This window comes from Pandoraea aquatica (assembly GCF_902459565.1).
In the GTDB taxonomy this organism is placed as follows: Bacteria; Pseudomonadota; Gammaproteobacteria; order Burkholderiales; family Burkholderiaceae; genus Pandoraea; species Pandoraea aquatica.
The window spans coordinates 863,179-920,849 of the sequence record NZ_CABPSN010000001.1; the positions used below are offsets into that span (position 1 = coordinate 863,179).

Below are 57,671 nucleotides of genomic sequence, written 5' to 3' on the forward strand. Positions count from 1 at the left end.
GGAGAAGGTCGACGAAACGGCCAGCTGGTCGACGAACAAATTATACTCGGAAGCCAAGGACAGCTTCGACGGCGGCGACTATACGAAAGCCGCCAAGTACTACGAGTTGCTCGAAGGGCGCGACCCGTTCGGCCCGCACGCTCAACAGGCCCAGATCAACACGGCCTACTCCTATTACAAGGACAACGAGCCGGCTCAGGCGCTCACGGCCGTCGATCGCTTCATTCGTCTGCATCCGGACAGCCCGTCGATCGATTACGCCTATTACCTCAAGGGCCTGATCAACTTCAACGACGACCTCGGCCTGTTCGGCCGCTTCTCGGGTCAGGATCTGAGCGAGCGCGATCCGAAGGCGCTGCGTGCCGCGTATGACAGCTTCAAGTACCTGGTCGAGCACTACCCGACGAGCAAGTACGCGAACGATGCCGCCCTGCGCATGCGTTACGCCGTGAACGCGATGGCCGCCCACGAAGTGCACGCCGCCGAGTACTACTATCGCCGTGGCGCGTATCTGGCCGCTGTGAACCGCGCGCAGACCGCCTTGCAGGACTACGATCAGGCACCGGCGCTGGAAGATGCCCTCGGCATCATGATCAAGTCGTACGACAAACTCGGCATGACCGAACTGCGTGACGACGCTCGCCGCGTGATGGAAAAGACCTACCCGAACAGCGGCTACCTCACGGTCGGCCGTCGCATCGACAACAATCCGGGCGACAAGAAGTCCTGGTGGCAGATCTGGCGTTAAGCCGGTTGCCGGTTCGAATGCATCGAAAAGCCCTCGCCTATGCGGGGGTTTTTTGTTTCCCGTCGTCATGACGATCCCTCGACAGGAGTTCGTTTTGTGAGCACCACCCCCGCCCCCGACAAGACACTGCTGGCCTTGCGCCACGTGCACTTCGAAGACCTCGGCACCCTGGCGCCGTACTTCGCCCAACGCGGTTACCGCATCGAGTATGTCGATGCACCGCTCGCGGACCTTCGCGCCGTCGACGTCCTTGCGCCCGACCTGCTGGTGGTACTCGGCGGTCCGATCGGGGCGTTCGACGACGTGATTCACCCGTTTATCGCAAATGAGCTTGCGCTGGTGAGAGCACGCCTGAGCGCTAACAAGCCGATTCTGGGTATTTGCCTCGGCGCGCAGTTGATGGCGCGCGCGCTGGGTGCAAAGGTCTATCCGCTAGGGGTGAAAGAAATCGGTTACGCGCCGCTGACGCTGACCGAAGCCGGACAATCGTCTCCGCTTGCCGCCCTTGGCAACGCCAGCGTGCTGCACTGGCACGGGGATCAGTTCGACATTCCACCGGGCGCGACGCATCTCGCTCGCACTGCGATTGGCGAAAATCAGGCCTTCGCGATGGGCGATCACGCACTCGGTCTGCAATTTCATCTGGAAGCCGATGCCGCCTGCATCGAGTCCTGGCTCGTCGGCCACGCCTGCGAACTCGGCACCGCCAAGATCGACCCGACAACGTTGCGCAACGATGCACGCGTGCATCACGCACGCCTGTCGGAGGTCGCACCGGCCGTCATCGGGCGATGGCTGGATGCCCTTCCCGGCTAACGACCTTCCGGCTTAAATCCCGCAACAAAAAAGCCAGACGCATCGACGTCTGGCTTTTTCTATGTACATACGGGACGAACAGTCGTCAGCCGCCGGCCTCCGCCGCCATCTCGTCGAAGAAACCGCGCACAATCGGCAACTCCCGCGTGCGCTTGAACGGCGGCAGACTCTGCCAGATCCGACGCCCGTAAGGCTTATCCACCAGACGCGGATCGCAAATCATCAGCACGCCGCGATCGGCCTCGGAGCGAATCAATCGTCCCGCGCCCTGCTTCAGCGTAATCACGGCCTGCGGCAATTGGTGAACGGCAAACGGGCTCAGCCCCTTCTTCGTCAATGCGTCGAGACGTGCGGCCAGCACCGGGTCGTCAGGCGGCGCAAACGGCAGCTTGTCGATGATGACGAGCGAGAGCGCCTCGCCGCGCACGTCCACACCTTCCCAGAAACTCTGGCTACCGATGAGCACCGCGTTCCCCAGCGCGCGGAAACGGTCGAGCAGTTCGGTACGGCTGGCTTCGCCCTGCACCAGCAACGGGTACGGCCAACCGCGACGCTCGAACTCCTCGCGCAGACGCTCTGCTGCGCGATTCACCGCGCGCAGCGTCGTACACAGCACGAACGCCCGGCCACCGCTCACTTCGAGCACGGGCAACGCGGCGTCGAGCACGGCATCGGTAAAGTTCGGCGCGGAGGGTTGGGGCAAGCCGCGCGGCACGTATAGCAAGCTCTGATTCTGATAGTCGAACGGACTCGCCAGCGTGAGCGACTTGCCCGCATCCAACCCAAGCTGGGCGGCGTAGTGCATGAAGTTGCCCTTCACCGACAGCGTAGCCGAGGTGAAGATCCACGCGCGCGGTGCGCCGGCGCGCTGCTTCGCGAAAATCGGCGCAATCGAGAGCGGTGTCTGATGCAACTGCACTGCCTGCGAAAACACTTCGATCCAGCGGACCGTTTCCGGCGGCGTATAGGTTTTTTCAGTCTTGTCCGATTTTGCGTCGCCGTCTTCCGCAGCCTTCACCTCGGCGGCGAGCCGCGCAGCTTCCGCCTCGCGTGCCTTGGCCGCCTTCTCGCGCTTGCCGTCGGTCACACGCGGCGCGTCGGGATCGAGCAACGGCAGCGGCTGTTCGCCCGGCGTCGGCGGCGTCACGCCCATCTGCCAGCGCTCCAACTGCTCGTGCAATTCCAATGCCCGGCGCAGACATGCGCCCAACGCTTCCGCACGTTCGGACTGATGCTGAAGCGTCTCGATGAGGTCTTGCAGCGCGAGGTCCACACTTTCGAGCGCGCCAAACAGTTCGTGATCGTCCGGCAATTGCGTGACGGACATGCGCGCGTTGTCCTGACCGAACGTCAGACGCACATCGCGCGCGGCACGCTCCAGACTCGCGCCGAGCTTGACCCAATCGGCCGCGTCGCGCGCATGAATCAGCCCCTCCGCCACGCAGTCGCGCGCCAGTTCGAGCAACTGCGTGGTCGAGACCGTCTCACCGAAAAAGAGCGTGGCCGTCTCGGGCAACTGATGCGCTTCGTCGAAGATGACGGTGTTCGCGCTAGGCAACAATTCGGCCATGCCCGTGTCGCGCAGCATGACGTCCGCAAAGAACAGGTGGTGATTGACGACGACGAGGTCAGCCTGCTGAGCCTCCTTGCGCGCCTGCATCACGAAACAGTCCTTGTAGCGCGGGCAATCCTGACCGAGGCAGTTATCGCGGGTTGAGGTCACCTGCGCCCAGATCGGTGCGTTCTCGGGGACGGACGCCAGTTCCGCCTTGTCGCCACTGTGCGTGATTTGCGCGAACGTCGTGATTTCGCGCAGTTGCGCCGCCTCGTGACGTGACGCGAAGCGCCCTTCCTGCTGCGCGCGCTCCAGATAGTAGTGGCAGAGGTAGTTCGCGCGCCCCTTGAGCATGGCCACGGTCACGGGCACGGCGAGCGCCTTGCGCACGGTGGGAATGTCGCGCGCGAAGATCTGATCCTGCAAATGCTTGGTGCCGGTCGAGATGATCGTCTTGCCGCCCCACAACATCGCGGGCACGAGATAAGCGTAGGTCTTGCCCGTGCCGGTGCCGGCCTCGGCGATCAGCGAGTCGTGTGTGTCCATGGCGGCTGCCACGGCGCGCGCCATCTCGGTCTGCGGCTCGCGCGAGCGGTAACCGTCGATGGCGCGGGCGAGCATGCCGCCGTCGCCGAAGATTTCCTCCAACTCGCGTTCGCGCCGGGGCGCGAGCGGCTTGAGTCCGTGGAACGTCGGTGCGTCCGGACTATCGGGGCTTCGGGAGAGATCAGTGGAATCGCTGGATGCGGCGGAATCGGTCAAAACGGCTCAGAAAACTCGAAGGCGCCGCGATTCCCCTTGTGGAGATTCGCGGCGCCGCAATGAAAAAATACCCGCGCGGACTTTTCGGACAACGTTTCGAACAAATTCGGACGATACTCGCCGACGTCTCGCGGATCTGCGGATTAGCCCACTCAGGCGGGCTGATCCGGCGTTTGTTGCACTTGCAGCAGGGTGATCGTGTCTTTGATCTTCAGACGGCGCTTCTTGAGCCGGGAGACCTGGAGTTCGTCGTACGTCGGCTCCGTCAGCAACTTGTCGATCAGGTAGTCCAGATCGCGGTGTTCGATCTGCAACTCGATGATGCGGCGTCCAACGGAGTGAAGATCTTGCTGCATCGTGGCGACTCTCCTGCAACTCTCAAGTGATTCCGGTATCGGCCCTAATCGACTCAACCGCCTTGGCGGCCTTAGCGACGCCTTAGCCGCATTAGCCGACTCAACCCGCACATTCCAAGCAGCGGCGCGCGTCGATATGTCCCGACACGCGGCGTCGCTTACTGCCCCTGAATGGCCTTCTGCGCAGGCGAGCTGCCCGATTGCGACTCGTTGCGGCGGGCATCCGACTTCTGCTGACGCTCGATGGCTTCCTGCTGCTTCTGGTTGTACTTACGGACGTTCTCTTCGCGCTCGGCAGCCTTCTGCGCCGCCGATGCCTTCGCCTCGTCGAGCTTTTGCTGCTGCGCGGCCTGCTTGGCATTGTACGTCTGGGAGTTCGCCGCGCGCTCAGGTGCCTGGCCCGTACGCTCCGTCACCCGCTGCTGATACTCAGCCTGCTTGGTTTCGTAATCGGAGACGTTTTGAGCACGCTCCGCCGCGCGCTGCGGCGCTTCGGCAGCCGTTTGTGCCCGCTTTTCCGCCAGACGCTCGTCACGCTCCTGAGCGCGTGCCTTGCGCTCCTGATCTTCCAGCACGAGACGCTGGCTGCGAACGGCCTTGAGCGCTTCGCGCTGCTCGTCGCGCGCATTGTCGATGCAATGGTTCACGAAGAACTTCGACGCACACTCGTACTTGGCTTCTTCGAAACGGTAATCGATCCATGCCCGCTGACGATCGAGCACTGCGCGACGGCCGCCAAAATCGTCGGCGGCCGGATGCAGGTCCAGTTGATCGTCATAGGGAACGGGTTTGTCGTCCTCGGCGGCAGCAGCGGCAGCGCTGGCCTTGCTGGCCGACGACGGGATGCGGTCAGCGGCCGCATCGAACGGCTTGACGGGCACCCGGAGCTGTTCGGTCGTACGCCCGGCCGCCTCGACGGCGGAGAGGCCCTGTTGCGCCGATGCGGCAAACGGCATGACGGCCGCAGCCGTCACGACGCCGAACAGCCCGACGGCGGAGATCGTTGCACGTGCGGGACGGCGCGAAACCTGGCGCAGATTCAGTCGCGAAAACAATTTTTCGAAGGAAATCATGAGGTTGAGCGGAGTCATGCCAAATTTTAGCATTGCCTGCCCGGACGCGCCCGCGGTTTATGGCAAAATGCCCCGCTCCTGGCACTTGGGTAACTCGCAACACTCATGACGCAAAACGTAGCCCTTCAGATCGTTCAACGCATTGCCGACGAACTTAACGTGCAGCCGCGTCAGGTCGCCGCCGCCGTGCAACTGCTGGACGAAGGCGCCACCGTGCCCTTCATCGCTCGCTATCGTAAGGAAGTGACCGATAACCTCGACGACACGCAACTGCGGAATCTGGAAGAGCGCCTGCTGTATCTGCGCGAACTGGAAGACCGCCGGGGCGCGATCCTCGCGAGCATCGAAGAGCAAGGCAAGCTGACCGACGAACTGCGCACCGCCATCGTGGCGGCGGAAACGAAGCAGACGCTCGAAGACCTTTACCTCCCGTACAAGCAAAAGCGCCGCACCCGTGCGCAGATCGCCCGCGAAGCCGGCCTTGAGCCCCTCGCGCAGGCCCTGCTCGCCGATCCGACGCTCGACCCGCAAGTCGAAGCCGCCAAGTTCGTCGACGCCGAGAAGGGCGTGGCCGACATGAAGGCCGCACTCGACGGCGCGCGCGACATCCTGTCGGAACAGTTCGGCGAGACGGCCGAACTCCTCGGCAAGCTGCGCGACTACCTGTGGAATCAGGGGGTGGTGTCGTCGAAAGTCGTCGAAGGCAAGGAAAGCGAGGAAGGCGAGAAATTCCGCGATTACTACGACTACGCCGAACCGCTCTCAGCGGTGCCGTCGCATCGTGCGCTCGCCCTCTTCCGCGGCCGCAACCTCGGCATTCTGATGGTCAAGCTGGGCCTCGGCGAAGAACTCGACGCACAGGTCCCGCATCCGTGCGAAGGCGTGATCGCCGGTCATTTCGGCATTCGCCAGCAGAACCGCGCCGCCGACAAGTGGCTGGGCGACGTCTGCCGCTGGAGCTGGCGCGTCAAGGTGCAGCCGCACCTCGAATCGGAGCTGCTCACGCAGATTCGCGAGAGCGCCGAGAGCGAAGCCATTCGCGTGTTCGCCCGCAACCTCAAGGCGCTGCTGCTCGCCGCGCCCGCCGGTCCGAAGGGCGTGATCGGCCTGGACCCGGGGCTGCGCACCGGCGTGAAGGTGGCCGTGGTCGATGCGACCGGCAAGCTGCTCGGCACCGACACGATCTATCCGCACGAGCCGCGTCGCGACTGGGACGGCTCGCTGGCTCGCCTGTCGAAGATTGCCGCTGCGACCGGCGCGCAACTCGTCAGCATCGGCAACGGCACGGCCTCGCGTGAGACGGACAAGCTCGCGCTGGAACTGATCAAGCGCCACCCCGAACTGAAGCTGCAAAAGATCGTGGTGTCGGAAGCCGGCGCATCGGTGTATTCGGCCTCCGAATTCGCGGCCAAGGAATTCCCGGAACTGGACGTGTCGCTGCGCGGCGCGGTCTCGATTGCCCGCCGTCTGCAAGATCCGCTGGCGGAACTCGTCAAGATCGAGCCGAAGGCCATCGGCGTGGGTCAGTATCAGCACGACGTGAACCAGCGCGAACTGGCCCGTATGCTGGACGCCGTCGTCGAGGATTGCGTGAACGCCGTGGGCGTGGACGTCAACACGGCATCGGCTCCGCTGCTCGCCCGCGTGTCGGGCCTGAACAGCACGCTTGCGAAGAACATCGTGGACTTCCGCGACAGCAACGGCCCGTTCTCCAACCGCGAAGCGCTCAAGAAGGTGCCGCGTCTGGGCGACAAGACGTTCGAACAGGCGGCCGGCTTCCTGCGTGTGAACGGCGGCGACAATCCGCTGGATCGTTCGTCGGTTCACCCGGAAGCATATCCGGTCGTCGAGCGCATTCTCGCCAAGATCAAGAAGTCGATTGGCGATGTGATGGGCAACGGTTCGGTCGTGCGCAGCGTGTCGCCGACGGAATTCGTCGACGAGCGTTTCGGTTTGCCGACGGTCAAGGACATCCTGACCGAACTCGAAAAGCCGGGTCGCGACCCGCGCCCCGAGTTCAAGACGGCAACGTTCCAGGACGGCGTCGAAAAGCTGACCGACCTGAAGCCCGGCATGCAGCTCGAAGGCGTGGTGACGAACGTGGCCGCCTTTGGTGCGTTCATCGACATCGGTGTGCATCAGGACGGTCTGGTTCACGTCTCTGCCATGTCGACGAAGTTCATCAAGGACCCACACGAAGTCGTGAAGGCTGGCGACATCGTGAAGGTCAAGGTGCTCGAAGTCGATCCGCGCCGTCAGCGTATTTCGCTCACCATGCGTCTGAACGACGATCTGCCGGTGGCCGGCGCGAGCGATCGCCCGAGCAGCGGCGGTGGCAACGCAGGTGGACGGGGTGCCGGCGGCGGTGGTCACCGTGGCAACAATGGCGGCGGTGGCCGTCAGCGCGAGCCGGAAACGGTCAACGCCATGGCGGCAGCATTCGCCAAGCTCAAGCGCTGATCGCAACGGCTGTGCCATAAAGAAAAGCCCGCTCAAATTGAGCGGGCTTTTTTTCGTCCAATGCGTGCGACGCAAGCGTAATGAAAATGCGCAACGCAAACACCGGGCGCACTATCTGCAAGCGGTCAGGTCAAGGATCGCCAGACAATTCCCCCGACGCACGTGGCGCTCACCGATCACGTGCCGCCCAATCCACTTTTGGACATTGATCCGATGACCTCGATTTCCCCCGTCCAAGCGTTGTCATATCCGCTTGGATTCGACTTGCTGGTAGCGTCGAACGACGCCTGTGACCGCGCCTTTCACGCCCCCTCCACCGACACGCTTCGCACGGCATTCACGAAACTCGCCGCATATCACGCATCAAGTGCAAATGAAGCACATGCGAAACGTTATGTCGAAGAAAAACGCAAAGCCTTACTCGAACTTGCCTTCGCCCACCGTCTTCTGATCAACGCAGCGACTCCGTCGTCCGGCGCTTTCAGCAAAGCCGGTTACGCGCTCGGGCTACTCAATCTGACCGACGCGCAATCGCGCCTAATCGCCACGATGTGCGACACCGCCATGGCGTGCCAAAACGACCCTGCAGCACGCGACGCCGCGAGAGACGCGGCGAAAGCGGCGTTTCTCAGCGACATGGGCGAAACCACCATTGAAATCGTTTTTTCGGACAATCCTGCCGATCCGCCGACACATGCAGCAGATCGCAACATCGCGGTGCTGTGGGACCACGCAGCGCCCGCTCTGCTCGTGCGAGACAACCATTCGGGAGTCTGGAGCTACAAGCCGCTCGCCAATCTCGACGCGTGCGCGCAAATCTGGCACGGCACAGAACACTACCCCGTCGACATCGACGACGCGGTCATGGCATGTCTGGCGAGTGGAACGGAAGCTTATGGCGCGAAGGCGATTTTCGGCTTCTACGCATCGCTGTCGAATGCCGGGCTGGCACTGGGCGAGAGTCTGTCGGGTCTGACGTCGGTCGGACGCATCTAAGCGCGTCGGCGCCCGTCGATGCGCGTGGAGCGCGGACGTCATGGCAGTCCGCGCTCCACGCTACCCGGCGATCACCGGGTAGCGAAACCCTTCGCCGTCAAATCTCGATCTTCGTCCCCAGCTCAACCACACGGTTGGCGGGAATACTAAAGAAGTCCGTCGGTTTGGCGGCGTTCTGGTGCATCCAGGCGAACAGGCGTTCGCGCCAGATCGACATCCCCGGCAGCTTGGTCGGCACGACCGTTTCGCGCGCGAGGAAGAACGACGTATCCATCAACTCGAAGTGCATGTCGGTCTTCTCTTCGAGCAGATGCAGCACTTCCTTGACGTCCGGCGTCTCGTTGAAGCCGAACGTCGCGACCACGCTAAAGAGCCCGCCAGTGTGGTCCTTGACCTCAATGCGGCTGCCGTCTTCGGCGTAGGGCACGTCGAGTGTGCGGAAGGTCAGGAAGATCGTGCGCTCATGCAGGATGCGGTTGTGCTTGAGGTTGTGCAGCAAGCTCACCGGCACCAGCGTGTTGCCGCCCGTCAGATAAATGGCGGTACCAGCCACGCGATGCGGCGGATGCGCCAGCAGACCTTGCAGGAACGGACCGAGCGGAATCCCGTCGGCGGCCGTGCGCTCGCGCAGCAACTGACGGCCCTTGTGCCACGTCATCAGCATGAAGAACAGGAACGCGCCGAGCGCCAGCGGCAGCCAGCCCCCCTCTTCGACCTTGATCAGGTTCGCGCCGAAGAACGCGAAGTCGACCACAAGGAAGCCTGTGATGATGAGCGCCACGAGGAACTTGTTCCAGTTCCAGACCTTGACCATGACCACGCAGGCGAGAATCGTCGTAATGACCATCGTCGTCGTCACGGCAATCCCGTACGCCGCCGCCAGATTGCTCGACGACTTGAACGCCAGCACGATCCAGATGATGACCAGCAGCAGCGACCAGTTGATGACCGGCATGTAGATCTGACCGATCTCGCGATCCGACGTGTGCAGGATCTTCATACGCGGCACGTAGCCGAGTTGAATCGCCTGACTGGTGAGCGAGAACGCCCCCGAAATCACCGCTTGCGATGCAATCACGGTCGCGGCCGTCGCCACGATCACCAGCGGCAGCAGCGCCCAGTCCGGTGCGAGCAGGAAGAACGGGTTCTCGATGGCCTTCGGATTGGACAGTAGCAACGCGCCCTGACCGAAGTAATTCAGCGCCAGCGCCGGGAACACGAGGAACGACCACGCGAAGCGAATCGGACGGATGCCGAAGTGGCCCATGTCCGCGTACAGCGCTTCCGCACCGGTCAGCACCAGGAACACCGAGCCGAGCACGATGTACGCTTGCAGCGCGTGCGTGCGGATGAAATGGATGCCGTAGTAGGGATTGATCGCTTTGACGATTTCTGGCGCGAGCACCATGTTGTACACGCCGAGCACGCCGAGAATCACGAACCAGACCACCATGACGGGGCCGAACAGACGGCCGACCTTGGCCGTCCCCGACTTCTGCATCGAGAACAGAATGATCAGGATGACGATGGTAATCGGCAACACGAAGCGTGTGAGCGAGGGCGCTGCGATCTCCAACCCTTCCACCGCCGACATCACGGAGATGGCTGGTGTGATCACCGCATCCCCGTAGAACATGCAGGCGCCGAACATCCCTAGCATCATGAGGACGGACGCCCATTTGCTCCCGGCCCGCACGCTGCGCAGGCTGAGCGCCATGAGCGCCAGCACGCCGCCTTCACCGCGGTTGTCGGCGCGCATCACGAACAATACGTACTTCAGGGATACCACGATCACCAGCGCCCAGAACAGCAGCGAGATGATGCCGAACACGGCTTGCTGATTAAACGGAATGCCGTGCTGCGGATCGAAACATTCCTTGAGCGCATAGAGCGGGCTGGTGCCGATATCGCCGAAGACCACGCCGATGGCCGCCACCATGAGCGCGGGCATGGCCTGAGGGCGCTGCCCGTGTCGAATGTTTTGCGTCATAAGGTTTGGGTAATCGCTTTATTGCGCTGCACAAAATGGGCGCTATTCTAACTGGGCGCCGGTTCCCTCGCCAGTCCGGGCAGATGCTGAGCGCCGGACCTGTTACATGACATGCTTCGCTAGGATATGACGAGCCGCGTGCCGTGACCAGTCCCGCGCGGCAAGGGTTTTGCCCGACATGAGCGCACGTGGGATCGCCGGTGCGGCACCGCTTTTCGAGTTGCAAATGCGCGACATATGCCAGACATGCGCGATTCCTGTGTCGACAGCCCCGGCAATTGCGTGTAGCGACAGTGGCCTGTACGTCCGATGTGTCGACCACGCTGCCCCACGACTGCATGACCCCGGCTGTTCGACACGCCCATGAAAAAAGCCGCCCGAAGGCGGCTTTCTCACATCTTGAGATGTCCGAGACATCACCCAGCGACTCGCTGGTCTGGCATCGATCAGCGACGACGCGTCGTCTTCTTGGTCGAGCCCTTGACGGAGCGCACAAGTTCCGAGTCGACCGTGTTCTGCTGCGCTTCCAGCGAACGGATCTGACCCTGAACGTCCGTCAGGCGGATGCGCGCGGCGCTACGTTCGGTTTCCAGCGCGGCGGCCTGCTCACGCACGGCCTGCTGGTTCTGTGCCAGCGCCTGTTCCTGCTGACGCTGGATGCTGAGGTCGTTCTGCACGGCGTTCAGGCGGGTTTCGCTCTCGGCCAGCTGACGCTCGATCATCGCCTTCTGCGCTTCGAGCTTGATTCGGTTGATTTCGACGTCGGCGAGGACCTGCGTCTGGTGAACGAAGTCGGCGTAAAGCGATTCGGCCTTCTTCTCGTTGCTCACCTTGACCACGCGCCAGAACTGGCCTTCGTGGAACAGGGCGACGTAGTAGCCCAGCGTCTGCGGGTAGAACAACAGGCTCGCGCCGTAGCGACCGTTATAGGTCGTGCGCAGTTCGGTCACTTCCTTGTTCTGGATGCGATCGCGCAGTTCCTGAATCGTGCCCGAGGCGGCGGGTGCCGTGGCCGATTGCGCAGGCACTGCCGGAGCTGCCAGTTGTGCAGGCGTTGCACCCGTTACGTCGCGCACCGCATCGGCAGCCATCGCTGACGTTCCCCAGGCTGCCAGGCATGCCACCCCCACGCCCAACCACAACCGCCCCCGGCAATCACTGATTTTCATCTGATCTGTTTTCCTGTTATCGACCGGACCGTGTGCGGTCCTTATTCGTCGCATTCATTCGCCACCCCGGACTCCGTCCCGAGGATCTGAGACCTGCGTATTTGTGGAATGATAACCGCATGCCCGCAATAGCCGACAATTCTATCCATTGAGGCGCGCTCTTCCAAGCAGGGAATGCGTTATTGTGGCCCCGCGATTTCATCTGTTGATACTGCGCAACTGAAGGGGCGCGGGACTTCCGGTCAGTAGAAGCCGTTTGTCAGAAAAATCCCGTCATTCAAGGTGCGATTGAGGCAGTCCCCACGCAACACGCGGGGTCATACTTGTCCTTCGTATTCACCCTCGTATTTATCCCTCGTATTCGCTCGCCAGCTCCGAATCGTTGCCGACGATCTGATACTTGCGCATCTTCTCCCACAGCACCTTGCGGCTGATGCCCAACGCATTCGCCGTGTCCTGACGCCGCCAGCCATTCGCGTCGAGCGCCGCCACGATGCGCGCGCGTTCGGTGGCGTCCCAGCGTGCACGGTCGGCCAGTGCGCCGCTGCGTGCCGGATCGTCGGCGCGCGGGACCGCCCCGGTGGCACCCATCGACAACGCATCGAAGATCGGACGAATCCGACGCTCGTCCCAGCCCCCGAGTTGCCGGTAAATGATGCCGACGCGCTCGGCGATATTGCGCATTTCGCGGACATTACCGGGAAACACGCCGCCTTCGACCAGTTCGCGCAGCCACGGCGGCACCTGCGCGCCGACTTCGCTGTCGCCGACCACCTTGCCCAGGTACGCCGTGAAGACGGCCAGCTTGTCGACCGGTCCGCGCTCTTCAAGACTGGGGATGTGCAGCTCGATCACGGCGAGACGGTAGAACAGGTCGGCGCGAAATAACTCGTCGCGCACCATCGACTTCAGGTGCTTGTTGGTGGCTGCCACCAGCCGGAAGTCGAGCTTCACCGGCTGCGCCGAGCCCAGACGCGTCACCGCACTGTCCTCCAGCACCCGCAGCAGCTTGACCTGCTGATACAGCGGCAGATCGCCGATTTCATCGAGGAACAGCGTGCCGTCGTTGGCTTGCTCGAAGTAGCCCTTGTGCGAGTACAACGCCCCGGTGAACGCCCCTTTGGCGTGCCCGAAGAAGTGCGACTCGAACAGACCGTCGGGGATCGCTCCGCAGTTCACGGCAACGAACGGCCCCTGCCCGTAGTGGCTCTGCTTGTCGTGCAGCAAACGCGCAATCCGCTCCTTGCCCACGCCGGTCTCGCCGTGAATCAGCACGTTCGAATCGCAGTCGGCAAAGGCATCCACTTCGGCGAGCAGGCCGAGCATCGCACTCGATTGGGCGACGAGCGGGTCGGACGGTACAGGCGCGCGGTCGGCCTCCGCAATCGCACCGGAGAGTTTGAAGATGAGCGTGCGCAGTTCCGCGCCGGAGAAGTCGAGCGTGAGGATGTTGCTGTACTCGGGCGGAAAGACACTGCGGTCATTCTCGCGCGGCGTCGTCGCCACCCAGATCACCGGCATGCCGTGACCGAGCTGCCATTCGTTTGCGTTGGTCGACGCGCCTTCGATCACCGACACACTGACCACGGCGATGGACGGCCGCGCACGCGTGCGCTCGCGCGACAGGTCGGCGCCGTCTGCACGAATCACTTCCATGTCGAAGCTTGCGAGGCAATGCGACACGCGGTCGGCAATGTCCGACTTCCCTTCCCACACGTAGACATCGAGGTCTTCACGTACTGGCTTGCTTTTCATGCTGGTCCGCTCGTTGGCGAACGCCCCCCGGCGTTCGTCATGGTGAAATTCGGTGCGTCGTCCCGGCTCCGGTTTGGGCGTCGCAATGTGTTCCGGTAGGTTCGCTAATACACGAGCTGCACCAGCCCGTTCTGACAATTGATGCTGTCGACCGTCACTGTCGTCATGCCCAGCGTGATGCCCAGCGACGACAGCAGCGTGTTCAGCACGTTGCTGAGCGGCGTGAGCAGCGGGTTGAGCAAGGTGTAGAGCACGCTGCCGAGGACGGGCGAGATGTCGGACGTGCCGATCGAACCCGACACCGCGTTGATACGGCACTGGTTGGCGTTACCGGACAAATTGCACAGTAGATCGGTGACACCGCCGAGCAAGCCGCTCACGATGCCGCCCAATGTATTGACCAGTCCGCCGACCAACCCGCCGACGCCGCCGAGTACCTGCGGCAAGTTGAGTGTCAGCACACCGCCGAGTGTGGTGCCCAGCGCGTTAGTCGTCTGCTTCAGTCCATTGGCCGCCGAGCTGAGGAACGAGTTGACGGTGGAAATCGAAGCACCGGCGACTGCCGACGGCACGTTGTTGACCAGCCCGGTGCCGATGGTCCCGGATGTCGACGTACCGCCGGCACTGACGTCTAGCGACAGACCGGTGAGCAACGCCGAGACGATCTGACTAAGATTCACACTCGACCCGATCGGCCCGACCTTTTGTGGGAACGGTCCTGTGAAGGTAATCGGCGCGGGCGAATTGGTCACGAGCGAGAGGTTGACGTTCGCCCCGACATTGATGAGCCCGAGCAAGGTCGCGATGTTCGTGCGTTGCGTCATGAGCGTGGTGCAGCTTGCCGGGTTGGTCTGCACGTTCACGCCGCTGGCCGCCGCCCCCACGCAAACGTTCACCAGTCCCGAGTTGACTTGCAAGGTGGTCGATGGCGTCGCGCCGCATTGCAGCGCCGTCACGGTCGCCGTCGACTGCGCGACTTCCAGCACAAGCGGCAGGTTCAACTGCGTGCCTACAGCACTGAGAATCCCGGCGAGCGGGCCAGCACTGGACGCTGCCGAATTGACCGTCAGGAACAATCGCACCTGGGCGTTCGTCGCCGTAGCCCCTACGCCGCCGACGCCGATCTGCGGCGGCGAGATCACCCGTGCGACCACCGACACTGTCCCGCCGAGGATATTGAGCGACGGAATTGCGACGGCATTGCTCCCCGTCCCGCCGACGATGGCCGCCGTGATCAGATCGGAGATGCCCACATTGGCGTTCAGCGCGTTCGCCGCACTCACCCCCGCCGCATCGATGTTGGCGATAATGCCCGGCGTCGTTGCCGATCCGAGCAGGTTGATCGGCAGATTGAGTACCGGGCTGTTGGCGAACACATTGATGAGGTTGTTCATCGCCGTGACGGAGGCCGACAATGCGCCGTTCTGCGTGGCGAGTGCCGTATTCGTCGCACTCAGCAGCGTGCCGACCGTGAGGTTCTTCACCGCCGCGACCCCAGAGAGCGACGCTACGCTCACGTCCCCCGTCACCGGCACGCCGAGTGCCTGCAATAGCCCCTTGGGCGTGATGTTCACGCCGACGAGCTGCTGCGCCGCGCCTACATACAGTGTCGGCGAGATCCCCACAGAGTTGAGCAGCGGCGCAAGCACCGAATTATTCGCATTGAGCGCGAGCAGCCCCGAATCGACCGTGAACGTCACCACCGCGGGCGCTTTGCGTGCAACGGCGGTCGCGGAAATCGTGCGCGTGCCCGCCAGTTGGAAGAACGACGGCACGCCGAGCGTGAGCGTCACCTGGACGGCGTTGCCGCTCGCCGCATTGGCCGACGTCGCGGCGACGAACGTCCCCGGTGTCGTCGCCGTGGCCGCTGGCGACGTCCAGGTCCCGCACGACGTGGCGATCGTCAGACTGGTGACGTTGTTGCCGAGATTCGACGCCACGTTCGCCCGCGCGACGGTGTCGTACGAGGTCGTGTTGGCGCAACCGGGCAGCGTTTGCGCGCCGGCGAGCGCCGCCATGTCGGCGGCACGTTGCAGATCGCGTCGCTTCATGAAGGCGAAACCGGCATCGATGGAAAACGCCAGAATCAGCACGACGGTCAGGAAGATGAACGCGAGGATCGGCACCGACCCGCGCTGGCGTCCGGCAAACCACACCGTACGCTTCGTGCCCTTCGCACGAGTCGTGTCATTCGTTGAGCGCCCACGCGCACGCGGAGTCATGAGACATCACTGGCTCGCGCCAGCCCCCGCTGCCGCCGGTGACGCGCCACCGCCGTTGCCACCGCCACCGCCCGTGCCGTTATCGCTCTGGACCATCGTGGTGAAGAACGCCGGGATCGCGTAGTTGAAACTTTCCAGATAACGACGATAAGCGCGCGACGCTGTCGCTCCGAGCATCGGCAGGCCGGGCCCTGCGGCAAGGTTGTTCGACTGCACGGCGAGCAACGCTTCGGTCTCGTCGCCAAGCATGCCGTCGCGCGCGGGCGAACCGATGACCGGCGGCGAGGTGCGACGCACCACGTTGGCCGGAATTCGGACGGCCTGCTGCGAGGGCGCGGCCGTGCTCTGTGCAACGGGTGCCTGCTGTGCCGTGGTGGCGGCCGGTACTGGCTGCGTCACCGGCGCAGCGGACGTCGTAGCAACGGCGCGCGAGTCCGCTCCCCCCATCGTGCCGGTGACGGGCGCGTTGCTCTGCGCTGCGGCGGCCCCGGCCCAAAGCGTGAACACGGCAAGCCCGAGCTGCGCCGCACGAAGCGGACTAACGCCCGGTGTTCCCTGAAGTTTCTGGATGGCCATCTTCACGTCTCCCCTGATGTTGCTGCGTTCGTTCTTACTGCGAATGCGCGAAGCGGTCGAGCATCGAGGTCGGCATATCGCTGCGCGGTCCGTCTCCGGCGCGCGCGAGCTTGGCGTCCGATGCCGACGCGACCTGAGATGGCTTCGACGGCATCTTGCTCTGTCCACTGTCCGACGCGCTCGCCTGCGGCAGTCGGACCACGACCGGCCCATCGCCGTTTGCGCTCTCGCGGGTTGGTGTCGCGGATGCCGATGCGGTTGCCACGACAGGTGCTGCCTGCGGCGCGATGGCTGCAGCCGCCTGTGCTGCGGCCCGTGCCGCGGCAGCGTCTGCGGCCTGCTTGCGCGCCTTGGTCTGCGCCCGGATATCGGCAGCCAGCTTGTCGATGGCTTCGCGCGTGGACGGCGGCATCTTGGCGTTCGTCATCATCGCGTCGGCGCGCGAGCGGTCGCCGGTCACGAGCAGATACACAGCGAGATTGCTGAGCACTTTCTTGCTGTCGGGCTGCAACTCGGCCGCCTGTGCCAGCGGCACACGTGCGGCAGCGGGCTCACCATTACGCAGCAGCGCGAAGCCCAGATCGCTGAGATAGAACGCCTGTGTCGGTGCGCGCGACACGGCCTCGCGCAGCGCCTGCGTGGCCCCGGCGTAGTCCTTGCGCTGTGCGGCGACCAGTCCCAGACCGTGCCAGGCGGCAGCGGCTTCGGTGCTACCCAGCAACTGGCGATACGCCTGCTCGGCCGCGTCGGGCTGCCCCGTCTCGCGCAGAGCATCGGCGCGAAGAATGTCGACGTCAGGCGCGGCACCGAACTGCATGCGGAATTGCTCGATGTGCGCGAGCGACGCGAAGTAAGACCCCTGATCCTGCACCTGACGGATCATCGACAGATACAACTCACGCGTGTCGGGCTTCGCAAGCTTTGCTTTTTCCTCGTCGTTCTGCTGTGCCTGCATGAGCGCGGCGGCCGACGGTGCGCCGTACGCGCCCATCGTCGGCCCGCTACTACACCCGGCCAGCAGCGCGGCACACAGCGCAACGGTCACAGTGGACGCGGCGAGCGCGCCGGCATGGCGCGACTGCGCACGTGCGACGTATGGCGTCTGGATTGGCATGGTCAATTCATGGCCTCCATGGATTTGGTCAGCGACAGCAGTGCCGGTCCGGCCACCACGAGCATCAGCGCGGGCAGCAGCGTGAGCATCATGGCGAGCGTCATCTTCACGGTGAGCTTGCCGATGCGCTCCTTCATGGTCTGACGGCGCTGTTCGCGCAAGCGATCGCTGAACTGTTGCAACGGCTCCTGCACCGCGCCGCCGTGCTGTTCGACCTGCACGATCAGTCTCACCAGCGCGCGCAGATCGTCGTTGTCGTACACCTCGCGCAGCCGTCCCATCGACGCCTCGCGGCCGCGCCCCGACGCGTACTGCCGGTTGGCGTTCTCGAATTCCTTCGACAGAATCGGCAGCACTTCGCGGAAGTCGGACACCACCACGTACAAGCTCTGGTCCATCGACAGCCCCACGCCTTGCAGCAGTCGCAACAAGTCGATGAGCAACGGCAGTTCGTCCACCAGATCGCGGCGACGTTGTCCTGCCTTGCGCTGCACGTAAAACTTCGGTGCGAGCAATCCGGCGCCGGCCGCGCCGATCAGCCGAAGGATCGTGCCGAGCCCGCCACCGCCCGGAAACCACAACCAGACGATCAGCGGCAACACTACCGCCAGCGCCACGCGTGCGAAGAGGAACAGCGACTTGGCGCGCACGCTGTCATAGCCGCATTGCGCGAGCAGCAGACGATCCTCCGCCGCGATCAGGTTCTGTCCGAGGCGCGTTTCCGACCACTGCTTGCCGAGCGCCGCCGCACGATCGAGCAGCGAACGCCAGCCACGCTGCTTTGCGCCGCCCTCTCCCACCCCTTGAGCATCGTCGTCGCCGTTGACGTTGGCACGCAATCCCGCTGGTGACGTGGCGGCGCGCAACGCCGCAAGCGCCTGTTGCTGACGGCTGGCCAACACCTGATCAATCATTCGTTCGCTGCGCCCTTGCCGCACAGCGCGCAGCAAGATGGCCGACGCCGCCAGTAACAGCCCTGCCGCGACCATCAGCAGGCCGAGCATCATCCAGGTTTGCGAGTCAGTCGAGAACGATGAGAAGTTCATGGCTGCAGGTCCTTCGCGCTCAGAGCGACTTGGCCAACCGGTACAGCACGAAACCGCCGAACACTTCCAGTCCCAGCCCGATAGCCAGCAACTTCTGACCGGCCGGTTCCTGGAACATCGGCTCGAAGAACTTCGGATTCAGCAACATCAGCAACGCACTGACGACGATCGGCAGCGCTGCAAGCACCCAAGCCGACATCCGCGTCTCGGACGACAGCGCGAACAACTCGGCCTGTGCCTGCTCGCGGTCGCGCATGAAGCCCGACATGCGCGCCAGAATCTGGTCGGCACGTCCGCCGAAACGCGTCGACAGATCGACGACCGACGCGAACAGATAAATCTCATCGACCTGATAGACGCGTGCAATCTGCTTGAGCGCGACGTCCAGCTCCACGCCCGCCTGTACCTGACGCACCGCTCGCTCCAGCAACTCGCGCAGCGGCAGATCGGCGTTGCCCGCTGCCGACTGAAACGCCGCAGGCAAGCTGTTACCGACGGTCAGCATCCGCACCATGCCGTCGAGAAAGATCGGCAACTGGCGCACGATGTCACGATGCCGGCGCGCTGCCTTGAGCCAGTAGCGCAGTACCGTGACCACCGCGTACACGATCAGAATCACAATCGCCGAGAGCGGCCCCTGCCACGCCCAGAACCCCAGCGTCAGCACGATCCCGGGCACGATCAGCATGAGATAGAACGGCGTATCGGGCTGCACGCCCGCGCGCTCGAAGAAGAACTCCCACGGCAACGATTTGCGACGCGGCAAACGCACTTCGCCCGTCTCGGTGCCCCCGAACTTCGGCGCGTTCTGCGCCAGCTGACGCTCAAGGAACGCGCTGGTCGCCTGTTCGCGTGCGCGCTGATGGGTGCGACGCCACAGCTCCAGCCCCGCTGCCACCAGCAGCAGTGCGATGCATGCGGCCCACAGCACGAGGGCGTTCATCGACGACGTCCGAAGAAGCCACCACCACCGGAGTCCGGCGGCACATTGCCTTGTTGCGCCTGCACGGCGGCCGCCGCATTGCGGGTCTGCTCTTTGTAACGTTGCAGCTTGGGCGAATGCGGCTGGAGCCCGAGCGAGACCCACTTGTCCTTTTCCTCGCCGTCCGGACCGACGACAGACTCGTGACGGAACAGCTCCTGCGTCGAGATGACGGTATCGGACACGCCGGTCACTTCGGTAATCGACAGAATCCGCCGGCGTCCGCTCGACAGGCGGCCGATCTGCACGATGAAGTCCAGCGCACTCGTGATCTGTCGGCGCAGACTGCTCTCGCTGCCCTGGAACCCGGCGAAACCCGCCAGCATCTCCAGACGATAGAGACATTCGCGTGGCGAGTTGGCGTGGATCGTGGCCATCGAGCCTTCGTGGCCCGTGTTCATCGCCTGCATCATTTCCAGCACTTCGGAGCCGCGCACTTCGCCCACGATAATCCGGTCGGGACGCATCCGCAGACTGTTGCGAATCAGGTCGCGAATCGTCACTTCACCGGAACCGTCGAAGCCGCCCTGACGCGACTCCAGCCGCACCACGTGCGGGTGGTTCAGCGAGAGTTCGGCCGTGTCTTCCACCGTCACCACGCGCTCGGTCGCGGGGATAAAACTCGCCAGCGCGTTGAGCAGCGACGTCTTGCCCGAACTCGTGCCGCCGGAGACGAGGATGTTGCAACGCGAGCGCACCGCCGCTTCGAGCAGGTTGTAGATCTCTTCGTTGAAGCTGCCGAGTTGCAGCAGGTCCGACGGCTTGAGCGGGTCTTTGCGGAACTTACGAATCGAGACGACCGGGCCGTCCACGGCGAGCGGCTCGATCACTACGTTCAGACGTCCGCCATCGGGCAGACGCGCGTCGACCATCGGATTCGATTCGTCCAGACGCCGCCCGATGGGCGCGAGAATACGACGCACGATGCGCAGCAGGTGCTGATTGTCCGAGAAGCGCAGCGCTTCGCGTGCCAGCACACCACGACGCGAGACATACACGTCGTTGTAGCCGTTGATCAGAATGTCTTCCACGGCGGCGTCGGCCAGCAGATCCTCGATCGGACCGAAGCCGGCCAGTTCCTTGGTCAACGCGTCGGATATCTGACGCAACTCCGCCTCGTTGATCGGGATGCGGCGCAGACGCACGAAGCCGTCCATCTCCAGATCGACGAACTGCTGGATCGCGCTACGGCTCCAGCGCCCGAATTCCGCGCCGAGTTCTTCGATACGCGCCAGCAGATGTTCGTGCGCAGCGGTCTTGATGTCCTGAAACTGCTGTGAATTGGCAAACGCGCGCTTGTCGTCGGCAAATTCGATGGAGTCGGTCATATCAGTGCTTTCCCATGAATCGGCCCAGCCAGCCCGACGACTGGCGGTGCGACGCGGCTCCCGCATGCTGTGCGGAAAGCAGTCGTTCCACCAACGGTTGCAGCGCGCGCACATACGGGTCGCTGCGCGCCGTGTCGATGATCAGCTTGCCCTGATTGGTGGCCGAGAGCATGGCGAGCGGCCGGTCGGGCAGCGTGGCGAGCAGCGGCACGTCGAAGCGCTTGGCGATCTGGTCGGCCGCCATGCCGTAACGCGGGTCATAACGATTGAGCACGAGGTGCAGATGGCTGCGCTCGACGCTCTTCTCCTCCAGATCGCGCAGCATCGACGCGAGCGAGACGATCGCGCCCACGCTCTGGTCCACCACGAGCCACACTTCGTCGGCCGCGCGCACTAGGCTCGCCACGAACTGCGGATTCGAGAAGCCGCCGAGGTCGGCCACGATCAGATCGAAGAACGCGCGCAGGCGGTCGGTGAGCGCGAGCGCATCGGCCGCCGCCACGCTGCGCATATCGCCCAGATCGAGCGGCAGCGGCAGCACGGCCAGACCGCTCGGCGCGTGCGAAACGGCCGTGTGCACGAGCGTTTCGTCGAAACGGCGCAGGTTTTGCACCGCCTCGGCGAAGCTGAACTGGCTTTGCGTGTTGAGATACAGCAGACCGTCGCCGGAAGGCAGCCCGAGATCGAGCAGTGCGACGTGACCGAGCAGCGAGCTGTCGAACTTGTCGTCCTTGTTCGCGTTGGCCTTGGCCGCCTTCGCGGTCTTCTCCGCACGGTCCGGGTCGGTGCCGACGGACATTTCCTGACCGAGTTGCGACAGATGTGCCGCAAGCGTGCTGCATCCGACGCCGATCCGGGCACCGAGCAACACGATGAACCGGCCATGACGTTGAGGCGCCGCCGCTACGCTTGCCGTGGGCGTGTGATCGATCACGCGACGCACGACCTCGAGCGCTTCCTCATGCGTCGAATGCATGTCGATGAAATCGTGGACGCCGGCGCGCATTGCGGCCTTCATGCCGTCGGCGCGGACCATCGAACCCACGGCGACCAGCGGCAGCTTGGGGGCGACGCGTTTGAGCATCTGCGCCAGTTCCGTCGCCTGCGCGATGCCGCCATCGGGCGGGTCGTCGGCATGACCGGTCGGCTCGCCCGAGAAGTCGAGCAGCACGACCTGCGGATCGAGATCGCCGATGCGCTGCTGCAACTGCGCCGGACGTCCGGCCTCCTGCAGCACCACGCCCTCTTCGCGCAAAGCCGCCGAGAGCCACTGTCCGTGGCCGGCATGTGCGCTGCAAAAAAGAAAGCGATGCAACTCAGTCATGGTGTCCAGTATTCGCGTCGGTGCGTTCATTTGTGCACTCCTTACTACCCCAACCCGGCTTTCGCCGATGCTTCGCCCGAGACCACCGCGCCGCCATCGAACCTGCTTCGATCCGGCGCCAACGCCACTTCGGTCACTTCGAGAAGCCCGGCAGTTCGCTGTCGCTTGCCACGCCCATCAAATACTCGCCCCACACAGGCCCCGGCCGCTTCTCCCGGGTGTCCCCCGGCAGCGGCAGCGTCACGTCTCTGGAAACCGGCTTGACCAGATGCGGCGTGACGATGATGACCAGTTCCTTCTCGATACTGTTGTACTTCAGATTCCGGAAAAACGAGCCGATGAGCGGCAGATCGCCCAGCAGCGGCACTTTGTCGACGGCGGCGGTCGTCGTGCGCGAAATCAGGCCGCCGATGATGAAGCTCTCGCCGTCGCCCAGCTCGACCGTCGTATCGGCACGCCGCGTCGTGATCGCGGGAATCTGCGTCGACGCAATCACCACAGCATTCGTGTAGTCAAGATCGGACGCCTCCGGCGCGACCTTCAGGGCAATCCGATTCGGCGACAGAATCGTCGGCGTCACCGTCAGGCCCACACCGAACGATTTGTAGACGATGGTCGTCGTCCCCAACCCGCCCGACTGCGGCACCGGCAACTCGCCACCAGCGAGGAAGCTCGCACTTTGTCCCGACAGGGCGACCAGCGACGGTGCGGCCAGTACGCGCCCCAAACCGTTCGACTGCAGCAAGTTGATCTTCGCCGACAGGTTGAATGCGCCTCGCGTGATCGATCCGAAGAACGATCCGAAGTTCGACGTCGAGGTGCCGCCGCTGCCGAAGGCGGCCGTGCCCAGCGTCGAAATCACGCCGAAACCGCCCGATGGCGAGTTGTGCTGTGCCGTGAAGTCCACCCCCAACTGATTCAGGATGTTGCGGTTCACCTCGACGATCTTGACGTCGACCTGCACGACGCCGGTGTCTCCGACCGTCGAACGGTCCACCACCACCCCGCCCTTACCCGTCGCATCGACCGCGGCCGCTTGCAGGCCGCTATGTTCGATGAGCGTATTCGTATGTCCCTTGATGACCGCCGCACTACCGCGCGCGTCGACGCTCGCCGTGCCGGAGTCGCCCAATGCACTTTGCAGGTTGCCCTGCACATGAATCTCCCAGCGGGTGGCCTCGCCACCGCGCGGCCACGTCGATACCTGTGTCGTACCGGCCTTCTTGCCGACGACCAGCACCGAGCCGCGACGACCGCCCGAACCCTTGAGCACGACGACGTCCGCAATCTCCGGATCGGCAACGGCCACGCGCTCCAGCGTGCCCGGCACCTGCAATTCGCGCTGCTCGTGCACAGCGAGCGTCAGCGACCGAGCCCCTGCGCTCGGTGCGGTGTCGGCGGCGTCGGCCATCCGGACCGCGACCGTCGCGCCCCCCCCGAGCAGCGCAGCAAAACAAAACAGCATTCCCGTGACACGTCTGGTTTCTCGTCTGGCAGTGCGAACCTGGCTTCTGATCATGGCGTGGCTGTATCGGTCACTGTGTCGGTTAAGTGGTGTTCGTCGCACTGGTTGCCCCCCGCGCTCGAACATCACCGGATCTGCTCGTCACTTCAATTCAGGTCACTCAGTTCAAATCGTTGCGATGCGTTGGGTTAGAAGGACGCGGTGGATCGCTCGGCACCGCGCACGACTTCGACCGTGCCGCCACCCCCGCCACCGCCGCCGCCCGGCGCACGCGGTGCGGGTGCTGCCGCCGTGCGTCGCGGCGGCTCGCCCGCCAGACCCGTCGTCGCGATACCGGCGTAGGCCTGGTTCTCCGGCGAGTTCAGTGCGGCCTTGTTGTCGCCCACGAGACCGGCCTTGCTCACGAGTACGGGCGGCGTCGGCGGGAACAGCGAGGTATCGGGTTTGGTGTCGTCGGCCGGGTTGCGCAATGCGAGCGTGATCTTGCCCTGCTGCGCGCCGAGCACGAGCCGGTTGACGTCTTCGATCGGCACAGCGACGACCGCCGAGGTCGCGGGCATCGGCGGCGGTTGCGGCACGGTCGCTTGTTGGGGCGGCGGCGCACTGGCCGTCGCTGCTGCGACCGTGGAGGCGACAGTGGGCGCTGCGGGTGGCGGCGTGATGTCGTCGAGCGACGCGTTGCCGTAGGTCAGCACTCGCACGCGCGACGCCAGCAAACGCGCTTGCGTGTCGTCCACCAGCCCGACCGTCGGGCTGCCGGCCGGCTGATTCGTCTTCATCGTGAAGAAGACGTCCACGAAATCGCCGGGGCGAATGCGGTTGCTCACGCCAACCGTCTCGGTCACGGGAAGGGCGACGGCGCGCTCGCCGGGAGCGAGCTGCATCGCGAGCCCGCGTGCCAGCGTGTTTTGCGTCACGGGCACGCCCGCCGCGAGGGCGACGAGCGGCACACGGCCCACGACGTCCGCCGGGTTGGCGAAGGCATTAGGCGTCTGGCTGTCGAACTGCGCAATCTTGATGTCGTCGGCCGTAATCGGCTTGCCCGGGGCAAGCGCCTTAGCCGCCACCACGGCCGGGAAGCGCTGTGTCAGCGTTTGGGTCACCGCCGAGGGCGTGGCATTCGGCGCAGGCGCATTGTTCGTTCCCAGACGCAATGCGAACAGCGCCAGCGCGACACCGACGATAACCAGCACAGCAGCAAGAATCTTGGTGGCTTTGTTCATGGCTTGGGGCCTGTCGGCCGTTCAGTCACAACTTGCGGAATGCCGGCGAGCCGGCGGCATATCAATCTGATGCGACTTTCTGTTGCCTCACTCGTTGTCCTACTTGTCCCGTGCTTGCTTCGTGCTTGTTCCACCGATCCAAACCATCGCTCAACTCCCCCCTAACGTCGATGTGTCCAGCGTCACGGCCGCCGTACCGATCACGGTTTGCGGCACCAGCGCGCCCAGCCCCGGCCAGTTGACCGTCATCGGCTGAGTCAGCGTCAGCGTCACATGGACGATGCATTGCGACACCGTACCGGTCCCCGACGCCGGGCAGGGATACGTGGCGTCCACCGGAAACGTCGCGCTGACGGCCGACGCCGAAGGCCAGGTCAGCGTGGTATTGATCGCCGTCGTGGCGTAGCCCTGACGCTGTGCCATCGTGCCGGCGCGCAACATCGCACGGCCCGCTTCGGAGGCGGCCTGTGTGAGCATTTGCCGGGCAAGAATGTTGATGGAGAAGGCGACGGCGACGTAGAAGGCAGGCAGCAGGATCATGAGGATGAGCATGAATTCCAGAGCAGCGACACCGCGCGGTCGTGTTGACCGAACGCATCGCAACCCTGAATTTGCCCGTGCCCCAGACCGCTTCATGACGATACTCCCCGTCGCGCACGGCGCTTTTCGACCGTGTCTGGCGACGCATGAACCTGCAAATTTGCGCGGCGTCGCCCGCGCCTCCCGTTATTACGGTGCTGGCTTCGCCAACACTCGTCACCTCTGATGCACGCCTACTTTGCGATGGTCAGCGATCTTGCTGCTGCCTACGGCCGGGGCCCTCACACCTTCATCCGCTCACTGCCTTCATCGCACCACGAGCGCTGCGGCGGCCAGATACGCCCCGTAAGGCAAACCCACACGCCCTGCCCGCCACTGCAGAATTCGTTGCCACACGCCTGACGCCATCCAACGTTCGCGCCACCGTGTCAGCCATTTCATACGGCCGGTGAGCACCACCAGCGCATGCACCCCGGTTGCCACACTGGCCAGACACCACACCGGCAACAGCGCGGGGTATCCCGCTATCAACCCGATCACCGCAAACAGCTTGACGTCGCCTGCGGCCATCACACCTCGCCACCAAAAAGGTAGCAATACGATCAATCCCAGAAGTGCGCCCAGTCCGTGGACCCATAGCACGCGAGTTCCGGTGTGCCACGCTTGCCACGCAATCCAGACCAGCGCGGGCGCAGCAACAGACAGTAGCCAGATATTCGGGATACGCCGTGCGACCAGGTCAGTCAGTACGATCGGCACACACAACAGCCACAGCAATGTCAGCACAGGAGGTCTCGCTTCAGGTTTCGCTCAGACCGCCTATACATATCAGCGCCGATGCCGTCTCAATGCGATGCCGCCGAGGTGGCCGCCGACGTCACGGTACTGAATGCGCTCGAGAGCACACTGCTCATGTTCGTGTAGACAGTGCCGCCGATGATGACCGCCACGATGGCCGCGAGAATGCCGTATTCCAGCGCGGTCACACCCTTTTGCCGCGACAGTCTGTGCTGTCGGCCGCTTGCCCCAACTCGATTTGCTCGCATGATTCGCTTCCTCGCGAATACTGCATCCCACTACCCCGAATGGCGCCTGTCTGTGAACCTGCGCCCTTCCCCATATTTGATCTCTGGTCCGCACGATCCCTCGCTACAACACGCAGACGCGAGGAACCTGTGCCGACTTCTTGTGTGACGCCAAAGCGCCGTTGTTCCGATACGAACTACGTGAACCTTATGCGCCTGCTGCCGTAACCGCCGACTGGATCTTCGAGAACACGGAGGAGAACGTCGTGCCCAGGTTCGTATAGACGGTGCCACCGATGATCACCGCGACAATGGCGGCGAGGATGCCGTACTCAAGCGCCGTCACACCACGCTCGTCGCGCGCAAACAGACGAAAACGATTACCGAGTTTCATATCACCCTCCCTCAAAAAGGCGCTAAGCGCCCGTTGGCACACAGCAGGGCTGTCATCCACCCGAAGGTTTGACGACACAGTCCCGCCATATCGCTGATCAACTCTTGACTTCGGCCTCGGGTTCGTTGCGCTGCAAGGCTCGCGAACCTCTTTTACGTTGTACGCCAATATTTCCTTGGCTGTTGGCACAACCTTTGCACCACGTACTATTTTTTTCTGATGCTAATTTAAACTAAATCACAAAAACTAGAGTCTTGCTTCCAATCACCCCGGAGGATGTAAGAAAACGTTACACAAGTTGATCAAACAATACTCCAAAACTAGGCAATACAACGTGCGCGAGGGAAAACCATGATTGGTGCGACGCCACACACATTAGCGAAATCCCCTCACGCGCAGTTTCAGCGAACAATTAAATAACTATTCATCTTTTCCGAAACGCACTCATCGCGTTTCATCACGCGATCACACCCACACCACGCGACACTTAGCGCCGTCCCTTCGCCTCACGCTCCCCCGACGACACAGCGCCTTTAGCTATTAGTACGGCTTCCTCGCTATTACGTTCGATCAGGCATTACCCGAATCGCTCGAAGACCTGAATATCGTCTGAGGTGTTTTGATGCATTCGCTTTTACTCCTGATTTCCACGGCTGCGCTTCATTCGTTTGCACTACGCCTTTCTCCACGCCTTTCGTAACCCTTTCGTTCCGTTACATCCGAATCGTTACGTTACGTTACCCGTAACGAACCCCGTAACGGGAACGTCGTTTCGCCGCTTATTCGCCATTTCCCGATGGCGTTAACCCTGACTTTCCACTCCCTCCACGCGGTCGAGATATCTCGATCCAAAAGATTCTTGTTTTCCGAAACGCAAATAAATACAGGCTTTTCAGCCGATTGCCGGAAAAACTAGAAGGCTTATTCGAACCCCGGATCTGAGGTTGGCACACCTCTTGCAGATATCCCTGCATCGCAACGCTAAAGATCACGAGGGACACCATGATCGTTGGCAATACCAAACAAACGATGTACGGCGCAGCAGCCATCTCGGCAGAGCGTCAACGCATCACGGCAAAGCAGCGCGAGGCTGTGGCCGACACCGGTCGTAGAGGCGCAAGCCCAGGGAGGGGCGGTGAAGAAGGCGGTGGCGTACGCGCCACCGCCACACCGACCGACGCGGCAAACGCTCGCAGCAGCAACACGAATTCGGCCCATGCGATGACGGGCCCCGATAGCGCAACTGTTACCGCGCTCCTGTTCGCACTCATCGCACAACGCATGAACAACCGACTGGCAGCGCAAAACGTGCTCGCCTGAATACGACAAAGACCAGAGGACACCATCATGAAAAACATCCAACGCAACCTTCTCGCTTCCGCCGTTCTTCTCGCCGTCGTCACGATGACCGGCTGCGCCAGCTCCGGTTCGGGCGGCACCAGTGGCTCGCTCGGCGACGGTGGCGGCAGCGGCACCTCGGCCGGCACCGGCAGCGGCGGCGGCTCGGGTGCAGGCACCGTGCCGGACGGCTCGGGTAACGGTTCGGGCAACGGAAATGGCAGCGGTAACGGCAATGGCAACGGGAATGGAAACGGCAACGGTAACGGGAATGGCAACGGCGGCACGGGAGCCTCCACCAACCCGATCGGCGTCGTAGCAGGCACGGCCAGCACCGGCGTCGTGACGCAAGTCGGCAAAACGGTCAGCGATCTGGGCACGACCCTTGGCACCACGAACCTGCCGGTCCTCAGCTCGCAAACGCAAGGTGGATTGTCCGGCGCTGTCGTAAAGACCGGCGACGCCGTGCAGTCGATCGGCAACGGCCTCACGAACGGCCTCGGCAAGCTCGGCTCGAGCAACGACGTACTGAACCCGACGCTCACCGGCGTTACGGGTGCCGTTACCAACCTCGGCCAAGCGGGTCAGCAAGTGGGTAGCGCCGTAGCAGGTCTGGGTCAAACCGGTCCGCTCAAGAACGTCGCGCTGGTGAACGGCGTGACCACCCTGCTCGGCGGCGTGGTGACCTCGGTCGGCGACGCCGGTGTCGCACTCGGCGGCGGACTGACCAACACGGTGAACAGCTCGCCGGTGCAGCAACTGACGTCGGGCCTGACGCAAACCATCGCGCCGATCACGACGGTCGTGACGAACACGACGCAAACGGTCGGTAACGCCACGGGTCTCGGCACGCCGGTCGCCGGCCTGCTGGCCACGGTCGGCGGCGGTCTGGCCGGCGTGGGCACCAAGCTTGGCGGTCAGATCAACAACCCGGTCGCGAAGGACCTCGGCGGTGTCGTCGCCGGTGTAGGCACCACGGTGGCCAGCCTGGGCGGTCTCGTCCACGGCACCCCGTCGAGCACCAACCCGCTCGCCCCGCTCTCCGCAGCGCTTGGCGGTCTCACGGGTGTGGTCGGCGGCGGCACGGGCACGGGTTCCGGCCCGCTGGCCCCGGTCACGGGCTTGCTCTCGGGCCTCACGGGCAGCCTCGGCGGTGCCGCTGGCGGTGCGTCGGGCAACAACCCGCTCGCCCCGGTCACGAACCTCGTCTCCGGCCTGACGGGCGCACTCGGCGGCGCAACGGGCGGTGCTTCGGGCAGCAACCCGCTCGCCCCGGTCACGAACCTCGTCTCCGGTTTGACGGGCGCACTCGGCGGCGCAACGGGCGGTGCCTCGGGCAGCAACCCGCTCGCCCCGGTCACGAACCTCGTCTCCGGCCTGACGGGTGGTCTCGGCGGCACGCTCACGGCGGGCGCAGGCGGCTCGGCAGGCACTGGCGGTGCATCGGGCGGTGCCGGCGGCTCGGCTTCGGGCGGTGTGCTCGCCCCGGTGACGACGCTGCTCGGCTCGGTGACGGGTGCGGTCGGTGGTGCGACGTCGGGCGGCAGCAACAGCGGCGGCCCGCTCGCTCCGGTGACCGGTTTGCTCGGCGGCCTGCTCGGCGGCAAGAAGTAATCGAGCGGACTGAACGACAGACAGGCAGAACCGATCATGACCCGCGCGATTCCACCGCCAGCTTGTGACCGCCGCGATCCGGCCCTCGCACCGATGCTCACGCACCGGACCGGGCCGGGCCGGATCCGGCTCACCCCACACGCCGCACGCGCACAACGGCATCACAGCGAGCGGCCACGGTTTCTCAAATGGAAATAGCAGTACCTGAGGCAATTCGCGACAACACACGGCGTCATTGAGCGGTCCCCCGCCAGCCGATATTCAGAACGATCAAGGGAGATAGACATCATGAGCAACGCACTTCAACGCACCCTTCTGGCTTCGGCCGCCATCGCAGCCATCGCGCTCACGGGCTGCTCCAGCGGCGGCGGCGGCAGCGGTGCCACCTCGGCCGGCACGACCGGCACCCCGAACGCAGTCGGCACGACGGCCGCTGGCGCAGGCGGTGTGGTCAGCTCGGCAGGCAACGTGGTCAGCGCCCTGGGCGATCAGGTGGCCACCACGCCACTGCCGCTGGTGTCGCAACAAACTTCGCAGGGCATGGGCGGCGCACTCAAGAGCACGGGTAACGCCGTCACCGATCTCGGCAATGCCGTCAGCACCGGCCTCGGCCAGACCGGAACGAACGCGAACACGGTGGGCGTCACGCTCGCTGGCGTCGCCCCGGCTGTGACGGATCTCGGCCACGCAGGCGTGTCGCTCGGTAGCGGCATCCAGGGCATCACCAAGGGCAATCCGCTGCAAAACACGCCGGTCGACACGCTGGTGGGTGGCCTCGGCGGCGTCGTCCAGTCGGTGGGTTATGGCGGCATCGCCGGTGGCGCGATCCTCGGTCAGGCCCTGGCGACGACCGGTCCGGTCGGGCAAGTGACCTCGACGCTGTCGCAGCCGATCAACCAGATCACCAACATGGTCTCCGATACCACGCGCACCGTTGGCACCACCACGGGCCTCGGCGGTCCGGTGTCCAACCTGATCACCACCGTCGGCGGTGTCGTCAGCAAGGTCGGCACGACCATCGGCGGCACGTCGAACAACGGTGTGGTGGTCGCACTGGGCAACACGGTGGACGCCACCGGGAAAACCGTCTCGACGCTCGGCGGTGTGGTCAACGGCCCGACGTCCAACGGCTCGACGAACTCGTTCGGCTCCCTGCTCGGCGGCCTCGGCAATACGGCTGCAGGCGGCGGAAGCAGCGGCAACCCGCTCGGCTCGGTCACCGGCCTGCTGGGTGGTCTGGGCGGCCTCGGTGGCACCAGCGGCAGCAGCAGCCCGCTGGCCCCTGTGACGAGCCTGCTCGGTGGCCTGAGCGGCGCGGCGTCCGGTGGCAGCGGTAGCAGCAACCCGCTCGCCCCCGTCACGAGCCTGCTCTCGGGTGTGACGAGCAGCGCCGGTGGCAGCACGGGTGGCGCTGGCGGGCTGTTGGTGATCATCCAGCCGGTGACGAACCTGCTGGGTAGCGTCGCCAGCATCGGCAAGTAATTAGCAATCGCTTCAGGACGTGGCATGGCGCATAGCCGTACGTCGCCGGCCACGTCACAACTAACAACAAACGATAAGGAAATGCCATGGCCCGCTTTCTCTCCGATACCGGCGTTCTGATGCGCGGTCATGGCGAATCCGCCCCGCAAGGCGCAGAACCTCTGGCAATGCGCGACACCGGCAACCCCAGCAACCATTTCGGTGCCTCTCAAACCCATAACACTTACGGCGCCGAGTCCGGCACCGCTTCGCCTAACGGCTCCAATGGAACCAATGCAACGAACGGAGCGAACGGCACCATGAGCGATCGACACACGAACCGTAACGATCTCGTCGCCGGTATCGTCCGTTCGCTCGGACGGCGGCTGGCCGTGTACACGGCGCTCTATCACGCGGCGCTCGCCGAACAGCTCGGCCTGAACGTCACCGACCTGAACGCGCTCGATCTGATTCTCGAACTCGAATCGATCACTGCAGGACAGCTCGCCGAACTCATGGGCGTGAGCTCCGGTGGCATCACCACCGTCATCGATCGGCTGGAACGCGCAGGCTTCGTCGAGCGCGAGAAAAATCCGCACGACCGTCGCATGGTGATGATTCACCCTATCGAAGAAAAGTGTGCACAGATCGAACAATTCCTGTCGTCCGTCTCGCGTGAACTCACTGCGGTGAGCGCGGCGTACGACCACAGCGAACTCGCTGCGATCCACGACTTCCTGGTGCAGAGCATTCGCACCCTCAAGAGCGAGACCTTCCGTCTGCGCTTCGAGGCCGATCAGGACATCGCCGGTCTCGTGTCGAACGGACGCGGCAACGCATCGAAGTCGTAAGCCCAACAGCGGATGAGCGGACGGCGTTCGCGCGAACGCCAAGACCGCCCCCGTCGACGCAGGTCAAGCAGGTCGAAGCGGACTGCGCCGTACCGAAAGGAGATACGTCATGTCGAAGATTCTGCGTCCCACGTTGCTCACAGCACTTGTGGCGGGTGTAATCGGTATCACCGGATGCTCCAGCTCGGGCGGCGGCAGCGGCGCGACGGCCAACACGCCGACCAATCCCACAAACCCCAATAACCCGACGAATCCGACCAACCCTGTCAATCCGACGAACCCCACCACGAGCAGCAACGGTGTCGTGAGTTCCGTCGGCTCGGTGGTGAGCGCAGTCGGCGATCAGGTGTCGGGCACCACGATTCCGGGTGTGTCGCCGCAGGTCACGCAAGGCGTCGGCGGGGCGATCTCGCAGACGGGCACCGCCGTCTCCGATCTCGGCAAAGGTGTCGGCGACGGTCTCGGTCAACTCGGCAAGTCCGGCGCGAATCCGGTCGGCACCACCCTCGCGAGTACCGGTGGTGTCGTGTCCGATCTCGGCAACGCCACCAAGTCGCTCGGCAGCGGCGTAGCCGGCATCGGCAACAGCGGGCCGCTGGCCAATACCCCTGTCAGCTCGCTGACGGGCGTGCTGGGTCAGGCGGTCACTACCGTCGGCCAGGGCGTCGTCACCGGTGGCCAAGCCCTCTCGCAGACGCTCACGAGCCCGCAAGTCGTTCAGGCGACCTCGATGCTCTCATCTGCCATCACGCCGATCACGAACACGCTCGTCACGACGACGCAAACCGTCGGCGGTGCCAGTGGTCTCGGCACCCCCGTTGCAGGCCTGCTCGGCACACTTGGCGGCGCGTTGAATTCGGCGGGTACACAGGTGAAGGCAGCCGCACCCAACGCCGTCGTCGCGAGTCTCGGCAATCCGCTGATGGCACTGGGCAATACGGTCACGAGCGCAGGCGGTCTGCTCTCCGGCAGCACGAACGGCAGCAGTGCGAATGCGTTGGGTAACGTGCTGGCGAATGTCGGCAATACGACCGTGACGCCGACGACCACCGGCGGCAGCAATCCGCTCGGTGCGCTCACCGGATTGTTAGGCGGACTGGGGGGTGCGACGGGTTCGTCGGGTGCGTCGGGCAATCCGCTCGGTTCGGTCACCGGACTGCTCGGCGGCCTGACGGGTAGCGGCGCATCGGGCAGCAATCCGCTGAGTCCTGTCACCGGGCTGCTGGGTGGCGTAACGAGCGCGACAGGTGCTGGCGGCAGCGGTGCGAGCAACCCGCTGGCCCCCGTCACGACGTTGCTGAGTTCGGTGACTGCACCGCTGACGTCGCTCGCAGGTGGCGCATCGGGGAGCACCGGCGGCGCAGGCGGTCTGCTTGCCCCCGTGACCGGTTTGCTCGGCGGTTTAGGCGGGAAGTAGTCGCGTAGGAAGCCAAACAGCGATATATCGACACCGGTCGTAAGGGGTAAAGGCAATCACCCGGCCGGAAGATCGCGAGGGGGAACCGTTCGCAGGGTGCAGGCCCTGACGACGGTGCAGGACGGCCACGCCCGGACAGTGAAGCGACACTGCCCGGGCGTTGTCGTTTTCGACGTCCGTCGAATCGCAGCATCGTCATCGACAGGCGATGGTTCGCATCTTCATGAACGGCAGCGACGCATCTTTCAAATGAGCCATTCTTGATTTCCGGGGGCCAAGGCCGCGCGCAGAATCGCTCGACTTTTATGTCGTCCCCCAGGCCCTTATGCACATCGTGTCCGGCGCGTTTAGCCCTTCGCATTTCTCCTCTTCCCTCTTCACTCGCTCCGCCAACGATCCGCACAACCCGTCACTAGAAAATACATCGCAATCCGAACTTCACACCGACTCCGCGGCGCGCGAAACACCTGCCCAATGGGCCGATTTCGCCAGGGAACGTCGCACGTTCGATGCCCAGCGGCGGCGCGCATTGCAACTCGCCAATACGCTAAGACGCGCGGAACCCGGTCGTCACACCAATGTGAGCGACACGGCCAACGACCCGGTGGCCGAGCGTGTGCGTGCGCTGACGCAAGCGTGGCGAGATGCGACGCGGGAGGCGCGAGCGTCCGGATCGCGATCATCCTCAGGCGATGAAGTGGATGCGGCGTCGCGTCCTTGCAGTTGTCTGGAATCGGTGGCCTATGACAAGGTGTTCGCGCAAATGCAACCGCTCATCGGCGACAGCGCCGCGCACGATTCCGCGTGTCAGACGGCGAAGCTCGTCACCGTCGCACAACGCATCGACGAACTCGACACGTTGATCGAAGCGAAAGGCCGCGCAAGCCTCCCCGCGTCGACGATCGAACAACGCAACGACATCACGGCCGCCCTCGTGAATCACGACGTCTACTTCGATCGCTCGGTCCCACAGATTTTGCCAACACGCGTGCGACGCATCAGCGTGCACGACGACAACGGACCGAAACAATCGGGCTTCTTCGGCGCGCTGTACGAAGACAAGCTTTGCGAACGGTTTCTCGCAGCGGATCGCGGCACCGAGATGGGCATTACCGGACGCGCGTTCGTCGACTGGAAGCACAACATCCGACAGGCGTTGGGGTTGCGTTCCAAACAGTACGAAGAGGCCATCAACTGGGCCAAATCGCTGGCGCGTCACTACCCGCCGCAGCAGCTCGTTTTCACAGGTCACTCGCTGGGCGGCGGACTGGCATCGGCGCAAACGTCCGTGGTACGACATTCAACGGCGGTCACGTTCGACACAGCAGGGCTTCACAACAGCACCGTGGCGCGGCATGCTGCCGTTCCCGCCTGGTCGCGCGTGAAGGCCTATTACGTCGAAGGCGAACTCCTGTCGGTGATTCAGGAGATGTTGAGAAGCAGCCTGAGCGTTGCAACGCGCATACCGCTAATCGGTCATGCCGTGTCGTGGGCCGCGCGGATCATGATTCCGCGCCCCATCGGTACGCGCATCGCCTTGCCGCCCGCCAAGCCGCCACAGATGGCCGCCGCGCGTCATCGCGGCCGCCATGCGTCGCATGAAACGCCCGCCGCGCCCAAAACCACGGGCATCCGTGGTGCCATCGCCCGGCATTCGATGTTGCAGATGATCTACTCGTTGTTCGATGGCTTGCCCAGCGTGGCTCGTTTGACGCGCGCCGCCTCACCTGCGCGTTGATCCCAACGGCCTCGGTACCCTGAATGAAAAAGACCCGGCGAAAACTCGTCCGGGTCTTTGAGTCGTTTGTCTAAGAAGCTTGCAGCGCTTGCTGCCTTATTGCTCGCGAATCCACGTCTGTGTACGGCCGATCAGCGAAATGCCGATGAAGCCCCGAACGTCGAGCTTCTTGCCGCCGTCGGTCACGGTCATCTTGCACTTGTAGTCCTTGCCGTTTTCCGGATCGAGGATGGTGCCGCCAGCGTAGGTGTCACCGTCCTTCTTGATGCCGCGGATGATTTCCATACCAAGCATTTTCTGGCCCTTACGCTCGTCTGTGCACTTCTCGCAAACGCGCGCCGGATCGTCGTTCTCGCCGAGGCCCTTGGTGATCACGCCGACGTATTCACCGTTCTTCTCCGAGATCGTGACGAGCGCTTTCGGCTTGCCCGTGCTGTCGTCGATCGTCTTCCACACACCGACCGGTGACATGTCGTCGGCAGCCAGCGCCGCCTTCGCGACACCACCCAGCAACGCCACTGCGACGAGCGCATGCGCCCCCAGACGTCGCCACGACGTCGCGTTCGAAATCTGCTTCATGATTGTCATCCTCCCAGATACGGAATTGATTGTCGTAGGACTCGACGTCGTCGCCGGGAATGCGGCATATCACGCGTGAGTCGCTTTGAAGATTACGCCAAAGGCGTGGCCTCGTGCTGAGGAAGTCCTCTAGCCGACCCGCGCCTGCGTCGTGCCATCGCGCGTGACCTCGCGTGGTTCTTCGTCGCTCAATCTACCGGGAGATGTAGGGGATGTGGCGCTACTGCTCGCGAATCCACGTCTGCGTGCGGCCCAGCAACGAGATGCCGAAATAGCCTCGAACTTCGAGTTTCTTGCCACCTTCGACGACCCGCATCTTGCAGCCGTATTCGCTGCCGCTGTCAGGATCAAGAATTTTCCCACCGATGTACTCGTCGCCGTCGGGATCCTTGTGCAGACCACGGATGATCTGCATGCCTTGCAGCTTCTTGCCGCGACGCGCGTCGGTGCACTCGTTGCAGCGGCGCTCCAGCCCGTCCGGCCGACCAAGGCTCTTGGTCAGCGCACCGACGATCTCGCCGTCCTTTTCGGTAATGGTGATAAGCGCCTTCGGGTCGCCCGTCTCGTCGACAATGCGCCACACGCCGACCGGCGTCGACAGGTCGGCAGACGCAGCGGCCACGAGCGCATTGCCGGTCAGCATGGCGGCGACACACAGGCGTCGCCAGGACATCACATTCAAAATCGAGTTCAAGATGGTGTTCGCGGCTGGCTGGAAAGCGCGGGTCGATGAGGGATTGGAGGGATCAGAGCGGCGGCAATGCGATGGCCGTCAAACGCCACTGCACAACATTGCGACGCGTCAGCGTGAACGTCACGACCCGTTCCGGACGGTCGCTACGCGAGACGTGCACGAGGAAGTGGTTGAAGTCCTGAAACTCGGTACGCGTGGTCGTACGCGGCGGTTGGTTTTCCGGGGTGGCCGCGGTGGTCGGGGCATCCGACGCATCGCCACCGCTATTCGTCGGAGGAGCTGAAGGTGCGGCCTGCGGCGCGCTGGATTCGGCTTGCGGGGGCGCCACATCGCGCGGTGCGGGCGCACCCGGCGCCGGCGGCAGTCCCGTGCTGTCACCGCGCAACATGGCAGCGACAGCCTCTGGCGTCAGCAGGGCTTCCACCACACGATCGGACACCCAGCCACCAAAGGCCAGGGCGAGCGCGCCAAAGGCGTTGCCCCGCTGCTTGTCCATCTGACGGGAAAGCTCGTCGTGAAGGCTCGTTTTCAGGCTTTCACGCACGGCCGGATAGTCGACGTACGACGACAGCGCGGTGGCGTCACGAGCATTGGCGGCATCGCGCGCACGCCACAGGGTGTAATACGGCGTGCCGAACAGCAGCCCCAGTACGACAACAAGGGCCACAACAACCAGAGAAAGCTTACGCATTGCAAGACTCCGACATTCAAAACAGCGCATGGTAGGCGACGTATTACGCGCGGCCCCCATCGGCTTACATTGCTTTACAAATCTTTACAGCACGTCGGCCTCTACGCTTTTACTCTCGAAGCGTAGCCGCATTTGCCGTGGCGTGCTGAGCAGCCTACCCGGCTGGCATGGCATGGGCACGACAAACGGGGATTTCGGCAAATTAAGGCAGTTCAACCGACAAGGAGGTGGCATCGTGCGTCACAACCGACTTGTCCGGATACTGTGTTGCGTCATGCTGGCCGGTGCCTCGTGGGGCGCTGCGGCCCAATCTTCGTCGGACGGCCGATTCTTCCAGGGCTGGTTCGCGCAGGCCGCCGATCGTCCGAACGGACGCGGCGACAATCATGGCGGGGCACGGCCTGGACCGTCCCGACCGCAACAGCAGGAGGTTCGGCCGCAAGGCGACCTGCGGGGCGACATCTACAACCATATCCGCGAGCAGCGGCAACCGCCGCCTCCCCCGCCACAGCAGGACTCCCGCCAGCGCAATCGCGGGGACCGGGGGCGCTAAGCGCCCCCTCGCCGGCCTTACTGCCGTCTCCTGTATCGGGTTCTCCGACGTGGCGAACGACAGGAGGTGAACGACTTCAGGTCAGCGAGGTATCCACCACGCGACGCGGCGCTTCCAGATACTCCAGCGACTGCATTTCGACGAGTCGCGACACGGTGCGCGTGAACTCGTTGGAAAGCGTCCCTTCCGTGTACAGCTCTTCCGCCGGCACTTCCGCCGACATCAGCAACTTGACCTTGTGGTCGTAGAAGACATCGACGAGCCACGTGAAGCGACGCGCTTCCGAGGCCATGCGCGGCGTCATCTTCGGCACGTCCGAGAGCACCACGGTGTGAAAACGATTGGCGAGTTCGAGGTAGTCGTTCTGCGAACGCGGACCACCGCACAACGTATGGAAGTCGAACCAGACAACGCCGCCCGCACGACGCAGCGCCTTGAGTTCGCGCTGTTCGATATGCAGCAGCGGACTTTCGTCCGGCACACCGGCAATCTCGCTGAACGCTGCACGCAGCGCACGGTTGGCTTCGTTGCCCAGCGGATAGTGATAGACCTGCACCTGCGCCAGCGTACGGCGGCGATAGTCGATGCCGGCGTCGACATTGAGCACGTCGAGCTTCTCTTCAAGCAAACGGATCGCGGGCAGCACACGATCGCGGTGCAGGCCGTCCGGGTACAGCGTGTCGGGACGATAGTTCGACGTCATCACGAACTGCACGCCGTTCTTGAAGAGTTCGGAGAGCAAGCGGTGCAAGATCATGGCGTCGGCCACGTCCGAGACGTGAAACTCATCGAAGCAAATCAGGCGATAGCGCTTGGCAATACGTTTGGCGAGTTCGTCCAGCGGATCTGGCAGCCCTTTGAGTGCCTGCAACTGGTGATGAACTTCGCGCATGAACTCGTGGAAGTGCAGACGCGTCTTGCGCTGCAACGGCACCACCGAGTAGAAACTGTCCATCAGGAAGCTCTTGCCGCGTCCCACGCCGCCCCAGAGGTAGACACCCTTGGGCAGGTCCGGATGCACGAGCCACTTCTTCAACGTGTTCGAGCGCTTGGACTTGTAGGCTGCCCATTCGTCGTAGCATTGCTGCAGACGCTCGACGGCGCGCTCCTGCGCTTCGTCGGGCTTGTAGCCGCGCTCGGCCAATTCTTGTTGGTAGTATTCGCGAACGTTCATGCAGTGCGGCGACGAGCCGGCGCCGGGGGGCAAAAGTAACAACGGAAATCGGGAAAAAACAAAGGCGAGTCGCCTCGCCTTTGTTCGTACAGGTAAGCGTAAAGCAGCTTACTTGTTCAGTGCACGCTTCTCGACATCGAGGGCGGCTTCACGCATCACTTCCGACAGCGACGGGTGCGGATGGCAGATACGGCCGATGTCTTCCGACGCCGCCTTGAACTCCATCGCAACCACGGCTTCGGCGATCAGGTCCGAAGCGTTCAGGCCGATCACGTGCACGCCGAGGATTTCGTCGGTCTTGGCATCGGCCAGCACCTTCACGAAACCGTCCGACGAGCCCATGCCCAGTGCGCGGCCGTTGGCGGCGAACGGGAACTGACCCGGCTTGAACTCACGGCCTTCGGCCTTGAGTTGCTGCTCGGTCTTGCCGACCCATGCGATTTCCGGCGAGGTGTAGATCACCCACGGAATGCAGTTGTAGTCGATGTGCGGCTTCTGACCAGCGATGACTTCGGCCACCAGCACGCCTTCGTCTTCGGCCTTGTGCGCGAGCATCGGACCACGCACCACGTCACCGATCGCGTACACGTTCGGCAGCTTGGTACGGCAGTGGTCGTCCACCGGAATGAAGCCACGCTCGTCGGTCGCCAGACCGATGTTGCCCAGACCCAGATCGTCCGTGTTCGGCACGCGGCCGACCGACACGATCAGGCGGTCGACTTCGAGCGTGTGCTCCTTGCCGTCCTTGTCCGCGTAGTTGACCGTCACGTTGTTCTTGCCGGTATTCACTTCGCCGACCTTCACGCCGACGTTGATGTCCAGACCTTGCTTCTTGAACTGCTTGGCGGCTTCCTTGGCCACGCCGGCATCGGCGGCGGCCAGGAATTCCGGCATGGCTTCGAGCACGGTCACTTCCGAGCCCAGACGACGCCACACCGAACCGAGTTCCAGACCGATCACGCCAGCACCGATCACGCCCAGCTTCTTCGGCACGGTGTCGAACGAGAGCGCACCTTCGTTATCCGAGATGAGCTTGTTGTCGACCGGCATGCCCGGCAGATGGCGGGCCTTCGAACCCGTGGCGATGATGACGTTCTTGGCCGTGACCGATTCGTTCTCGGCGCCCGTCACATCGATCTGGTAGCCACCGTCGTTCTTCGCGACGAGCTTGCCATGACCCTTGAGCCACGTGATCTTGTTCTTCTTGAACAGGTACTCGATACCACCCGTCATCTTGTCGACGATGCCTTGCTTGCGCGTGAGCATCTTGGCGATGTCGATCTTGACATCCGACGTGGTGATACCGTGATCGGCCAGGTGATGACCGACCTTTTCGAATTCTTCCGACGACGCGAGCAGTGCCTTCGACGGAATGCAACCGACGTTCAGGCACGTGCCGCCCAGCACCATCTTGCCGGCCGGGTTGGTCCACTTCTCGATGCAAGCGACCGAGAAGCCGAGTTGTGCAGCGCGGATTGCGGCGATATAACCGCCGGGGCCGGCGCCGATAACGACTACATCAAATTCTTTGTTTGCCATTTTGAGACTCAGTGAAGGTTGACGGCAGGGGGAGGCGCGGCGCGCCGACCACGAGAAACGTGGCCGGGCAACACCGCGCAGTGCGCGCTAACGCTTACAGGTCGAGCAGCAGGCGAGCCGGATCTTCCAGCGCTTCCTTCATGGCGACGAGGCTCAGCACGGCTTCGCGGCCATCGATGATGCGGTGGTCGTAGCTCATGGCCAGGTAGTTCATCGGGCGGATGACGATCTCGCCGTTCACCACCACAGCGCGTTCCTTCGTGGCGTGAACGCCCAGAATGGCCGACTGCGGCGGGTTGATGATCGGGGTCGACAGCATCGAGCCGAACACACCGCCGTTCGAGATCGAGAACGTACCGCCGGTCATTTCTTCGATCGACAGCTTGCCGTCGGCAGCCTTCTTGCCGTACTCGGCGATCTTCTTCTCGATGTCGGCCAGGCTCATCTGGTCGGCATTGCGCAGAATCGGCACCACCAGACCACGCGGCGAGCCGACAGCGATACCGATGTCGAAGTAGCCGTGGTAGACGATGTCGTTACCGTCGATCGAGGCGTTCACGGCCGGGTACTTCTTGAGCGCGTGGACAGCGGCCTTGACGAAGAACGACATGAAACCCAGCTTCACGCCGTGTTCCTTCTCGAACTTGTCCTTGTACTTGTTGCGCAGGTCCATCACCGGCTTCATGTCCACTTCGTTGAACGTGGTCAGAATGGCGTTGGTCTGTTGCGATTGCAGCAGGCGCTCGGCGATACGAGCGCGCAGACGCGACATCGGCACGCGCTGTTCCGGACGGCCTTCCAGCGACGTGTCGCGGCCAGCCGGCGCGGACACCGACGGCAATGCGGCACGTTGTGCCGGTGCCGGGATCGACGAAGCGGCAGCAGCGGCCGGCTTGGCGCCAGCAGCCAGGGCATCGCCCTTGGTCACGCGGCCATCGCGGCCCGAACCGGCGACGTCACCGGCCGACAGGTTTTTCTCGGCCAGCACCTTGGCAGCAGCCGGGCTGGCGATGTTGCCCGAAGCACCACCGGCTGCGGGGGCAGCGGCCGGGGCAGCAGCGGCTGCGGGAGCGGCGGCTTCTGCCGGCTTGGCAGCGACCGGGGCGGCAGCGCCGGCCTTGGCTTCGGTGTCGATCTTGGCGATGATCTGCTCGGACGTCACGGTGTCGCCGGCGTTGGCGGTCACTTCGACGAGCACGCCAGCAGCGGGTGCCGGCACTTCGAGCACGACCTTATCGGTCTCGACTTCAATGATGGTTTCGTCCTGAGCGAATGCTTCGCCGACTTTCTTCTTCCAGTCGAGCAGCGTGCCTTCGGAAACCGACTCGGAAAATTGGGGGACTTTAACTTCAACAATGGCCATTTCTGGATCCTGGATTCGATAAACGTTCAATTCGGAAATACGGCAGCGGCCGTCCCTGGGGGAGGACGACCGCTGTAAGACCTAACCGGTTACTGCACCACAGTCGCGCCCTTGAGGCTGCGACCGAAAGCCGTATCGAGCAGCGTCTTGAGCTGTTCGTAGTGCTTGGCGTAGTAGCCCACAGCAGGCGAGGCCGAAGCCGGACGGCCGGCGTAGGCCAGCTTCTGACCGGCGCTCATGGCTTCGAGCAGGTGGTGTTCGATGTAGAACCACGGACCCTGGTTTTGCGGCTCGTCCTGGGCCCACACCACTTCGGCGAGGTTTTCGTACTTCTTCAGCTCGTTCTCGAACGCCTTGTGCGGGAACGGGTAGAGCTGTTCCACACGGACGATCGCGACGTCGTTCGACTTCTCTTCGCGACGGCGAGCAATCAGGTCGTAGTACAGGCGGCCCGAGCAGGCCACAACGCGCTTGACCTTGTTCGGGTCGATCGTGGCGTCGGTTTCGCCGATGACGGTCTGGAAACCGCCCTTGACGAGTTCCGACAGGTCGCTCACGGCTTCCTTGTGACGCAGCAGCGACTTCGGCGTGAACACGATCAGCGGCTTGCGCTGCTGACGGATCATCTGACGACGCAGCACGTGGAAGATCTGTGCCGGCGTGGTCGGCTGAACCACTTCCATGTTCGTATCGGCGCACAGTTGCAGGTAGCGCTCCATACGTGCCGACGAGTGCTCCGGACCCTGGCCTTCGTAGCCGTGCGGCAGCAGCATCGTCAGGCCCGAGACGCGGCCCCACTTCACTTCGCCGCTCGAGATGAACTGGTCGATCACGACCTGCGCACCGTTGGCGAAGTCGCCGAACTGGCCTTCCCACAGCACCATCGTGTTCGGCTCAGCGGTCGAGTAACCGTATTCGAAGCCGAGTACGGCTTCTTCGGACAGCACCGAGTCGATCACCGTGAAGGTGGCCTGACCGTCTGCCACGTGTTGCAGCGGAACGTACGTACCGTCGTTCCAGCGCTCGCGGTTCTGATCGTGCAGCACGGCGTGGCGGTGCGTGAACGTGCCACGGCCAGCGTCCTGACCGGTCAGACGGACAGCGAAGCCCGATGCGACCAGCGAGGCGTAGGCCAGGTGTTCGCCCATACCCCAGTCGAGCGGCTGCTCGCCCAGACCCATCTTGCGACGGTCGTTGATGACCTTCTCGACGAGCGGGTGGACCTTGAAGTTCGCCGGAATGGTCGTGATGCGCTCGGCCAGACGCTTGATCTCGGCGAGCGGCACGGCCGTATCGGCCTTGTCGATGTACTTCTTGTTCAGGAACGGCACCCAGTCAACCGCGTACTTGCTCTTGTAGTTCGAGAGCACCGGGTCGATGGTGTGGTGACCGTCGTCCATGGCCGAGCGGTAGGCCTTGACGAAACCGTCGCCTTCCTCGGCCGTGATCACGCCTTGCGTGACCAGCTTTTCGACGTACAGAGCGCGCGTGCCCGGGTGTTGGGCAATCTTCTTGTACATCAGCGGCTGCGTCACTGCCGGAGTGTCTTGCTCGTTGTGGCCCAGTTTGCGGAAGCAAACGATGTCCACGACGGCATCCTTCGCGAATTCCTGACGGAACTCGAGGGCCAGTTGCATGGCCAGCACGACCGCTTCCGGATCGTCGCCGTTCACGTGCAGCACCGGCGCTTCGATCATCTTGACCACGTCCGAGCAGTACGTCGTCGAGCGCGCATCGCGCGGGTCCGACGTCGTGAAGCCGATCTGGTTGTTGATGACGATGTGTACCGTGCCGTGCGTGCCGTAACCACGCGTTTGCGCGAGGTTCAGCGTTTCCATGACAACGCCCTGACCTGCGAAGGCCGCGTCGCCGTGAACTTGCACCGGCAGCACGCTGGCCGCGTCGGCTTCGCCGCGACGGTCCATACGGGCCTTGGCCGAGCCTTCGACCACCGGGTTCACGATTTCAAGGTGCGACGGGTTGAACGCCAGCGACAGGTGGACCGGACCGCCCGTCGTCGAAACGTCGCTCGAGAAGCCCTTGTGGTACTTCACGTCGCCTGCCGGCAGGTCGTCGACGTGCTTGCCTTCGAATTCGGCAAACAGATCCGACGGCATCTTGCCGAGGGTGTTGACCAGCACGTTCAGACGGCCACGGTGAGCCATGCCGATCACGATTTCCTGCACGCCCTTGGCGCCGGCGTGATGCACCAGCTCGTCCATCGCCACGATGAACGATTCGCCGCCTTCGAGCGAGAAGCGCTTCTGGCCGACGAACTTGGTATGCAGATAACGCTCGAGGCCTTCAGCGGCCGTCAGGCGTTCGAGGATGTGCTTCTTCTTTTCAGCGGTGAAGTTGGGCGTGGCACGCACCTTCTCCAGACGCTCTTGCCACCAGCGCTTTTGCACCGGATCGCTGATGTACATGTACTCGGCGGCGATCGAGCCGCAGTACGTGTCGCGCAGCGCCTTGAGCAGATCGCGCAGGCTGGCTTGTTCGAAACCAAAGTACGTGTTCTCTGCCGAGTACACGCTGTCCATGTCGGCTTCGGTCAGGTCGTAGAACGCAGGTTCCAGTTCCGGAATCGCCGGACGTTCCTGACGCTTGAGCGGGTCCAGATTGGCCCAGCGTGCGCCGAGGAAGCGGTAGGCGGCGACGAGCGACTGCACGTGAACCTGCTTGCGGGCAACGGCCAGGTCGGAGGCACCGGCGTGCGACACGAAGGCATTGGCCTTGGCGCGCTGGGCGAACGACTCCACGATCGGGGCGTGAGCCACGTCGTTGGCGTTGGAACCATCAACAGCGGGAACGTTTTGCAGCGCGTCGAAATACTGGCGCCAGTTGTCCGGTACGGAAGCCGGATTATCAAGATACGATTCGTACAGCTCTTCGACGTAGGGGGCATTGCCACCGAAGAGGTACGAGTTCGCTTGGAATTGTTCCATCAAACTCATTTTGCGCTCACCTTTTCACGAGTGTCTCGAGAAATAGCGGGTTACTAGAAACCTTCCGCGACACGGCCTGACCGATTAGCGGATTGCGAGAATCAAGTGGTGCTTGGAAGGACCTGATCAATCACGGCGAGGAGCATAGCACGTTTTCCCAGCACTCACCGCCCCGGAAAGCCGTCTCACGGGGACTTGCGGGGTGCCCGTCGCATGGGTCCCTGCCCCTGTCGTTCTTCCTTGTCCGCGCTGTCGAACACGCGTTCGCATCGTCACGATCCTGCGCGCATCCGACCCTGATTTCGCAGCACCTCCCCCCGAATTGACCGCGAACATGCCGTCATCACGCGTACTTCGATTACTCACCCTATGTCGGATATTTCCCCGTCCCTATATGACGATATGGAAATTGGATATATAAAAATTAATTTTTATTATTTTAATTTCTAAGGCGCAAAACATATGGTGGTGAGTATCCTCTGGAGTCAGCACCGACATGCAAGAGACCTCACCGCTTACCGTTGCGCAAGTCCAGTTGCTCAGCCAACTGGTCGATGGCCTTTCCGCCGAGCAGATGGCCTGGGTACGTGGATTTCTCGCCGGGATCAATCAGTCTGTGCGTCAGACGGGGCATCCGGCGACGGTTGCATCGACAGCGAATGCCAGCGCACCGCAACTCATGATTCTCTATGGCTCCCAGACAGGCCACGCGCAGGAAGTCGCCGAACGCGCGAAGGCACGTGCGGTGGCCGCCGGGTTCAAGGTCGATCTGTTTGCGATGGGGGATTACAAGGCGTCGCGGCTGAAGCACGACAAGTTGCTCCTCGTCGCGGTGTCGACGCAGGGCGAAGGCGAACCGCCGGACGACGCCCGCGACTTCTACGATTTCCTGCACAGCGACAAAGCCCCTCAGCTCGACGGCACGCGCTTTGCCGTGCTGGGGCTGGGCGACTCCAGCTACGAGAAGTTCTGCCAGGCCGGCAAGGACTTCGATACCCGGCTGGCTGCGTTGGGCGCCGAGCGTCTGTTGGCCCGTGTGGACAGCGATGTCGACTACGACACGCAGGCCGAGCGTTGGATCGACGAGGCCATCGAAGCGCTCAAACCACTTGAGCAGGCATCAACTCAGGTCGCCGGATCAACGGCAGAGGCATCGGCCGCAGGTAACGCCGTTAGTCTATTGGACAGCTTCACGCTCGCCGCGCTGGCGGGCGGCATCGGCACGGCGGCAAAGGCCGAGCCGCAATACAGCCGAAAGCACCCGTTCGACGCCCCCGTCCTGGAGAACATCACCCTGTCGGGGCGTGGCTCCTCCAAAGAAGTCCATCACCTCGAGCTCTCGCTGGAAGGCTCGGGGCTGACGTACGAACCCGGCGACGCGCTGGGCGTCGTGGTGAAAAACGACGCCCGATTGGTCGACGAACTGATCGACACCCTCGCGCTCGACCCGCAGGCCACAACCACCACGCACGACAGCACCCTCAGTCTGCGCGACGCGTTCCTGAGCGCCTACGACATCACCACGCTCTCGCGCGCGTTCCTCGAAAAGTACGCCGCCCTCGCCGAGTCGACCGAACTCAGGTCACTGCTCTCGGCGGGCAACGAGACGGCGTTACGCGACTATCTCGTTGGGCGCGACGTGCTCGACGTCGTTCGGCAGTTCCCTGCGCGCAAGCTCAAGGCCGCCGAATTCGTCGGCACACTACGGACACTTCAGCCGCGGCTGTACTCGATCGCGTCGAGTCTGGCCGCCAACCCTGAGGCGGTCCACATCACCGTCGGCGCGGTGCGCTACGACAGTCACGGACGCACGCGTCGCGGGGTGGCGTCGACCTATCTCGCAGACATTGCCCGTGCGGGTGCGTCGGTGCCCGTCTACATCGAAGCCAATCGCAACTTCAAGCTACCGCAGGACGCGCACGCGCCGGTCATCATGATCGGGCCGGGCACCGGAATTGCGCCGTTCCGGGCGTTTGTGGAAGAGCGTCAGGCGCTCGATGCGCCGGGGAAGAACTGGCTCTTCTTCGGCGACCGCAATTTCCGCACGGACTTCCTCTATCAGCGCGAGTGGCAGCGTTATGTGAAAGACGGCGCGCTCACGAAGATCGATCTCGCCTTCTCGCGCGACACCGAAGACAAGGTGTACGTGCAGCACCGCCTGCGCGAGCAAGGCAAAGCGGTGTACGAATGGCTCCAGGAAGGCGCTTTCCTGTACGTCTGCGGCGACGCGGCGCACATGGCGCGCGACGTCCACACGGCACTCATCGACGTCATCGAGGAACAAGGCGGCGTGTCGCAAGAGGTCGCCACCGAATACGTGAAGACGTTGCAGCGCGAGAAACGCTATCAGCGCGACGTCTACTGACGCAGGACAGGCCCCTCACATGACACAAGCCAACCCAGCCGGGGCAGCCCGGTCTGAAGTCGAGAAGATCAAGGACGTCAGTCAGTATCTGCGCGGCACGATTGCCGAGGGGCTGGCCGATCCGCTCACGGGCGCCATCTTCGAGAAAGACGCCCAGTTGTTGAAATTCCACGGCTCCTACATGCAGGACGACCGCGACCTGCGCACGGAACGGCAAAAGCAGAAACTGGAGCCTGCGTATCAGTTCATGATCCGTCTGCGCATGCCGGGCGGCGTGTGCACACCCGCGCAGTGGCTCAAACTCGACGATCTCGCGCAGAGGTACGGCGGCAACACGATCCGGCTCACCACGCGCCAGACGGTGCAGTATCACAACGTCCTCAAACATCAGTTGCGCCCGCTCATTCGAGGCATCGACGAAGTGGCGATGACGAGCATCGCGGCATGCGGCGACGTCAACCGCAACACGTTGGTGTCGAATAACCCGCACCTCTCGCCCGCGCACGCCGAAGCGCTGGACTGGTGCCTGAAGATCGACCAGCATCTGCTGCCGCAAACGACCGCCTATCGCGAAATCTGGCTGGGCGACAAGCGCCTTGGCGCTGGCAAGGAGGATCACGAACCGATTTACGGCAAGCACTATCTGCCGCGCAAGTTCAAGATCGCCATTGCGATTCCGCCGAATAACGATGTCGACCTGTACGCCAACGATCTCGGCTTCATCGCTATCGTGGGCGACGATGGCAAGCTCGAAGGCTTCAACGTTGCGGTCGGCGGCGGCATGGGCATGACGCATGGCGACGCGGCCACGTATCCGCGCACGGGCACGGTGATCGGCTACATCCCCGCCGAGCGCATCGTCGAGGTCGCCGAGAAGGTGCTGCTCGTGCAGCGCGACTTCGGCGACCGGACAAATCGCAAGCACGCGCGTCTCAAATACACCATCGACGACCGTGGCGTGGAGTGGTTCAGAGAAGAACTCCATCGGTATCTCGGCTGGCGTCTGGACAACGCGCGACCGTTCCACTTTACGACCAACGGCGATCAGTACGGCTGGCTCAAAGGCGCGGACGATTTGTGGCACCTCACGCTTTTCGTCCAGAACGGCCGCGTGAAGGATTGGGACGACTATCGGCTGATGACGGGGTTGCGCGAGATTGCGAAAGTGCATGACGGCGACATCCGCATCACGGGCAATCAGAATCTGATCGTGGGGCGAGTGAGCGAAGCCAGGAAACCGCAGATCGAAGCGTTGGTCCGGGAGTACGGTCTGCTCGACGGCAAACACCAGAGCGCATTGCGAATCAATTCGATGGCCTGCGTCGGCTTTCCGACGTGTGGTCTGGCGCTGGCCGAGAGCGAGCGCGCCCTGCCCGGTCTGGTGACGCGCCTGGAGAAGGTACTAGACGACGCCGGGCTTTCGGGTGAACCGATCACGATTCGCATGACGGGCTGCCCGAACGGATGCGCACGGCCGTACATCGCGGAGATCGGTCTGGTCGGCAAATCGGCGGGCAAGTACAACCTGTATCTCGGCGCGGGCTTTCACGGCCAGCGTCTGAACAAGTTGTACAAAGAGTCGGTAAGCGAAGACCAGGTCGTTGCCGAATTGACGCCGCTTTTCCAGCGATATGCGCAAGACCGCGCGCCCAGCGAGCCCTTCGGCGACTTCCTCGTGCGCCACGGCGTCGTCCCGGCAGTCGTGGAGGCCCGGGAAGATTTCCACGGTCAGGCGCGCAGCGAATCGTGAATCCTTAAATTAGGGATGACAGTCCCTATATTGAGGATTTTCATCAAATCCTTATAATAGGGACAACAATCCCTACTTTGAGGATTACTCATGAGCCTCGCCGACTTTCTGTTTACCCCCGGTCTACAACGCGTACTTGGCGCAACACTCCTGCACCCCGAGCGAAGCTTCACGCTTCAGGATCTACTTCGTCTAGCGGACAGCGGTCGGGGTAGCGCACAGAAACAGGTCGACCGTCTAGTTAGCGCTGGCGTACTCAGGGAAGACGAGCGACGTGGCCGTCAGCGGAGCATCCGCGCCAACACCGAATTCGCGCTTTACCCCGAGCTTGTGGGCATCGCGCGCAAGTCCTTTGGTATTGTGGAACCTCTGAAAAACGCCTTGTCTCCGTATGCCGATCGAATCATGGCGGCGTTCGTTTTCGGATCGGTCGCAAAAGGGACAGATAACAGTCGTAGCGACGTTGATTTGATTGTGATTGGGGACGTTCAGCTACTCGAACTCTCTGAGGCCATACATGAAGCAGAACAGCGCTTGATGCGCCCCATCCACTTCTCACTTTATGAATCTTCCGAGTGGGATGACCTGATAGAGTCCGACCCCGTCATGGCCCAAATTGCCGAGAGCCCCACGCTCAGGATTCTGTAATGCCACGCCCAGTCGAGTACGACAACCTCATCGAAAGACGCGCCTTCGAAGCCGTCACGCCCACCCTCGGCGCAGTCGCCAGATACCTGAGCAACGCGGCCGACTACAAAATCACCGCCGACGAGTTACGCGGTTCGCGTCCGATGCAGTTGTTTACTTTGGCTTACGAAGGATATTTCCGGGTCGTCCAAGCGGTGCTCGAGTTCTATCGGGTTCGCACAAAGGAAGCAGGCCGCAATTTAGCGATCCAGCGCGTTTCGACATCGCTCGGCGTGACCTCGCAGGAATTTTCCTTCATCACGAAGGCGCACGAGCGCCGTAACGGGACGTCGTACGAATCCCCTTTCCCGCCGGTTTCAAAGAATGAAGCGGCGACGATGCTTGCGGTGCTAACCAAATACCTACCAGTCGCACACAATCTGACGGGAACACCGTAACGCCCGGCGCTAACCACAGCAGCGCGCCAACAAAAAAGCCCCGGCACTTTCGCGCCAGGGCTTTTGTTCTTGCCGATTCGACTGCTGTCAGTCGTTGCTGCCTGCGTACGGCACCATGCAACGCTTGACGGTGTTCTCGAAATCGCGCGGCAGGTTGCTGCCCGGGGTTTCGAAGTACTCAATGCGCGCACCGAAACCACCTTGCAGAATGTCGACGTACGGGTTGTAGATCGCGTTGTTGTCCTTGTCGTGACCGCGATACACGCGCACGCGATCCGCTCCCTGACGAGCATACGAAGTCGAATCGACGTTCTGGGACAGCTCGCTCCAGCCGTGATAGATGCAGTTGAGCACCATGAAACGATCGGCACTGGTTCCTTGGTCGATCAGTCGACCCGTCGCCGGATCGGGCCGGCTCATCTGGTTGATCGGGCCACAGCCTGCCATCAGGCCCGCCAGCACGGCCATCGTCCCCATCAGCGCCACTCGCTTCATACTTCGACACCCTCAACTGAGCAAAAGATGGGCAATGTTACCCGGTTCGGCGCATCACCGCCACGAACACACCCATCACACGCCCATCGCACGCCCGTCATGCACAGTCTCGGCAGTCGTCCGTCAGACCGCGATCACGCTGCCAGCGAGAGCCGCGTGTCCTCCACGGCATGTAGCGCAACACGCCGCGCACCCGCCGACGCAACACCTTCGTCGCCCAGCCGGAAACGCGCCATCTCCTCGCGCAGCGCGTTCGTCTGATCCTCCAGCGATGCAGCCGCCGCAGCCGCCTGCTCCACCAGCGCCGCGTTCTGCTGCGTGACGGTGTCCATCTGCGTGACGGCCTGATTCACCTGCTCGATGCCACCGCTCTGCTCGTCCGACGCCGCCGAAATCTCACCCATGATGTCGGTCACGCGTTGCACTGCTTGCAGGATCTCGTCCATCGTGCGACCGGCTTCCGTCACCAGCGTCGAGCCGTCCGACACCTTTTGCACCGACGCCTCGATCAACCCCTTGATCTCGCGTGCTGCCGTGGCACTTCGCTGAGCCAGTGTGCGCACCTCGCCAGCGACCACTGCGAAGCCGCGTCCTTGCTCACCCGCGCGCGCCGCTTCCACCGCCGCATTGAGCGCGAGGATGTTGGTCTGGAACGCGATGCCATCGATGACCCCGATGATGTCCACGACCTGAGACGAACTCGCCGAGATGCCCTGCATCGTATCGACCACGCGTGCGACAACCTGCCCGCCGCGCGCAGCGATGTCCGACGCGTTCACCGCCAGTTGGCTCGCCTGACGCGCGTTATCGGCGTTCTGTTTGACGGTTGCCGTCAGTTGCTCCATCGACGATGCCGTTTCCTCCAGCGAGGCCGCCTGTTGCTCGGTGCGTGCGGACAGATCGGTATTCCCCGCCGAGATCTCGGCCGTGGCCGTCGCCATCGCATCACAACTGTGGCGCACGCCGCGGATCGTACCCGCCAGACGCGACTGCATCGTCTCCAGCCCGCGCATGAGCATCGACATTTCGTCCTTGCCGCGCACCTGCACCGGATTGTCGAGCTGCCCTGCCGAGATATTTTCGAAGTGCGTAAGGGCTTCGCCCAGCGGCCGCATGATCGCGCCACGCAGCGAGAAATAGCAGGCGATGGCCATGAGCACGCCCAGCACCGTCGCGCCGATACTCAGCCAGCGGAACGCCGTCAGCTCCGCCATCGAGGCTTCGTACGTGTCTTGCCCGAGTTTCAGCTTGTAAGCCGCCAACGCATCGCTCGCGGCGGTGAGCGATGCGTAATGCTTGGGCAGCACGTTCATCGTGATGTCGTCCATCGCCGTGCGGTCGCGCGCATCGATGGCGGCCAGCATCGGGTCCATGCCCTGGTCGAAGAACGTTGCGCGACGCGTCGCGACATCGTTCGCCAGACGCTGCTCCTCAGCACCATGCGGCAGTGCCTGATAGGCCACCCACGCGGCGTTCGCGTCCTTGATCATGCTGCGCGCGCGCGCCGCCACCTTGTCGGCGTCGGGCGATTCGGGATGCAGGACCACGCGGTCGAGAATCGCGCGGGTGCGGGCGAGTGTGGCGTTGTCTTTACCGAGCGCCACCGTGGCGGCGAGGTGATTGGCGTACGTCTCGCGAAGCGCATCGCCGGTGCGTGTCATGCCGGCAATGCCCAATGCGCCCAACAGAATCAACAAAACAGCCAACAGCGCCATGGTGATGCCCAGGCGCGCCTTGATCGAAAAGCTCCGAAACATGCTGTCGTCTCCGTCTTACGTGATGGGTAGCTCACCCCTGTCTGGCCTCTTTTGGGCCAGTCATACTTGTCACATCGGCGTGCCTCACGCCAGACTTGAGCATCCTGCGGGTTTACGTGCCCGTGCGCCAAGGTATCGGTCGGCGTCGGATTGATCGATATCAAAGGACTGGCGTCCGGCATTCGGCGCTCGCGACGTCTTGTGGATCGAAACGAGGGAATATCGGATAAGCACGGAAGGACGGCAGAATGCTGCGGGTGACTGAGGGAGTCAGCGCGATCTTATTACGTTTTTTATATATACCGACGATATATTCTAATCATGATTGAAGGACTTGAGAAACTGTTGGCTGCAGGCAAAGACAACGCGCTACTGCGCTTCGGCCTTGGCAAAGCCTATCTCGATGCGCAGAACTTCGCCGTCGCGGCCGATCATCTGACCCACTGCGTCGCGTTCGATCCCAAGTACACCGCGGCGTGGAAGCTGCTGGGTAAAGCGCGTCAGGGCGCGGGTGACATCGACGGCGCGCGCGACGCGTGGACGCACGGCATTACCGCCGCGCAAGCCCACGGCGATCGTCAGGCCGAGAAGGAAATGACCGTCTTTCTCAAACGGCTGGGCTGATTTCTCAGGAAATTCAGCGGAATTTTGGCCCGATGTGACTGCACGGTTCAGACAACCGGCATGCCCGCCGAGTGCGTGGTATCTTGCGACTTGCTCTTAAGATACGGCGCGGACGCATCGACGTTCCAGCCACCACAACCATGCCCGCACTCTCCACCTGGCTGGCCTTCGCGCTGGTCGCCATCGGCATGGCCCTGACGCCGGGGCCGAACATGATGTATCTGATTTCGCGCTCGCTGTGCCAGGGACCGGCGGCTGGCCTCGTGTCGCTCGGCGGCGTGGCGGTTGGCTTCGTCGTCTACATGTTGTGCGCCGCCTTCGGTATCACAGCGCTGCTCTTCGCCGTACCGTATGCGTACGACGTGCTGCGCTTCAGCGGTGCGCTCTACCTGCTGTGGCTGTGCTGGCAAGCGCTCAAGCCGGGCGGCCGTTCGCCGTTCGAAGTGACGGCACTGCCCAAAGACAGCAACCGGCGTCTGTTCACCATGGGCCTGTTCACGTCTGTGCTCAACCCGAAGATTGCGATGCTGTATCTGGCCTTGCTGCCGCAGTTCGTGCATCCCGAGCACGGCAGCGTACTGACGCAGTCGCTGGTGCTGGGCCTCACGCAGATCGTGGTGAGCGTGGCGGTGAACGCCTCCGTCGCCCTGTCGGCGGGTTCCATCTCGCGTTTCCTCGGTCAACGCCCCGCGTGGCTGCGCATCCAGCGCTGGCTTATGGGCGGTATGCTCGGCGCGCTGGCGCTGCGCATGGCGACCGAAGCGCGCCGCTGAGCGTGCGTCATGTCGCTTAGTTGGCCGCTTGGTTGGCCGCTTGGTTGGCCGCTTGGTTGGTCGCTTAATCGACCACTTAATCGACCACTTAATCGGCCGCCGGGCGAACGCCGCACGCGGACGTCGCTCTAACCCTTCGCCGTCTGCCACGCAGTGCCGCCCTCCCACTTTTTTGGGGGTGTCGCCCCGGGCGTGGCATACTGCTCCGATTTCGCCGCGCGGCGGGGATCCACGCAGCGCTAGGCCGGCCGGCCTGTTCCCATCCTGCATTCTTCGTTGGGTATGTCCTTGAAGTATTATTTGCCGCCTCGTGCGCCGTCGCATCGCGCGCACCGCTTGTCCCCCGTCATCACGTCTCAGGCGCAGTCGTCGCAAGCCGCCTCGTCGTCGCCCCACCGTCATCCCCACAGTCAGCGTGGTCAGCGTGGATTCGGCACGCTTGCCGTCATCCTTGCCACGCTGGCAGGGTTGGCCGTCGTCGCGGCCCTGATTGTCGGCTATGCGCTGATCGTCATGCGCCCCAACCTGCCCGCGCTCGACGTCATCACCGACTACCGGCCCAAGGTGCCGCTGCGGGTCTACACGTCAGATAACGTACTGATCGGCGAATTCGGCGAAGAACGTCGCAGCCTGGTGACCATCGACCAGATTCCGGATGTGATGAAGAAGGCGGTCCTCGCGATCGAGGATTACCGCTTCTACGATCACGGCGGCGTCGACTTCATCGGCATTCTGCGCGCCGGTGTCTCCGACGTGTTGCACGGCGGCGCGGCACAGGGCGCAAGCACGATCACCATGCAGGTCGCGCGCAATTTCTTCCTCTCACGAGAGAAGACGGCGACCCGCAAGATTTACGAAATGCTGCTCGCCTACAAGATCGAGTCCGCGCTGTCTAAGGACAAGATTCTCGAGCTGTACATGAACCAGATCTATCTGGGTCAGCGCGCGTACGGCTTCGCCAGCGCCGCCCGCATCTATTTCGGCAAGGACCTCAAGGACATCACGCTCGGCGAAGCCGCCATGCTCGCGGGTCTGCCCAAGGCACCTTCTGCCTACAACCCGATCGTCAACCCGAAGCGCGCGAAGATTCGTCAGGAATACATCCTCAAGCGCATGCTCGATCTCGGCTACATCTCGCGCAATCAGTACGAAGACGCCCTGCATGAGCCGATCCGCACGCGCACATCCGGCAACGAGTACAGCGTCCACGCCGAATACGTGGCGGAAATGGTGCGTCAGGCGGTGTACGACGAATACAAGGACGACACCTACACGCGCGGCCTGACCGTCATCACCACGCTCGACTCCAAGAAGCAGCAGGCCGCCTATGAAGCTGTTCGCGCCGGTGTGCTCGATTACGAGCGCCGCCACAGCTATCGCGGGCCCGAAGGTTTCGTGGAGTTGCCTGCGGCCATGCCCGATCGTCAGCAACTGATCGAAGACACACTGCTCGAACACCCGGATAACGGCGATCTCGTGGCCGCCGTAGTGGTGGCCGCAAGCGCCTCGCAAGTCACGGCAGTTCCCCTCTCGGGCGACGCCGCCGTGATCAACGGCGACGGCATCGGTTTCGCGGCGTCGGCCCTCTCGGCCAAGGCCAGCGAGAAGATCCGCATTCGTCCCGGCTCGATCATCCGCGTGATGAAGGACGCGCGCGGCAAGTGGCGCATCTCGCAACTGCCCGAAGTGCAAGGCTCGCTCGTCTCGCTCTCGCCTGACGATGGCGCGATTCGCGCCCTGATCGGCGGCTTCGACTTCAATCAAAGCAAGTTCAACCGCGCGACGCAGGCATGGCGTCAGCCGGGCTCGACGTTCAAGCCGGTCGTGTACTCGGCGGCGATCGAGAAGGGCGTGAGCCCCGCCACGATGGTGATGGACGGCCCGCTGAATCTGCCGCCCGCGCAAACCGGCGGTCAAGCCTGGGATCCGCATGACGACGACGCCTTCAGCGGCCCGATGACCGTACGCGAAGGCCTGCAACGCTCGAAGAACCTCGTGGCGATTCGTCTGCTGCAATTCGCCGGCACGCAGTACACGCAGGATTACGCCACGCGCTTCGGCTTCGACGCCGATAAGGTGCCGCCGTATCTGCCGATGGCGTTGGGTGCCGGACAGACGACGCCGTTGCAACTCGCCGGTGCCTATGCTGTGTTCGCGAACGGCGGCTTCCGCGTCGCGCCGTACCTCATCAGTGAGATTCGCGATGCGCGGGGCAATGTGCTGAACAAGGCGACGCCGGTCGTGGCAGGCGTGAACGCCGCCCGGGCGATTTCCGCACCGAACGCGTACATCATGAACAGCCTGCTGCAAACGGTGGCACAGCGCGGGACGGGCTCCGGCACGAACGTGCTCAAGCGCGCCGATCTGGCTGGCAAGACAGGCACGACCAACGACGCACTGGACGGCTGGTTCGCCGGCTATCAGCACTCGCTCGTGGCCGTCGCATGGATCGGCTTCGATCAGCCGAAAACGCTGGGTAGCCGCGAATTCGGTGCGCAACTGGCGCTGCCGGTGTGGACGAAGTACATGGGCGTGGCGCTGAACGGCGTGCCGCAACAGCAGATGGCGATGCCCGAGGGCGTAAGCGTAGTGAACGGCGAGTTGTACGAGACGGACAAGATGCCGGGCAACGGGTTTGTCGCGAGCATCGGTATCGACGACAACAGCGGCGGTTTCTCGCTGCCGTTCTTCGGTAACGGCTCGCCCTCGCCTGCCGCCCCGCCGCCGGCAGCCGCGCAACCGCCCTCGCCGGGCGGCACGGACGCCAGCGAAAAAGCCCGGATTCTGGACATGTTCAAGCATCCGTAAGCACCCTTAAGCCCGCTTGGGCACCCGCTAACCTTTGCCAATGACGGCCACCGAACGGTGGCCGTTTTTGCGTTGGCCGTCCGATCCCTCAACACGACGGCAAGCGCAAGAACGTACAAGCCGACGCGTGGTGCAAAACGTTATGCTCGGGGCGTCGTATGCCCTTTTGCGCTTTTACCTTTCGACTGAACATCTCAACCCTCAGGAACGTCTCACCATGCCGGTTCTGTCCCGCACGGCAAGCTTTGCCGCAGGTGCCCGCGACACGTTGCCGATGATCGTCGGCGCCGCCCCGTTCGGCCTGATCTTCGGCGCGCTGGTCGCCACTACGCCGCTAGCCCTCTGGCACGGCCAGCTGATGTCGCTCACCGTATTCGCGGGGTCGAGCCAGTTCATCGCCGCAGGGCTTTTTGCGACGGGCGTAGGCTACGCCGTGCTATGGGCGACGACGTTCATCGTCAACCTGCGGCACATGCTGTATGCCGCGAATCTGCTCCCACACGTCAAGCATCTGAACCTGCGCTGGCGCGCGCTGTTGGGATTCCTGCTGACGGACGAGACATTCGCCGTGACGAGCAGCCACTTCCACCGCCACCCCGACGATCCGATGGGCCACTGGTACTTCCTCGGCTCTGCGCTGTCGATGTACCTGAACTGGCAAGTGTGGACGCTCGCGGGCCTGCTGTTCGGCGCTGCGTTTCCGCGTCTGCAAACACTCGGTCTCGACTTCGCGATGGTCGCCACCTTCATCGCGATCATCGTGCCGCAGATGGCGCGCATGCCGTGGGCCGTAGCGACGATTGTCGCGGGCACGGCGGCATACCTTTGTCAGTCGCTGCCCTATAAGCTCGGCCTGCTGGTTGCCGTGACGCTCGGCATCGCGGCGGGCATGCTGGCGCTGCATGCGAAGCGTCGCGGCGGCGCACAATCGACGTCGACGGGAGGTGTGCAATGAACTATGTCCTGGCGATTCTCGGTATGGCGACGGTGACGTTCGCGGTCAAGGCGGGCATCTTCGTGCTGGGCGACCGCGTGCGGTTCCCGGAATGGCTGCGCGAAGCGTTGTCGTTCGTCCCCGTCACTGTGCTTACGGCGATCATCGTGCCGATGACGTTAGCCCCGCACGGCAACGGTCTAG

At 63.3% G+C, this 57,671-nt stretch carries 47 protein-coding genes (2 of these 47 only partly in view); 19 read left to right on the forward strand and 28 right to left on the reverse strand.

All coding sequences use genetic code 11. The annotated features are described in order from the left end of the window. On the forward strand, window positions 1–748 hold the 3' portion of the coding sequence (locus tag PAQ31011_RS03560; RefSeq protein WP_052252785.1) for an outer membrane protein assembly factor BamD. The gene continues 80 nt to the left of window position 1, outside the view; the window shows 748 of its 828 coding nt (coding positions 81–828); the start codon falls outside the window, past its left edge; it ends in the stop codon at window positions 746–748. Window positions 749–844: 96 nt separating this feature from the next. Beyond that, window positions 845–1,564, forward strand: a complete 720-nt coding sequence (locus tag PAQ31011_RS03565; RefSeq protein WP_246179320.1) for a glutamine amidotransferase — start codon at window positions 845–847, stop codon at window positions 1,562–1,564. 85 nt (window positions 1,565–1,649) lie between these two features. Here the strand turns inward: PAQ31011_RS03565 and PAQ31011_RS03570 are convergent, their stop codons facing one another. The 3 genes from PAQ31011_RS03570 to PAQ31011_RS03580 form a co-directional block, all read right to left on the reverse strand. After that, a complete protein-coding gene (locus PAQ31011_RS03570; RefSeq protein ID WP_150574488.1) occupies window positions 1,650–3,881 on the reverse strand; it encodes an ATP-dependent DNA helicase in 2,232 nt (743 codons plus the stop codon). 152 nt (window positions 3,882–4,033) lie between these two features. After that, window positions 4,034–4,237 carry a YdcH family protein gene (locus PAQ31011_RS03575; RefSeq protein ID WP_039397848.1) on the reverse strand — a complete coding sequence of 68 codons (204 nt, stop codon included), beginning with the start codon at window positions 4,235–4,237 and terminating at the stop codon, window positions 4,034–4,036. Between the two features lie 158 nt (window positions 4,238–4,395). Then, window positions 4,396–5,328 carry a hypothetical protein gene (locus PAQ31011_RS03580; RefSeq protein ID WP_150574489.1) on the reverse strand — a complete coding sequence of 311 codons (933 nt, stop codon included), beginning with the start codon at window positions 5,326–5,328 and terminating at the stop codon, window positions 4,396–4,398. 87 nt (window positions 5,329–5,415) lie between these two features. Between PAQ31011_RS03580 and PAQ31011_RS03585 the strand changes: the two genes are divergently transcribed. Then, window positions 5,416–7,770, forward strand: coding sequence for a Tex family protein (locus tag PAQ31011_RS03585; RefSeq protein WP_150574490.1), 2,355 nt, complete (start codon window positions 5,416–5,418; stop codon window positions 7,768–7,770). Window positions 7,771–7,932: 162 nt separating this feature from the next. Next, the gene (locus PAQ31011_RS03590) at window positions 7,933–8,766 is read left to right on the forward strand and encodes a hypothetical protein (RefSeq protein WP_150574491.1); all 834 of its coding nucleotides are present in this window, start codon (window positions 7,933–7,935) and stop codon (window positions 8,764–8,766) included. A 97-nt stretch (window positions 8,767–8,863) separates the two neighbouring features. Here the strand turns inward: PAQ31011_RS03590 and PAQ31011_RS03595 are convergent, their stop codons facing one another. The 16 genes from PAQ31011_RS03595 to PAQ31011_RS03665 form a co-directional block, all read right to left on the reverse strand. After that, window positions 8,864–10,756 (reverse strand): potassium transporter Kup, encoded by a 1,893-nt coding sequence (locus PAQ31011_RS03595; protein WP_150574492.1) that lies wholly within the window; start codon window positions 10,754–10,756, stop codon window positions 8,864–8,866. Between the two features lie 446 nt (window positions 10,757–11,202). After that, window positions 11,203–11,925, reverse strand: coding sequence for a DUF2968 domain-containing protein (locus PAQ31011_RS03600; RefSeq protein WP_150574493.1), 723 nt, complete (start codon window positions 11,923–11,925; stop codon window positions 11,203–11,205). A 348-nt stretch (window positions 11,926–12,273) separates the two neighbouring features. Continuing rightward, on the reverse strand, window positions 12,274–13,680 hold the full coding sequence (locus PAQ31011_RS03605; protein ID WP_150574494.1) for a sigma 54-interacting transcriptional regulator: 1,407 nt from the start codon (window positions 13,678–13,680) through the stop codon (window positions 12,274–12,276). A gap of 104 nt (window positions 13,681–13,784) precedes the next feature. Beyond that, window positions 13,785–15,836 carry a TadG family pilus assembly protein gene (locus PAQ31011_RS03610; protein WP_174989911.1) on the reverse strand — a complete coding sequence of 684 codons (2,052 nt, stop codon included), beginning with the start codon at window positions 15,834–15,836 and terminating at the stop codon, window positions 13,785–13,787. A gap of 72 nt (window positions 15,837–15,908) precedes the next feature. Then, window positions 15,909–16,478, reverse strand: a complete 570-nt coding sequence (locus PAQ31011_RS03615) for a DUF3613 domain-containing protein (RefSeq protein WP_174989913.1) — start codon at window positions 16,476–16,478, stop codon at window positions 15,909–15,911. A 34-nt stretch (window positions 16,479–16,512) separates the two neighbouring features. Further along, window positions 16,513–17,592: a tetratricopeptide repeat protein gene (locus PAQ31011_RS26290; RefSeq protein ID WP_174989915.1), complete on the reverse strand. Its 1,080-nt coding sequence runs from the start codon at window positions 17,590–17,592 to the stop codon at window positions 16,513–16,515. 2 nt (window positions 17,593–17,594) lie between these two features. Further along, window positions 17,595–18,638, reverse strand: a complete 1,044-nt coding sequence (locus PAQ31011_RS03620) for a type II secretion system F family protein (RefSeq protein ID WP_150574497.1) — start codon at window positions 18,636–18,638, stop codon at window positions 17,595–17,597. Between the two features lie 19 nt (window positions 18,639–18,657). Next, entirely contained in the window at window positions 18,658–19,581 is a 924-nt protein-coding gene (locus tag PAQ31011_RS03625; protein WP_150574498.1) for a type II secretion system F family protein, read from the reverse strand. After that, complete coding sequence (locus PAQ31011_RS03630; protein ID WP_150574499.1) at window positions 19,578–20,948, reverse strand: TadA family conjugal transfer-associated ATPase; 1,371 nt, start codon at window positions 20,946–20,948, stop codon at window positions 19,578–19,580. Before PAQ31011_RS03630 ends, PAQ31011_RS03625 begins: the two co-directional genes overlap by 4 nt. Before the next feature lies 1 nt (window position 20,949). Then, a complete protein-coding gene (locus PAQ31011_RS03635; protein ID WP_150574500.1) occupies window positions 20,950–22,302 on the reverse strand; it encodes a CpaE/TadZ family protein in 1,353 nt (450 codons plus the stop codon). A 103-nt stretch (window positions 22,303–22,405) separates the two neighbouring features. Further along, window positions 22,406–23,683 carry a type II and III secretion system protein family protein gene (locus PAQ31011_RS03640; RefSeq protein ID WP_150574897.1) on the reverse strand — a complete coding sequence of 426 codons (1,278 nt, stop codon included), beginning with the start codon at window positions 23,681–23,683 and terminating at the stop codon, window positions 22,406–22,408. 242 nt (window positions 23,684–23,925) lie between these two features. After that, window positions 23,926–24,960: a Flp pilus assembly protein CpaB gene (gene cpaB / locus PAQ31011_RS03645; RefSeq protein WP_150574501.1), complete on the reverse strand. Its 1,035-nt coding sequence runs from the start codon at window positions 24,958–24,960 to the stop codon at window positions 23,926–23,928. Between the two features lie 150 nt (window positions 24,961–25,110). Continuing rightward, the gene (locus PAQ31011_RS03650; RefSeq protein ID WP_150574502.1) at window positions 25,111–25,596 is read right to left on the reverse strand and encodes a TadE/TadG family type IV pilus assembly protein; all 486 of its coding nucleotides are present in this window, start codon (window positions 25,594–25,596) and stop codon (window positions 25,111–25,113) included. Between the two features lie 210 nt (window positions 25,597–25,806). Next, the gene (locus PAQ31011_RS03655; protein WP_150574503.1) at window positions 25,807–26,286 is read right to left on the reverse strand and encodes an A24 family peptidase; all 480 of its coding nucleotides are present in this window, start codon (window positions 26,284–26,286) and stop codon (window positions 25,807–25,809) included. A gap of 59 nt (window positions 26,287–26,345) precedes the next feature. Then, window positions 26,346–26,486 carry a Flp family type IVb pilin gene (locus PAQ31011_RS03660; RefSeq protein ID WP_231965144.1) on the reverse strand — a complete coding sequence of 47 codons (141 nt, stop codon included), beginning with the start codon at window positions 26,484–26,486 and terminating at the stop codon, window positions 26,346–26,348. 247 nt (window positions 26,487–26,733) lie between these two features. Then, window positions 26,734–26,919 carry a Flp family type IVb pilin gene (locus PAQ31011_RS03665; RefSeq protein WP_046292265.1) on the reverse strand — a complete coding sequence of 62 codons (186 nt, stop codon included), beginning with the start codon at window positions 26,917–26,919 and terminating at the stop codon, window positions 26,734–26,736. 1,002 nt (window positions 26,920–27,921) lie between these two features. Here PAQ31011_RS03665 and PAQ31011_RS03670 point away from each other — a divergent pair. The 6 genes from PAQ31011_RS03670 to PAQ31011_RS03695 all read left to right on the forward strand — a co-directional run bounded on the left by PAQ31011_RS03670 (window position 27,922) and on the right by PAQ31011_RS03695 (window position 35,338). After that, complete coding sequence (locus PAQ31011_RS03670; protein ID WP_150574505.1) at window positions 27,922–28,239, forward strand: hypothetical protein; 318 nt, start codon at window positions 27,922–27,924, stop codon at window positions 28,237–28,239. A 27-nt stretch (window positions 28,240–28,266) separates the two neighbouring features. Continuing rightward, window positions 28,267–29,871, forward strand: coding sequence for a collagen-like triple helix repeat-containing protein (locus tag PAQ31011_RS03675; protein WP_150574506.1), 1,605 nt, complete (start codon window positions 28,267–28,269; stop codon window positions 29,869–29,871). 288 nt (window positions 29,872–30,159) lie between these two features. Then, window positions 30,160–31,353, forward strand: a complete 1,194-nt coding sequence (locus PAQ31011_RS26860) for a collagen-like triple helix repeat-containing protein (protein WP_150574507.1) — start codon at window positions 30,160–30,162, stop codon at window positions 31,351–31,353. 86 nt (window positions 31,354–31,439) lie between these two features. Beyond that, window positions 31,440–32,183 carry a MarR family winged helix-turn-helix transcriptional regulator gene (locus PAQ31011_RS03685; protein WP_150574508.1) on the forward strand — a complete coding sequence of 248 codons (744 nt, stop codon included), beginning with the start codon at window positions 31,440–31,442 and terminating at the stop codon, window positions 32,181–32,183. Between the two features lie 109 nt (window positions 32,184–32,292). Further along, entirely contained in the window at window positions 32,293–33,600 is a 1,308-nt protein-coding gene (locus PAQ31011_RS03690; protein ID WP_150574509.1) for a collagen-like triple helix repeat-containing protein, read from the forward strand. Between the two features lie 529 nt (window positions 33,601–34,129). Next, a complete protein-coding gene (locus PAQ31011_RS03695; protein ID WP_174989919.1) occupies window positions 34,130–35,338 on the forward strand; it encodes a Tle-like phospholipase domain-containing protein in 1,209 nt (402 codons plus the stop codon). Window positions 35,339–35,434: 96 nt separating this feature from the next. Here the strand turns inward: PAQ31011_RS03695 and PAQ31011_RS03700 are convergent, their stop codons facing one another. The 7 genes from PAQ31011_RS03700 to PAQ31011_RS03730 all read right to left on the reverse strand — a co-directional run bounded on the left by PAQ31011_RS03700 (window position 35,435) and on the right by PAQ31011_RS03730 (window position 44,876). Beyond that, window positions 35,435–35,917 (reverse strand): DUF2147 domain-containing protein, encoded by a 483-nt coding sequence (locus PAQ31011_RS03700; protein ID WP_150574511.1) that lies wholly within the window; start codon window positions 35,915–35,917, stop codon window positions 35,435–35,437. A gap of 220 nt (window positions 35,918–36,137) precedes the next feature. Further along, window positions 36,138–36,611, reverse strand: a complete 474-nt coding sequence (locus PAQ31011_RS03705) for a DUF2147 domain-containing protein (protein WP_246179323.1) — start codon at window positions 36,609–36,611, stop codon at window positions 36,138–36,140. A gap of 52 nt (window positions 36,612–36,663) precedes the next feature. Further along, the gene (locus PAQ31011_RS03710) at window positions 36,664–37,302 is read right to left on the reverse strand and encodes a DUF2939 domain-containing protein (RefSeq protein WP_174989921.1); all 639 of its coding nucleotides are present in this window, start codon (window positions 37,300–37,302) and stop codon (window positions 36,664–36,666) included. A 629-nt stretch (window positions 37,303–37,931) separates the two neighbouring features. Beyond that, on the reverse strand, window positions 37,932–39,029 hold the full coding sequence (gene zapE, locus PAQ31011_RS03715) for a cell division protein ZapE (protein ID WP_150574513.1): 1,098 nt from the start codon (window positions 39,027–39,029) through the stop codon (window positions 37,932–37,934). Between the two features lie 108 nt (window positions 39,030–39,137). Then, window positions 39,138–40,568, reverse strand: coding sequence for a dihydrolipoyl dehydrogenase (gene lpdA, locus PAQ31011_RS03720; protein ID WP_150574514.1), 1,431 nt, complete (start codon window positions 40,566–40,568; stop codon window positions 39,138–39,140). Between the two features lie 94 nt (window positions 40,569–40,662). Further along, window positions 40,663–41,931 (reverse strand): 2-oxoglutarate dehydrogenase complex dihydrolipoyllysine-residue succinyltransferase, encoded by a 1,269-nt coding sequence (gene odhB, locus PAQ31011_RS03725; protein ID WP_039397811.1) that lies wholly within the window; start codon window positions 41,929–41,931, stop codon window positions 40,663–40,665. 89 nt (window positions 41,932–42,020) lie between these two features. Continuing rightward, window positions 42,021–44,876 (reverse strand): 2-oxoglutarate dehydrogenase E1 component, encoded by a 2,856-nt coding sequence (locus PAQ31011_RS03730; RefSeq protein WP_373275315.1) that lies wholly within the window; start codon window positions 44,874–44,876, stop codon window positions 42,021–42,023. Window positions 44,877–45,372: 496 nt separating this feature from the next. On the opposite strand from PAQ31011_RS03730, the gene PAQ31011_RS03735 reads away from it, so the two are divergent. The 4 genes from PAQ31011_RS03735 to PAQ31011_RS03750 all read left to right on the forward strand — a co-directional run bounded on the left by PAQ31011_RS03735 (window position 45,373) and on the right by PAQ31011_RS03750 (window position 50,076). Next, window positions 45,373–47,241: an assimilatory sulfite reductase (NADPH) flavoprotein subunit gene (locus tag PAQ31011_RS03735; RefSeq protein ID WP_150574516.1), complete on the forward strand. Its 1,869-nt coding sequence runs from the start codon at window positions 45,373–45,375 to the stop codon at window positions 47,239–47,241. Window positions 47,242–47,260: 19 nt separating this feature from the next. Further along, window positions 47,261–48,991: an NADPH-dependent assimilatory sulfite reductase hemoprotein subunit gene (locus tag PAQ31011_RS03740; protein ID WP_150574517.1), complete on the forward strand. Its 1,731-nt coding sequence runs from the start codon at window positions 47,261–47,263 to the stop codon at window positions 48,989–48,991. A gap of 90 nt (window positions 48,992–49,081) precedes the next feature. After that, window positions 49,082–49,639, forward strand: a complete 558-nt coding sequence (locus PAQ31011_RS03745; RefSeq protein WP_150574518.1) for a nucleotidyltransferase domain-containing protein — start codon at window positions 49,082–49,084, stop codon at window positions 49,637–49,639. Beyond that, window positions 49,639–50,076, forward strand: a complete 438-nt coding sequence (locus PAQ31011_RS03750) for a hypothetical protein (RefSeq protein WP_150574519.1) — start codon at window positions 49,639–49,641, stop codon at window positions 50,074–50,076. The genes PAQ31011_RS03745 and PAQ31011_RS03750 overlap by 1 nt, the downstream gene beginning before the upstream one ends. An 87-nt stretch (window positions 50,077–50,163) precedes the next feature. Here PAQ31011_RS03750 and PAQ31011_RS03755 read toward each other — a convergent pair whose 3' ends face one another. After that, a complete protein-coding gene (locus PAQ31011_RS03755; protein WP_150574520.1) occupies window positions 50,164–50,571 on the reverse strand; it encodes a hypothetical protein in 408 nt (135 codons plus the stop codon). A 134-nt stretch (window positions 50,572–50,705) separates the two neighbouring features. Next, window positions 50,706–52,328, reverse strand: coding sequence for a methyl-accepting chemotaxis protein (locus PAQ31011_RS26865; RefSeq protein ID WP_150574521.1), 1,623 nt, complete (start codon window positions 52,326–52,328; stop codon window positions 50,706–50,708). A 321-nt stretch (window positions 52,329–52,649) separates the two neighbouring features. On the opposite strand from PAQ31011_RS26865, the gene PAQ31011_RS03765 reads away from it, so the two are divergent. The 5 genes from PAQ31011_RS03765 to PAQ31011_RS03785 all read left to right on the forward strand — a co-directional run. After that, the gene (locus PAQ31011_RS03765) at window positions 52,650–52,952 is read left to right on the forward strand and encodes a hypothetical protein (RefSeq protein ID WP_150574522.1); all 303 of its coding nucleotides are present in this window, start codon (window positions 52,650–52,652) and stop codon (window positions 52,950–52,952) included. 140 nt (window positions 52,953–53,092) lie between these two features. Continuing rightward, window positions 53,093–53,725, forward strand: a complete 633-nt coding sequence (locus PAQ31011_RS03770) for a LysE family translocator (RefSeq protein ID WP_150574523.1) — start codon at window positions 53,093–53,095, stop codon at window positions 53,723–53,725. 348 nt (window positions 53,726–54,073) lie between these two features. Then, the gene (locus PAQ31011_RS03775) at window positions 54,074–56,533 is read left to right on the forward strand and encodes a penicillin-binding protein 1A (protein WP_484549341.1); all 2,460 of its coding nucleotides are present in this window, start codon (window positions 54,074–54,076) and stop codon (window positions 56,531–56,533) included. A 217-nt stretch (window positions 56,534–56,750) separates the two neighbouring features. Continuing rightward, window positions 56,751–57,488: an AzlC family ABC transporter permease gene (locus PAQ31011_RS03780; RefSeq protein WP_150574524.1), complete on the forward strand. Its 738-nt coding sequence runs from the start codon at window positions 56,751–56,753 to the stop codon at window positions 57,486–57,488. Continuing rightward, window positions 57,485–57,671: the 5' portion of an AzlD domain-containing protein gene (locus PAQ31011_RS03785; protein WP_046292276.1), read on the forward strand. 137 nt of this gene lie beyond the right edge of the window; only the first 187 of its 324 coding nucleotides appear in the window; its start codon is at window positions 57,485–57,487; the stop codon falls past the right edge of the window. Before PAQ31011_RS03780 ends, PAQ31011_RS03785 begins: the two co-directional genes overlap by 4 nt.

Excerpts from the sequence above, each read along its gene's own strand:
- PAQ31011_RS26865 (WP_150574521.1), bottom strand. The coding sequence starts at position 52,328 with ATGTTTCGGAGCTTTTCGATCAAGGCGCGCCTGGGCATCACCATGGCG.
- PAQ31011_RS03640 (WP_150574897.1), bottom strand. The coding sequence starts at position 23,683 with ATGGCCGACGCCGCCGACACCGCACCGAGCGCAGGGGCTCGGTCGCTG.
- PAQ31011_RS03755 (WP_150574520.1), bottom strand. The coding sequence starts at position 50,571 with ATGAAGCGAGTGGCGCTGATGGGGACGATGGCCGTGCTGGCGGGCCTG.
- PAQ31011_RS03635 (WP_150574500.1), bottom strand. The coding sequence starts at position 22,302 with ATGAACGCACCGACGCGAATACTGGACACCATGACTGAGTTGCATCGC.
- PAQ31011_RS03615 (WP_174989913.1), bottom strand. The coding sequence starts at position 16,478 with ATGGCCATCCAGAAACTTCAGGGAACACCGGGCGTTAGTCCGCTTCGT.
- PAQ31011_RS26290 (WP_174989915.1), bottom strand. The coding sequence starts at position 17,592 with ATGCCAATCCAGACGCCATACGTCGCACGTGCGCAGTCGCGCCATGCC.
- PAQ31011_RS03665 (WP_046292265.1), bottom strand. The coding sequence starts at position 26,919 with ATGAAACTCGGTAATCGTTTTCGTCTGTTTGCGCGCGACGAGCGTGGT.
- zapE (WP_150574513.1), bottom strand. The coding sequence starts at position 39,029 with ATGAACGTTCGCGAATACTACCAACAAGAATTGGCCGAGCGCGGCTAC.
- PAQ31011_RS03770 (WP_150574523.1), top strand. The coding sequence starts at position 53,093 with ATGCCCGCACTCTCCACCTGGCTGGCCTTCGCGCTGGTCGCCATCGGC.
- PAQ31011_RS03620 (WP_150574497.1), bottom strand. The coding sequence starts at position 18,638 with ATGAACTTCTCATCGTTCTCGACTGACTCGCAAACCTGGATGATGCTC.
- PAQ31011_RS03745 (WP_150574518.1), top strand. The coding sequence starts at position 49,082 with ATGAGCCTCGCCGACTTTCTGTTTACCCCCGGTCTACAACGCGTACTT.
- PAQ31011_RS03650 (WP_150574502.1), bottom strand. The coding sequence starts at position 25,596 with ATGAAGCGGTCTGGGGCACGGGCAAATTCAGGGTTGCGATGCGTTCGG.
- PAQ31011_RS03700 (WP_150574511.1), bottom strand. The coding sequence starts at position 35,917 with ATGAAGCAGATTTCGAACGCGACGTCGTGGCGACGTCTGGGGGCGCAT.
- odhB (WP_039397811.1), bottom strand. The coding sequence starts at position 41,931 with ATGGCCATTGTTGAAGTTAAAGTCCCCCAATTTTCCGAGTCGGTTTCC.
- PAQ31011_RS03740 (WP_150574517.1), top strand. The coding sequence starts at position 47,261 with ATGACACAAGCCAACCCAGCCGGGGCAGCCCGGTCTGAAGTCGAGAAG.
- PAQ31011_RS03690 (WP_150574509.1), top strand. The coding sequence starts at position 32,293 with ATGTCGAAGATTCTGCGTCCCACGTTGCTCACAGCACTTGTGGCGGGT.
- PAQ31011_RS03585 (WP_150574490.1), top strand. The coding sequence starts at position 5,416 with ATGACGCAAAACGTAGCCCTTCAGATCGTTCAACGCATTGCCGACGAA.
- PAQ31011_RS03575 (WP_039397848.1), bottom strand. The coding sequence starts at position 4,237 with ATGCAGCAAGATCTTCACTCCGTTGGACGCCGCATCATCGAGTTGCAG.
- PAQ31011_RS03675 (WP_150574506.1), top strand. The coding sequence starts at position 28,267 with ATGAAAAACATCCAACGCAACCTTCTCGCTTCCGCCGTTCTTCTCGCC.
- PAQ31011_RS03580 (WP_150574489.1), bottom strand. The coding sequence starts at position 5,328 with ATGACTCCGCTCAACCTCATGATTTCCTTCGAAAAATTGTTTTCGCGA.
- PAQ31011_RS03670 (WP_150574505.1), top strand. The coding sequence starts at position 27,922 with ATGATCGTTGGCAATACCAAACAAACGATGTACGGCGCAGCAGCCATC.
- PAQ31011_RS03780 (WP_150574524.1), top strand. The coding sequence starts at position 56,751 with ATGCCGGTTCTGTCCCGCACGGCAAGCTTTGCCGCAGGTGCCCGCGAC.
- PAQ31011_RS03605 (WP_150574494.1), bottom strand. The coding sequence starts at position 13,680 with ATGAAAAGCAAGCCAGTACGTGAAGACCTCGATGTCTACGTGTGGGAA.
- PAQ31011_RS26860 (WP_150574507.1), top strand. The coding sequence starts at position 30,160 with ATGAGCAACGCACTTCAACGCACCCTTCTGGCTTCGGCCGCCATCGCA.
- PAQ31011_RS03750 (WP_150574519.1), top strand. The coding sequence starts at position 49,639 with ATGCCACGCCCAGTCGAGTACGACAACCTCATCGAAAGACGCGCCTTC.
- PAQ31011_RS03735 (WP_150574516.1), top strand. The coding sequence starts at position 45,373 with ATGCAAGAGACCTCACCGCTTACCGTTGCGCAAGTCCAGTTGCTCAGC.
- PAQ31011_RS03685 (WP_150574508.1), top strand. The coding sequence starts at position 31,440 with ATGGCCCGCTTTCTCTCCGATACCGGCGTTCTGATGCGCGGTCATGGC.
- PAQ31011_RS03730 (WP_373275315.1), bottom strand. The coding sequence starts at position 44,876 with ATGGAACAATTCCAAGCGAACTCGTACCTCTTCGGTGGCAATGCCCCC.
- PAQ31011_RS03595 (WP_150574492.1), bottom strand. The coding sequence starts at position 10,756 with ATGACGCAAAACATTCGACACGGGCAGCGCCCTCAGGCCATGCCCGCG.
- PAQ31011_RS03710 (WP_174989921.1), bottom strand. The coding sequence starts at position 37,302 with ATGCGTAAGCTTTCTCTGGTTGTTGTGGCCCTTGTTGTCGTACTGGGG.
- PAQ31011_RS03765 (WP_150574522.1), top strand. The coding sequence starts at position 52,650 with ATGATTGAAGGACTTGAGAAACTGTTGGCTGCAGGCAAAGACAACGCG.
- PAQ31011_RS03600 (WP_150574493.1), bottom strand. The coding sequence starts at position 11,925 with ATGAAAATCAGTGATTGCCGGGGGCGGTTGTGGTTGGGCGTGGGGGTG.
- PAQ31011_RS03630 (WP_150574499.1), bottom strand. The coding sequence starts at position 20,948 with ATGACCGACTCCATCGAATTTGCCGACGACAAGCGCGCGTTTGCCAAT.
- cpaB (WP_150574501.1), bottom strand. The coding sequence starts at position 24,960 with ATGAACAAAGCCACCAAGATTCTTGCTGCTGTGCTGGTTATCGTCGGT.
- PAQ31011_RS03625 (WP_150574498.1), bottom strand. The coding sequence starts at position 19,581 with ATGAACGCCCTCGTGCTGTGGGCCGCATGCATCGCACTGCTGCTGGTG.
- lpdA (WP_150574514.1), bottom strand. The coding sequence starts at position 40,568 with ATGGCAAACAAAGAATTTGATGTAGTCGTTATCGGCGCCGGCCCCGGC.